The sequence below is a fragment of the Blautia sp. HCP28S3_G10 genome, assembly GCF_052065235.1.
GTDB lineage: Bacteria > Bacillota > Clostridia > Lachnospirales > Lachnospiraceae > Blautia_A.
On record NZ_JBQHUL010000010.1, the window covers coordinates 1 to 57671 of the forward strand.

Below are 57671 nucleotides of genomic sequence, written 5' to 3' on the forward strand. Positions count from 1 at the left end.
ATGGCTTGGACAAAACATTACGTGAGTAAACTCGCATAAGCGGTTCCCGCTAGCCCGGACAGACGGTTTCCCGTCTGCCGGACTTGCGGTGTTACCGCACAAGAATATTCAGCAGCGGAAATCAAGCTTTCATGGCCGCTGGATTTCGACATGACCGACAGCGCACTAGAGGAGCTGATGTTTCCTAAGGATAAGTCGGCAACGAATAAACGCATGCCAAACTTTGACTACATTCGCAAAGAACTTCTGCGAAATGGTGTAAACAAAAAGCTTCTCTGGGTAGAATACTGTGAGGAGTGCCGCATGAGCAGCGAAGAGCCTCTAATGTATTCTCAGTTCTGCTACTACATCCAGAAGGATGAAGAAAAACGTAGGGCTACCATGCATATCCCAAGAAAACCAGGTGAACAGATTGAAGTTGACTGGGCCGGTGACCCTGCCCACATCATTGATCCGGACACTGGAGAAATCACAGATGCATGGATATTTGTAGGTGTATTAACTTACAGTCAGTATGCTTTTGTAAAAGCATATATGAATGAGAAAACTGACAACTGGATCAAAGCTCATGTCCAGATGTTTGATTTCTTTGGAGGTGTCACACCTATGCTCGTTTCTGATAACTGTACAACCGCAGTGAATCATAAAAAGAGTGACTGGTACAACACTGCCTTAAACACAACTTATCATGAGATGGCAGAACATTACAATCTCGCCATCCTTCCGGCCAGAGTCCGGAAACCCAAGGATAAACCGAATGTAGAGGGATCAGTAGGAAAGATATCCACATGGATAACAGCAGCCCTTCGCAATGAGCAGTTTTTCTCTCTTGCAGAATTAAATGCTTCAATCCGTGAAAAACTGGATGCCTACAACGCCCGTAAATTTCAGAAAAAGGAATGTAGCAGACTCAGTTTATTTCTTGGGGAAGAAATGCCATTACTGGCTCCGTTGCCTGCTACACCTTTTGAACTGGCTGAGTGGAAACAAGCCACCGTCCAGTTTAACTATCACATCGCAGTAGACAGAATGTTCTACTCCGTGCCTTATCAGTATATCAAAAATAAGGTTGATGTGCGTATAACAGATACAACGGTTGAAATATTTTATAATCACAATCGTATTGCCTCTCACAGACGACTCTATGGACGAAGCGGTCAGTATTCTACAGTGACAGAACATATGCCGCAGGAACACCAGAAATATCTGGAATGGAACGGTGACCGGTTACGTAAGTGGGATGATTCGATTGGAATTAACACAAGTAAGGTTGTCGATGCAATACTTACCTCCGGCAGGATTGAACAGCAATCCTACAGAAGCTGCATGGGATTACTGAAACTGGCAGAAAAATATTCGCCAGAAAAACTGGAACAGGTCTGCGCTAAGGCGCTCTCTTATTCCGGTAAACCCAGCTATAAAAGTATCAAAAATCTATTGGTTGCAACAAAGGATGCACCTGATACCGAATCAGAATCATCTCAAGCAGTAAAACCACATGGCATAACCAGAGGAGCCAGATACTATGGAGGTAAAAAATCATGACAAATCAAAGTACAATCGATAAACTTATTGAAATGCGTCTGACTGCTATGGCAGATGCATTCCGCATCCAGATGGATGATCCTGCAATGAAGGAAGTTCCATTCGAAGATCGGTTCGGCCTGCTTGTTGATGTCGAATACAGCAACCGCAAAAACAATCGTCTGAAAAGGCTGATCCGCCAGGCTGAGTTTGAACAGCCAGATGCCAGCATCGCAGCGATTGATTACCATTCTGGACGAAAGCTGAACAAAGCACTGATCAACCGGCTGGCAATCTGTGAATACATTACAGAATACCGGAACATCTTTATTACTGGAGCAACCGGAAGTGGTAAAACTTATATGGCCTGTGCCTTTGGCATGGAAGCATGCAAGCACTATTACTCAGTACGGTATGTACGGCTTCCTGATCTATTATTGGACTTACAGGCTGCCAGGGACAATGGAACTTTCTCGACTGTCCTGAAGAAATACACCAAGCCAATAGTACTGATCATTGATGAGTGGCTGCTTCTTAAACTGACAGAAGCTGAAGCCAGGAATCTTTTTGAACTGATACATAAAAGACGAAAAAAATCTTCAACGATCTTTTGTTCTCAGTTCCGTGAAAGTGAATGGTACCAGCAAATCTGTGATGGTGAAAGTACTCTTGCCGATGCCATCATGGATCGTATATCGTATGATTCCTATAAGATCGATATTGAAAGTGTTGACCCATCTAAAGACCTCTCTATGAGAGAAGTATATGGACTGGATCCAGCAATGGCAAAGTAACTTAATAAACAAAATGGGGTGGCTCCGTTAGTCCGGACAGGTGGCTCTCGCCACACCGGACTGGCGGCTCTGCCGCACCGTAATATTCAGACACCAGAAGCCAGATTATCTGCCAAGCCCCTTGACCAACTCAGCTGACAAATTGCAAAACTGCTAAGTACAAAAGCAATATATTGATTTTCTTCCAGATTATTAAGAAATTTATTCAAAAAAAGCTTTGCTCCAAGCATTATCAGGAAATAATATCCCGCAAACCATGACATATCATTGTAATCCCATATTTTTACAAGATTAAATTTAATATCAGGCATTTTCAAATAGCAAACCATCGATATCAAGACCAATATTACTGTAGCCACACCTAACTGAAGTAACATTTTTTTAGAAATCTTTGTCATGTTTATTTTTTGTTTAGCTGCCATAAAATATCCAGAAATCAATATAAATATAGCATTTCCCACAATTCCCCACGGCATGATAAATGCAGGAATCAATAATCTTTTGAAAAAAACTGACTCATTAAAAAGTCCATTCCCCATTCTCTCTATAGAATTAGCATCTGTAAGCTACACACTTACACAATGACACACTATATGATACATAATTATCATCAACATTGCGCATATTCGTAATAGCTCTATATTGGAACATCTGCCCTTTTTTGTTTCCATCAATAGTTTTTCTCATCTAATCAATAGTCTCCAACAAACACCTATACTTGTTATTCCTTATCAAGCTCTTGTATTTCCATATTTTTTTCAGTTCTTTCACTGATAATGTATCTTGGTCTGGCCTTTGTTTCAAGATATATTTTTCCTATGTATTCTCCCAGCACACCCATGCTGATCAGCTGTACTCCTCCAATAAAACAGATAATACAGGTCGTACTTGCCCAGCCTGTAACACTGTGATGCATAAAATACATTATCACACTCCAAATTACACCTATAAAACTTAAAAATGAAATAAAAATGCCCAGTCCTGTGATAATTCTAATCGGTTTGATACTCAGACTGGTTATTCCATCAAAAGCAAGTCCCAACATTTTTGAAAGTGGATAATGACTTTCGCCTGCAATTCTCTCATGACGTTCATAATAAACGCTGGTACTCTTAAATCCAACCAGCGGAAACATTCCTCTCAGGAACAAATTAACCTCTTTAAAATTGGCAAATTCTTTCAGCACTCTGCTGGACACAAGTCTGTAATCTGCATGATTGAAAACAACTTCCGCTCCCATTGCATTCAACAGTTTATAAAATCCCTCTGCTGTAAATCTTTTGAAGAAAGTGTCTGTATCTCTCGCACTTCTTACGCCATAAACAATTTCACAACCATTTAAATATTCCTCCACCATTTTGTTCATGGCATTAATATCATCCTGACCATCACAATCTATTGAAATCGTGATATCGGCTTTGTCTTTTGCCTCCATTAAGCCAGCCAGAACAGCATTCTGATGTCCTCTGTTCCTGCTCTGAGAAATTCCTATAAAATGCTCATCTTCATCTGCCAGCTTCTTTATAATCTCCCAGGTGGAATCTTTACTTCCATCATTGACAAAAAGCACCCGACTTTCAGGTGCTATAAGTTTCTTTTCTGTCAATTCATTAATTTTTGCAAGAAATTCCTTACTGGTAATAGGAAGAACTTCTTCCTCATTGTAACATGGTATAACTATGTATAAAATTGGTGTTTTCATAGCTGCTCTCCTTCTACATATGTCTTTTTTTCAATATATTTTTTGCGCTCTGAAGAAAATATCCAAAAACTAATATATAAATTGGTACATAAATATATAAATATCTTGCTCTTGCTTCAAACAGTAATTCAAATATGGTAATTCCAACAAGTGCCAAACTCATTACTCTATATACTTTATTCTCAGAATTTTTCTTAAATAAAGCTATTACCATCTGGATCCAACAACCAACTACAGTTAAAATCCATATTCCCTGAACTATTGTAGAATATATTATGTGATATTTGCCATCATTATAATAGAAACTTCTCAATGCAGGTGCTACACTTTTATTCGGCAACTCTGACACTTTAGAATAAAAGCCCCCTTCTATTCCCCATGCAAAAGTACCATCGTCATAATTTGTAAGCATTTTTTTAGACAAAAATTTAAAATAACCCTTCGGTCCCATTTTCTTTATCCTGTCCAATGCTACTTCCATATTTACTTTCGTTCTTTCTTTTTTTGTTTTGCAGGATATCGATAAGACTACATCATCTCTTAAATAAACTCCATTTCTTTCCTTATTTAATCCCATCATAAAATAGTGTGTAGGACCTACACTCTGTTCAGATTTTACATCTAAGCCTTCCACTGAATAAATCTTATTCATCCCCGTGGAAATAATAGTAACTACGACTAACGAAATAATCAGGCTAGCACATAATTTTGTAATCAATTTTTTATTTATAGAATCCAAATTTTCTACAAACTCAATAATAAAAATCGCAACAATTATAATAAGCACCTGCGGTTTTATGCAATATCCCAAATACCCTATTACCAGAATTAATATACTTTTTAAAAGCACGCCCAGATTCTCTTTTAAATATAAATACACTATCAGTATAGGCATAAATATAGCCAGAGAATCCGAATAGCAAATTACCATCCATGGGGATACGCCAATTAAAACTAAAGAAATAAAATAAATAAATATCGCAATTTTCTGTGATAGTTCTTTTTTAGCAATCAAATATACCAGCCAACAGGATAATGATGATAAAATACAATTTACAACAACTATCGCCATCAATTGATATTCGCCTTTAAAAAGACCTAAAATATCATTAATTTTTAAAATCAGCCAATATATATTAACTAAAAAAACATTATTAGGATAAATCACAAAATAACTATCATTAAAATGCTGAACACTCTCGCCATTCAGTAAAGCCCTCACTGTGGGTATTATAACGCCGCCTGAATCCCAGCCTGTTTCAAAAAAGATATTATAACATATCCAAATTTGAACTATTAAAAAAAGTACAGCAACAACTGGAAGTATTTTTTCTACTTTTGTTGTAAAAATACTTCCAATAATAGTTTTCGTTCCCACAAATATTATTATGCTCAATAATATTATTCCCACCAGGCATAATTGGATATTGTCCATTAAAAATACTTTTTTACATGAAAAATTCACATAATAAGCAATAGCTAATAGACCTACAATCCATGAAAACAATCCTGCTGTCAAAATTTCGATTATTTTGTTTAAACATCTCTTTATTTTTGTCAATTTTTTCTACTTCTTTTCTGAATCTGATTTTTTTTACTGCTTTCTTTCCAGATTATCATCTTCCTGCAAAGCAATCATCTGAGCCAGTTTTCTTACCCTTGCAGTGACCCTTGACAATGCCACTGTCAACGTAAAAATAATAACCAGTGATAATATAAATCCCATAAAGAAAATCATATTTACCGGTGTATAAATTCCCAGAAAGTCTGCCACATGAGACATTGTTTTTGGAAACAGCGTAAATATAAATAGTCCTATATCACAGCCAATCCATACAAGAACATACTTCAGTTCCAGAGACCGTTTGCGCACCATGTTAATAATAGCAGCCAATGCAATAACAAGAACTATGCAAATAAAAATCTGCGCTTTAAGTGTCATATTTATCCTCCCACATTATCTCAGTCTTTCAATCACAATTGCAAGGCTGACCTTCATCATATAGTAGGCTGATTTTCTCCATGATATAGAAGAAACTCCTGCCTGTCTTTCTCTCATAATAACCGGTACTTCTTTCACTTTATATTTATGTCTCATAAGTCTGGCAACAGTTTCCGGTTCCGGATAATCCTTCGGGTAATCTTTAATAAATAATTCCATTACTCTACGATTACACATTCTCATTCCGGAAGTTGCATCTGTAATCTTACTTCCAAATAAAATCTTTAACAGCACTGTAAAAAAGCGAATACCAAACCTTCTTATTGCAGATGACTGAAATCCCTGATTGTCAATAAAACGTGAACCAATAACCATGTCCAGATTTTCTTTAACAAGCGTGTCCGCCATCATATCAAGAAATTTCGCATCATGCTGTCCATCTCCATCAAACTGAACCGCAATATCATATCCTTTACGATATGCATACAGATATCCAGTCTGAACAGCACCACCAATTCCAAGATTAATAGGAAGATTTAAAACTTTGATACCATTTTCTCTGCACAGTTTCAATGTATCATCTTTTGAACAGTCATTAATTACAACATAATCAAATTCCGGAGCATTTTTTCTGATATCATCTATTGTATTCAAAATAGAGCCCTGTTCATTATACGCCGGAATAATCACTATCTTTTTCATCTGTTTCCCCTTTTATAGCTGATTAGAATTTTGCCCGGTTCCATAGAATTTCTCAATTATTTTTGCTATTCCACTGGGCCAGAATTTACAGAACATTTCAAATTCCTCTCGTGAGCGTTTATTATCGCCAATCGCTGCCGTAGTTTCTGACTCTTCATGAATACGATGTCCCATCAATTTCTCTTTTGAATACAAAAACTGACCTTTTTTTCTTGAAATTTTTTCCCATGCTTCCCAGTCTTCGCAAGCACGGTAATGATTTTCAAACACCACTTTCGGCAAATTTCTTACAGCAAACGAAACAGATGGACAACATATTGGAGATCCCAGTGAAAGAATTCTCCTTCTGACCCAGACAGAACTCCGAAATATTTTTATTCGTAATGGTAATAACATAATTCTTTTAACCTTCAAAAGCTTGTTATTTGCCACTTTTTCTCCATCTCTGATTTCATAATAGTCACTGAAAAAAATCAGAGGATGTTTTGCATTTTTCATATACTTAAGTGCTGTTTCCAGATAAGTTCTGTCATAAATATCATCCTGATGAGCAATCGTTATATACTTACTGTCCGCACATGAATATGCAAAATTCCAGTCCTGAGTAATCCCACCCTCTCCCTCATTAATATAATAAGGAATCGCATATTTATCTGCAATTCCTTTAATATAGTCGTTCGGAGTCGATGTCGCAATCAGGATATTACTTTTTATACTTTGATTTCTTAAAGAGTTTATGCATTCCTCCAGATACTGGCTTTCTTTGTATGCACAAACCACAAATGTATGTTCAGTCATTATTATCTCTTTTCTTTTTTAGTTTAAATCGATTTCATTCTATCATAGTGCCTTTTCTCTGTAAAGCAACAATCAGTACTGATTTATTAACATGTTAATAGATTTTTAATCCATCCAATGTTTCTCTTCCTTTTCTTAATATTGTGATTACAACTAATGAAAATGCAATACTTCCAAACACATATATCCAATGGAGTCCAAAATCAGAATGAGGGAATCTTCCAATACTTACAACATCAGAAATCCCATGCAATTTCGAATAAACATAATCAATGATTTTAAATCCACAAAAATGCAAAGCCATAATATGAAAGCTATCGCGACCCATCTTTGAAAATATAGCATTTGTCACATTGAATTTATTCAATATCTTAGCACTTCCAATACAAAAATATACACCTGCAAATGTAACCGGATAAAACAGGAATGGATTGATAATTTTATTTGAAGACAATTCAATAATTCCTATATTTGACTTTAATACACTAACTATAAATATAAAACTTGCTAACGTTCCATACCAGCTTATTTTACTTTCAAGTACATTCCAATACAGTTTACTTATATATCCTGCATACATTACAGGAATCGCAAGTAACGAAATTTGTATCTGATAATCCCAAGTAAGATTTCTAACATTACAATACAATGCTACTATTGCAAATAAACCACATGAAAACAGATGCCAGCCCAAACGTCCTTTTAGAAAATATTTTTCAATCAGTCCACAGACAAAACTAAATAAAGATATCCCAATAAAAAACATAGGCAAAAACCAACATGCTCCCAGAAGTTCTTCTGAAGTTTTCATCAAAAGACCCTGTACACTTTTGCTGACAATATCAGATACTCTGTATCTGTCTATGTTAGATATCATTCCATTTGTAACAAAAAAATTATGCAATAATATGAATATTAAATTATACCACCAAAACATTGAAACATATTTTAATAGTCTGCTCCCAATGTATGTACTTGAATTGACCGCATTTTCTGTTTTAAAAAAGAAACCTGCAACAAAGAAAAAAATCATTAAATGATAACAATATACAAATTCACCAAATTTTATATGTATTAATGGTATCTCTAACCCATAACAACAATGTCCAATCACAATAGAAAGAATTCCAATTCCTCTAACACAATCCATTGTTGTATTTCTTCTCTCCATCATACACACTCTCTTCTTCCCACCTAAGTAATGTTATTCTCCCATAAAAAGAATATATTTATGTTTATCGTATATCTTTTTAACCTCCCCGTATATGCTATATGCAACAACACCACTTGCTAAAAACACCAGTGCCCAGCCTGCTATTTTTATAAGACATAATATTGGCTTATAATATAATAATGTTATCCAGTCTTGTGTATTCCAAATACTATATGAAAACGAATTATCATGCAAAAGATAAGTCATAAATGTTGTAGCTCCTAAATAATTTATAATTTTATTCTGAGGAATCTGTAGGCGTTTAAATAATTCAAACACACAAACACTAATAATCATTATTACAATACTATAATTTGAAAAGCTTTGTATATTTTGATAAAACATATCATTACTTTCTTTACTTAAATAATCTTGAATTGCATTTACAGTAGTATTATAACTTGATAAAAAAATCAATAAATACGTAATCAAAATAAGTACTATGAAGACTAACTTACGTACACGTGCAAATGGATCATACTTTCTTATGTATCCGCCCAAAGAATACAAAAAATAACCCGTTATCAATATGCTTAATCCAGAAGTCAAGTTTTCGGCCAACATCCTTGACCATCTCAACTGAATAAAAGCAAAACAACTTATCAAAAATGTCAAATACTGATTTCTATCAAGTTTAGCCAAAAACTTATTCAGAAATATTTTTGCGCCCAACATAACCATAAAGTAATATCCAACAAACCATGACATGTCGTTGTAATCCCATATTCTGATGAGATCAAAATCAATATTTTTCATTTTTTGATAACAAAACGTTGAAGCAAAAACTAATACTATTGATGCAAAACCTAATTGAAGCAATAACTTCTGACTTATCTTTTTCATGTTTATTTTTTCTTTTTCAGCCATAAAATAGCCAGAAATCATAATGAATAAAGCATTGCCAACAATCCCCAATGGTGTAATAAAAGATGGAATTAATAGCCTTTTATAAAATACGGGTTGATTGAACAGTCCATTTCCCATTTTTTCTATGGATGTAGCATCCGTAAGTTGTACCGTTACACAATGTATTACAATATGATACATAATTATTATAAACATTGCACATACTCTCATCAGTTCTATATTTGAATTTCTAATCTTTTTTATTTCCATAAAAAAGTTCTCCTTTGTAATACATTCGTACGGTATTTTTATGCTTTATTCAGCCTTTGATATTGTTAAATTTTTTCTATCTATTAATTTCCTAAAAATTCTTGTTTACCAATCAATAACAAATATAAAAATGTATATTTTTTTCCATAAAAGAGTTTCATTATCAGCCAGCCTGCTTTATTTTTCTCTTTTAATGCTCTAAATGAAGATTCTTCTGGTTTTTCTTTAAAAACATCTGCCGTTCCAAAAAATCCGATTAATTTTATCCGCTCTTTAAAAGGCATTTTTACTTTTTGAGGGCTTACATACCTCACAATTGTATACACTCTTTTGGATAATTCATCCAACCAAAAATAAGGAATTTTTTCTTCAATTCCAGTCTGTTCTATTAACTTTCGCTTATTTTTCAGACACTTCATTAAAGACATGATATTATTGATATCTGTCTTTCCACTTGTACTATGAGAATATCTCATCATCCATACATAATATGCATTAGGATTAAGAACAACTCTTGGTTTTTCGAGATATATTCTTGTCATAAAATCAAGATCTTCATATCCAAACTTCATGAACTCATCAAACTGAATATTATTTTTCTTTAAAAAAGAAGTACGATAAATTCCTGCCCAGATTCCCTCTCCGGCTTTATTTATCTCAGCAAAATTCTCTGCGAATTCACTGTCAGAATATACTCCTGAATTAAAATTTGTTCTTTCTTCCGAAATTATTTTTCCATCTTTAATTGTACGATAAATTCTGGAATACCTCACTACATCTGCATTATGCTTTTTAGCAAGCTTATAATTATCTGCAAGAAGCCCTGGAAGATATAAATCATCATTGTCGCAAAAAGCAATATATTCCCCCTCTGCCGCAGCAAGTCCACAATTTCTTGCCGAACATATTCCTCCATTGCTCTTATGAATCACTTTTACTCTGGGCTCGTTATCTGCGAACTCATCACAGATCTCCCCACTCTTATCTTTTGAACCATCATCAACCAATATCAGTTCAAACTCATCAAACTCCTGATTTAAAACACTTTTTATTGTTGTCTCAAGGTATTTTTCCGAATTATATACGGGCATTATTACACTGACTTTAATATCCGGCATTTCTGTTTCTCCTGCTTTACAATCCAAATATCTGTGAATTCTCACGGGCCTCAAGTATAGCACGTAAAATATAAAAATCAGAAGGATTCGTTATTTTGATATTTTCATTTGACCCCTCAAGAGTATGGAGTTCATATCCATATTCTTTCATCAGGCTTGCAGAATCAATGCGATCTGTCTTATTATCTTTAATTGCTTGTCTATGAACCTTCAGGATATCTTCCAGGTAAAAACTCTGTGGTGCTTTTGCAATATAACAGCTTTTTCGATCAATAATATTTGTTATTGTCTGCTTTTCATCAGCCTGAATAATCGTCTCCGTTGCCGGCGTAACTGTAATTGCGTTTCCCTTTTCTTTAACCATTTTAATGCTATTGCTAAGCAGGTCTTCTGATATTAACGGGCGGACTCCATCATGTATCAGGACTATATCATCACCTTCCGCCAGTTCTTCTGCAGCACATAAGCCGTGATATATTGATTCCTGTCCACATGTTCCACCCGGAACAATTTTTTTTACTTTGGATATGCGATTAATTTTCAGCAGATTGTCAAGATATCCTATATATTCTTTCAGACATACAACAATAATAGCATCTATATCCATACATTTTTCAAAATACTCCAATGTATGAATGATAATAGCTTTGCCATTCATTTGTAAAAACTGTTTTGGCATTCCCTTAGTATTCATTCTTACACCGGAACCTCCGGCAAATATTAATCCAATATTCATTAACAATTACTCCTTTATCCACACATCAAAGTCATGAGAAATTCTTTTTTCCACTGGTGGAAGCTGCATATAATCACCATACAACTGCTTTAAATAGAAATTCCAACATTTTGGTGCCGGAAATGAATGTCCCTCAAATTCAACATTCACCTGTTCCAGAAATTCTTTTGGCATTTTTTCCTGAGGACCATATCCCCATAAAAATCCTCCAACATATGGTGATTTTGAAATAGGAAACTCTTTTGAAATGTCATTTAACTTATTACATAACTTTTCTGTATTCAATCGTTTGCAAATTGGGATTAAAAATCTTTTTGCCAGAGCTGCATACCAGGACGCTCCCTTTCCACTTTCACTATACGCTGTCAGCAATACGGTTTTATAAAATTTAATCTTTTTAAATTTCTTTTCAATTGTTTTTTTATCATCCGGCATACCATCCAGGGGAAAAATATCAATCCATATTCCCGTGGTAAATTTTTCATCCAGATACTTTTCTTTCACAACTGTATCCGTATTTATCAGTTTAATAAAAGGATAAATAGAATTTCCTGATTTCCATGAAACAATCTTTTCTATGCACTCTTCTTTCTGAGTTTTTTCCAGCTGTAAAAGCTTTTCAAAATCTTCTCTTGGCATTAAAACATCAATATCATCATCCCACGGAATAAATCCTTTATGTCTGATTGCTCCCAGCAAAGTACCTCCACATAAATAATATTTTAAGCCATTATTCTTGCATATTTCATCAAGTTTCAATAATAAGTTAAGCTCTATTTGTTTTATTTCACTAGATGTTATTTTCTTCATATATTCCCTTTATAATTTCAAATCAAACTAATCAAATAAAATACTACCCTATCCAATTTAATTTTCCTTAATCGCAGAACAATCCATGTTGCCACTCTTTTTTTGCATGGTTCGGATTTTAAATATCGCATACTCACATATTTATTATTACAGATATTTTTGTCGATTTTTTCTACTAATTTATTATATCTTTTATATAAAGATTTCATTTTTTTAATTCCGCAGCCTTTTCCATTATACAACAAATTTGCATTTAATCCGGAAACCAAACAGTATTTCAATATCTCTTTTTTATTTTTAGCTTTCTTAAGATTTTCTATTTGTGCTTCAACTGTTCCAAAATACTCTTCAATAATTCCTGTCCTGTCTTTTTTTACACTCTGCGTAATTGACTCTGTATTCAAATAATAATAATAACCTGAGTATTGGATATTAGTTATAATTGGATCTGCAAGCAACGTTCTATATGTAAATCCTTCATCTTCATAACGCCTAACTCCACAAAATGTAATCTGATTCTTTTCAAGGAACTCTCTTTTATACAATTTTGCCCAAGCATTAACATATGTCCATCCTATGTTATTATCCTCGACATTAATAGACTTCTCAATATTCTTTTCTCCCTCAGCTCTGATATATCCACCAATGACTATATCTGCATGCGATTCCTGCGCAGCATTTATATACCTTTTTAGAAAATCATCTTTTAAATAATCATCACTGTCTACAAACGTTATATATTTTCCTTGCGCTGCTTTCAACCCTTTATCCCTTGCTGCGCCAAGCCCCATATTTATATCACTATATACAATTTTAATTTTATCTGAATACTGATTCTTAAACTTTTCTACAATCCGAATGCTACCATCTTGTCCACAATCATCAACACAAATTATTTCAAATTCCTGATAAGACTGCTCAAGTATGCTTTTAAGGCATCTTTCTATATACTTTTCAACATTATATATCGGAACAATCACTGAAATTTTTTCCATATACTTCCCCCTGATCATTCAAACCACATTATCACCTTAAATATTCTGACATTTCATGCTTCCAATTAAACGTCGATATGCATCTTTTAAATTAACTTCTGGGTACCACCCCAACTTCTGCATTTTTGATGAATCCATGTGCATTTTGGTATCATGGGCATATCCGTATAAATTTGTTTCAGGTATATCAAATACTACTTCTATAGCCCCTTCTGCCAAATCCTCTGCTACCATATGTGCCATTTCAGAAATAGTAATATGACACTCCTCGTTCGCTATATTATAAGCCTCTCCATCCTTGCCTTTATTCAATAAAATCAAAAGTGCTTTTATCACATCTCTTGTATAACAATAATTACCTTCTGATTTTCCTGCTGTATGCAAAATAATATCTTTGCCTTCTATTACGCTCCTTGCAAACTGTGCAAATACTCGATTTTCTCCTGACAGTACACCAGCGCCAAATGTCTGTGCAAGTCGTGCAATTTTTACCGGTACATTATATTGTGATGCATATGCCACACACATATTTTCACACATCCGCTTACTTTCTGGATAATTACTTCGGATAGACAACGGATTAATATATCCTAGCATCTCCTCCGTAACTTTCTGTTTTGGTTCGATTTCAAATGTGCCATAAACTTCCATTGAAGACACATATACCATACTTTTAATATTCTTTTCTTTAGCTAATTCAAGAATGTTTTCCGTTCCATTTAATGAAGTATAAATTACATTTACAGGACTGCTTATCATTACTTTTGACGTCGTTACGCTCGCACAATGTATAATGTAGTCAACGTTTCCTTTTATATTCAACGGCTCTGTAATATCTCCTACAACCAATTCCACTTCTTCACTTTGTAATATATCTCCAAAAATCTTCTTTGCTTTTTCAACATTTCTTACTAATGCCAAAATTTTTATATCAGCGTGCTTTCTTCTATTAAGGCACGCAAAAGTTTTTACAAGTAATGAACCAATTAGGCCTGTTGCACCAGTTATTAAAATAATACCTTTTTCCATGTCTTTTATTGGGATATTACTTTCTGAAATCAATTCCAAATCTTCTTGTAAAAAAGAATCCATATAGTTTCCCACTTTTTCTTCTTTAATCATTTCCATTACTCAAATCCCCCGTAGCTGATATATCCATTTCTTCCAGAAAACAAGATAAAATATCTCCCAGACAAAATCCTATTGGTTTTTTTCTATATCTTCTATAATCACCATTAACCCAATGAACAACTATTATTTTCAAAGAATTGATTTTTCTTTTTGCCGAAATCATGCTGAAAGACTTTTGAGCCTTTACACAAGCTTTAATTTTTTCCAGTGCAATTATATCTGCACTATTTTTTTGCCTTTCATAAAGCTCTTCAAATCTTCGATATGTTCTTATTCGCTGTTTAGCCTGTTCTCCCGCAATACTTTTCAAAGTATTAAATTTACAATTTATTTTTTCTTTTATAGTCTGCGGTATTTCTGCACCAATCTGATTATTCCCATGTTGCCTATATAATATTAATTTTTGTTCTTCTGCAAAAACATCACCGTAAAGTGCTGCCAAAATTCCCAACCAGCCATCATGTTGCCAAATCTCAGAAAAAGGATATGCTTTCTCAAATAGTGTGCGTTTAAATGCAACTGTAGCGCCTGTTACATAATATCCATTTAGAAACAGTTCAAGACAGTTGTTAAATTTGCATTTATTTTTCAGATAATAAACAGACTCCCATAACGAACCTTCCATTTTATTTAACTGTCCATCTACTAAATAGGCATCTGAGAAAACTAATAAATACTCTTCTTTTTCATCCAAATCTCTTAACAAAATTTTGACTTTTTCTTTAATCCATACATCATCTTGATCACTTAAAAATATAATGTCACCAGTTGTATTAGCAATAGCATTTTCAAAATTTTTTCTATATCCTAAATTTGTTTTATTTTGTATGATTTTATATTTTACTTTTGATGTCTTCAGAATCTGTTCTACAATTTCAACTGTTTTATCTGTTGAACCATCATCACCTATTACGATTTCGTCTATCGGATGACTTTGGCTTAAAATACTCTTTATTTGCTCTGCAACATACTTTTCACCATTATAAGTGCACATAGCAACTGAAATATAATGTTCTTTCACTTTTTATTTCCTCCTTGGAAAAATACGCAGTAAAAAAACACCTGCGCCATAAATTCCAATACCCAAAATCACCTGTAAAATCAATGTAACAAAATGGCTTAATCTTAAGAAATTCAAGGAATATACTACCACTCCCATAAGTGCTGAAAGCGCCACTATTTTCCACATCATTTTTGAATCTATTGTACTGCCCAAATATTTTCTCATGTACATATATTGAATTAATGCTGTTGTGCCTTCTGCCACTACGGTACCTATTGCCGCTCCACATGCATCATATTTAGGAATCAGTAAAAAGTTGATGATCAAATTGACAATCAGTGCTGCTACATATGAGATTGTTAATTCTTTCTTTTTATCTACAGCAACCAGGTACTGTATGCCTGTAACATTGCTGATTCCAATAAATATCATTGTTGGACATAATACCATTAAAATATGATAAGTATTGGCAAATTCTCTTCCTAAGAAAAAAGGAACAAAATTGCTGGCAACTGCCATCAAACCGAAGCAACATGGTATCAGGACAAAATTCACACAGAATAGTGCCTTTTGGATATATTCCCTGACCTGTCCATCTTTCCCCTTCGAAAATTCATATGCAATCCTGGGCATCAACACAGTTGACAATGCTGTTGCCAATATGATAGGAAGCTTTGCTATTTTTTCATTTTCTGTATAGTAAGATACATACGCAACATTACTTATCATGTTTTTAATCATGACCTTATCACATTGAACATATAACTGGCTTGCCGCCTGAGGAAGAAACAATGCCAATGATGGTATAATATGTCTGGTAAAATGAATCTCCCGCAATGGTAAAATCATGATATATTTTTTTATCCACGGTAAAATCAATACTGCATTTGCAAAAGTCATCAGACATAATAACCATACATATATACTAAGATCATTCTGTGTACGGACAAATACAAATAAAGATACCGTAAAAAGACCACGTACTATATAATTTCTGAGAACAATTGGCTTCATCTCTTCTATTCCGGCAAAAAACCAGCTTGTATCAAGAAATGTACCTATAATATAAACTGCATATATTTTAAAATATGTTCTATATTCCGCTCTGGATAAATAAATCCAATATACACCAAGTGTTCCCAGCAGTAAAACCATTCGCATAATAAAGATTTCCCAAAAACATTTTGACAAATCATGCTTATTATGACGATTATATGCCACTGCTCTGTTTGCATACCAAACCAGCCCCAGCATTCCAAATACTGTAAATAATGTAGCCACTGATTCAACATATCTGGCAATTCCCAGACTGTCAGCCCCAAGAACTCTGGTAAGATACGGAACTGTGATAATTGGAAGAACAGTAACTACAATCTGATATGATACATTATACAAATAATTTTGTATAATTTTATTTCCTTTAATTTTTATCACTCTGATATCCTTCTTTATATTATCGTGCTTCTCAAAACAACAATTAACTTAATACTGATAATAACGCAAATCCAATAACAAAAACATTTAAAAATGCTGCAATCTGAACCATATACGATTCATTTTTCTTAAGGATTACTAATTTATCATTTCTTAATGTCAACAGCAATAAGCCGACTACTGGAAGGAAATATCTTCCCTGTAATCCGGCTATATAATTACAGTTATTCTGCGTCCATGCCAGAAGCATCGACAACATAATTAATCCAATGCTAACTAATGAAATCAAAAGTACAAACGCTCTTTGTCCTTTTTTTATATATATTCTCTCTTCTTTCTTTTTCATGCAGCATGCAATTACCAGAAGAAGAAATGCTATCAATATATACCAGGGAATTAAAACATTCAGTCTTCCCAATTTTCCACCTATTATCTGCTGTACTTGAGTATCTCCCTGTGTTGCTATTGTATTTTGGTATAACCTGATCAATTTATTCGGTGCATGAATAAAATCAGAAAGACTGTACAATTCTAATCCATCTCTGTATGCACTTCCATTACTTCTCATGAACATTCTCCAGATTCTCTGGGAAAACTGTCCTATAAAAACAAGGCCCATTGGAATCGCTGCCCCCAATGTCCAGCCAATTTTCTCCTTTAAATTTCTTCCAATTTCCCAACACACCAGAAGAATTAACCCAAGAAGCGGAATATATACGCCGCCTTTGCAGGCTGCTGCTGAAAAACCTCCTGCCAGTAGCATAATCCCGAAATCCAGTATAGATTTATCTTTTGCATACAACATAGAAAATCCATACGCCAGATATACATACACTGCTCCAAGCAGAATGCCATCATAAGAACAGGAGACAACCTGCTGCAGCATAATCGGAAAAAGTCCCAGCACTGCCAGTGTTGCTTTACCAAACGGAATTTTTCTGATTCCAATCCACATCAGCAAAATAGCTGTCAGTGCATTCAACCATCTTCCAAACATGATCATCGTTGTCAAGTTAAAATGCAGAAGCCTTGCAATAGAAAATCCTACTGCTGCCGGTAAATAGTTTAAAAATGTTACATTTCCAACCGGGTTATCTGCATAAGTTGCGACAAGACTTGTGTCCTCTGCTTTCTCAAACACATTTTCGAAAGTTTCTCTGTACAACTCTTCTGTAACATCCATTGTATTTTCTTTTGACGTATCTATATCGCAGACACGTTTATAAATTCTATTTGGACCGGCATTATTATCAACTCCCAGTATTTCATTAGAAATTATATATGTTGCATCAATATGGGCTCTCTCATCCGGTACACAGTACGGTGGAATCAGGAAGCTGTATACAAATGAAAGTACTATTGCTGCTATAACAAAAGTCTTTCCTGTTGAAAGTTTTCCAAGTGATGTTGCTATAAATAAAATTGTCACCAGCACTGTAAGAATCGTCACCATATATTTGAACATTTTTGCAAACATCATCTGATTGCTATACAATGACACCATGCAGATATTACCGGTCACAGGAGTGGAATTTAGTTCATACGGGTAATCCTCACCCTGTCCACCAATCAGTGTTAAATTACCTTCCTGGACTTTATCTGCTTTAATTACAATTTTGTAATAGTTATTGGCAGAATCTTTTATTATGTCTGGTAATTCCAACACATAATATTTTTTTCTGATATCCCATACCAGTTTTCTGCTTTCACTTGTAACATGCTTTGTCAGTTTATCCAGTTTTTCAGTTTTTGCTTTTATGCTGCTTACTAACTGACCACTGGCATTGTCATATATACTGACTGTAAGATCAGCCTTTACTGATGATGCATTTTCAATATGCACTGCTACTGCCGAAAGATTATCTTGATTTGAATAAAAAATCTGTGAAACTTCATCACCCTCATTTAAATTGATTTTCTGAGCTGTTTCCCCTGTTTCTCCACATACTACTTCCGCATCTTTTCCTCGAACAGCCCCCTCCATTGTTTTCATATATACATAGTCAAAGAAAACAAACAGAACTCCCCATATTATCACTAAAAAAACTATTATTCTCTTTAAACTGCATTTAGATACTTTACCTTTATTCTCCATTTTTTTAAGAAACAATGGCATACTTGTTTTCTTCTGTATAAAAATCAGGAATAAACCAGCTAAAATTTCCGCTACAAAATAAATGCATGGTTTTAACCAGTTGCTGTTTTTTGCATTATAGCACAGAGAAGCACACAGATAGCTATTAGTCAGCTCTCCATCCATCCAAGAGTATTCTGCACTGTCATTTGTTTCTGACACACCTAAATAAGGTCCCTGATTTTTGAATCCAACCGATCGAAGCTGCATTCTTACTCTTGTACCCTTAGCAATCTTCGCTTTAAATGGAACATATATGTTTTTTTCATCTATCTGATCTTTAAACAACAATTCACTGCTCTGTATAAGTTCGCCACTGTTTACGTCAAAAAATTTTACAACCAGTTTTTCATTTTTTAATTCCAGTCCTCTTGCTTTGTATCCGTTAAATAAAATACCGCCTGCATTATCCTGCTTTATTACAAATTCTGTGTCTATATAATGATCATCCAGAATTTCATATTCCTGATCTGCCTGAACTCCAAAGGCATACGTTTCATAGCCATCTGACCTACAGGTAGCCAGCTGAACTATAAAAATAATCAATATTACAAAAAAATACACTGCAAATGCAGTCGAATTTTTATTTCCTTTAAGGGCTAGTATTTTCTTATTCATAATTCACATCTTTCCCAATTTAATATATTCGTAAAAAGTATATCAAAAACACATACAAATAGCAAGTTGCCTTTTCTTCATTTTATGTCTGTTCAGTCCTTCACCAATCTTATTCCAATTTATTCTGATCCATGATATACTAACTGTGTTGTCCAACCGATACCCAGCAACGGGAGGATGTGTAGGTTGTATGGAAAATATTGCTATTTCTTTCCTTATCTCCTGTCTGGCAAGCATAGCCGCCTATTATGTTTGCAAATGGTTAGATGGACGTAAGTGAGACAACACTAGCCTGGTGATTTCTTGTCCATCATGACAAAACAAGAAGAAGCCCCCAGTATTCGCGTTACTGAGGGCTTCACTCTTTTTGTCTGTATGGACTTGCTATCTCTTTTGCCTATGGCAATTGTAGCATATTCATTTCTGTAAATCAATATACCAACTTTCCGATTTTCAAATAATTTTTGCATCATCAACATACTCTTCCATCTCATTCAGATTCTTATACTTTGCTATTATAACCAGATATCCTTTATCCCATTCATTTACTTCTGTACATCTTTCCAATTTTGATGATGTCGCAAAACTGATAACTAGGTCTTTAAAAATGAATATCGTATACCGTCTGTCTGAATCTGCACCTCAGCCTCTTCTCTCATCTGGCAGCCCATTAAATCCCTCTCTGCACAAAGGGCAAACCTGAAAATTCTATATCATTCAAGTTTGCCCCTCTTACATTTTGATTTTCTTTATAACTAATCAAAAATCGGATAATTTTACAATATAAATATTATCCATTTTCTCTACATATCCATTTTCTGGATACTTTGGCATAGTTTTTGCTGTTTCTATAATCTGACTTTTTTGTGCATCATCTATGTTTCTATTATATTTTTTTCCAAATGCAGCATTTAAATACAGAACTGATCTTCTTGTACCACTGATTGGGTCTTCTACATTATAATCCCAGTCGAAACTGGAGTTACCCACCAGTGACTGTCTTCTACATGATGCATTTAATGGAGCATCCCATTTTCCGACAACTATTATTGTCGCCTGTGCATCACCTTCCAGTGTTTCTATATTTTTAACAATATCTGCGCCAACCTGATATTGCTGCATATTACAAATATCATCTGTATAAAATAAAGTCTGGCTTCTTCCCGACTGACTCAACAAAGATATAATAAGAACTATAGCAGCCGGTACTACTATAATCTGACGAATTTTAAATGTCTTAAACACTTCGCAGCATTTACTAAACGTATACATGCCCAGAAAAGCAGTTGTAAATGCTACCGGAAGTCTTGCTCTGTCAGCCGGAATTCCCCCGATAACTATGTTAAGTGCAATCATGCAAATAATATTTCCAACACATAATAACAGATAATCCAGTTTTAACCAGATATTCTTCTTTTCCAAAAAATTTTCGAACACCAAAATAACCAGAAGTATTATGCTGAGAAGCAATATCCAGCCAGCATACGCATCTCTGCCTAATAAAATATTTTTAAAATCTAGCCATAAACTTTGTATAATTTCTGTTGTCGGACGTGTTCCCCATTTAAATTGTAAATAATCTGATGTACCAAAATTGAATACTTTGCACACCAAGCTATACATAAGATAGCTAACGACAAAGTGAATAATTACAATTATAGTTTTTATCCAAAATGATTTATGAACCTTTAATGAATTATCTTTTTCAGTCATTTTATCAAACAAAATCAACAGGCAAGCCGCTGCTTCTGCCAGATGAAGTCCCGGAAATGTCTGATAAGTTCCAATCGCCATAAAAGCACAGATTACAGATCCCAATAATTCAACTGTATTACAGAATTTTGTATTTTTTCTGTTATTTATGAGCACATCCAATAATAATGCAAATGATATTGCCTGTATTAAAAATGCGAGTGCAATTGCACCTTGCTGCAATGTAAAATAGAAATGTGCAGCCCATAAAGGATTCGTAAGCAAAGCAACTCCGAAAATTATATATTTATACTTTTCTGATTTTCCATTAATCATGTAAAACACATAAATCCATGCCAGAATTGCCATAGAAAATATCGCCAGAAAAGCAACTCCATTCGCATATGGATTATAATGCCACAGATTCAAAAACATAATGAAATAATAATACCCCAGGCGTCCCAGACCTGTGATTATCCATTCTTTCCCATAATCTCCCATTATATATTGTTCTGTATCTATACCTATATTAGTTGTCATTGCATGTCCTACATAAAAAACCACAACTGAGAGCACAATTAAAACAACTAATACTATATGTTTTCTAAAAAAATCTTGTATAGAATTTATTTTTTCTTTCATGTTCATTCCCTTCCCATATCATTTTCATATTTTGCAATATCCATTTTATTATAATCTATAACATTATTTAAAGCAAGACAGCTTATCATTCAATCTCCGATCTTATTTATCCACAAAAGCGCCGTTCTGTCTCCACTTCCTGACAAAACGGCACTTTTCTTCTTGCTTAATCAATATCTTTTAATTTGATTTGTTTCCACTTCACCTGCAGTTAATGAACTTCTTTACTTTTTTCGAACTCTTCCACTTTCTTTTTCATCAATTCCATTTCTTTTGCCATTTGCTCAGCACGCTGTTCCGCTATATCACGTTGTTGCTCCGCTATATCGCGTTGTTGTTCCGCTGCATCACGTTGTTGCTCCGCTATATCGCGTTGTTGTTCCGCTGCATCTGCTCGCTCTTTTTCTCTTTTTGTATTTCTTCTTTCAGCCTGTATGTCCATTTTATCCATATTCTCAAATAAATATCCCATACCCTGACCTCCAATTCCGCCCATGATCTCCTGAGCTTCATCTCCTGGTACCTGTAGTTTCATCAGCAATGACCACAGGATCTTTTTGTAAATTTCTTTTATTTCTTCTGGTGCATTTCCATAGATGTTATCTACTATTTCCTCAGATATTTTTCTGAACTCTGCAAGATCTTCTGCCGACTGTATTTTGTTAATCAGCATTACTAGTGACATTTCATCATGTTTCCTGCTGAGTTCTTCGTTTGTATATTGATTAACACTCACTACCTGGTATGTAAAATCCGGAATATATTTTTCCATTTCATCTGCAAATTCGATACGGTCTCTCAAGTTCAGCCCGGCTGTCCACTTTCTTTTTCCTTCATAATACACAATTGGAATAATCAGTGGATATCTGAAGTCCTTATTATGACTGCTGCTCTTCTTTATTTTATTCTGAGTTACTTTATATTCCTGCCAGATCACACACATATACCGAAGAAGCTGCATGGCAACATCATAATCAATGTCACTCTTATGTTCAATCAATGAAAGAACAAAAACTTCTCTTTCTATTGTTCCATCCGGTTTACGGATATATACTTTTTTAATCGTATCGGATTCATATTCCACGCCCAGAAATGCACGATATTTCTTCGAAACATCTTCAATATCCTCCGGCATTACATTTGACAATAATGGGATATTGGTATAATTTCTCAGAAACTGACTTGTCAGCCGTTCATTTTTAAATATTTCACGGCTGTTCACATCTCTGACATGCATTTCAGGATGGTAGCTGGTGTTTTTTCTTCTTTTGTTCTGTGACGTTTTTTTCATTTTGCCTCCTGTCCTGGAAACAAATCACAGATCAAAAGATATTTACTTCTTTATTGTAACACCCGAGCAATATGTTCTGCAAGTTACTTTTCACTTTTAAGTTATATCCTTGTTTTCCCACACGTTGACTTTTCGTAGCATTCTATAGTAAAATGAATGAAATATATGATAGGAGTTTTACAAAAAATGTTTTCGAAAAAAATAAATATTATATGTGCAGGAACCCTGTTATGTACAGTTCTTGCCACATCTCAGATAAGTCTGGTAAAAGCAGACGATTCTGAACTGATTTTAAATATCGCAACTGAAACCTATACTGGTACTTATTCTGGTGACACAAAAGACGGCGAACCTTCCGGAGAAGGAACATTTTCTGTTTCGAATGACAATAACGATTTTACCTTATCCGGCACATGGAAAGATGGTCTTCTTGAAGGAAATGTTGAAATTGATTACGCTGATGGAGCAAAAACAAATGCTCAGTTTAAAAATGGATTGATGACAGGTACAACAACTGAATATAATGCAGATGGTTCTTATTCTGTATATTCCTGCACCAAAGGCCGTCCATATGGACGCATTTATAAATATGATTCAGATGGTCATCTTAACGGAGATGATTTCTATTATCAGATGCGAACAATAAGTTCTCTGAAGGCAGCCAGCATTGAAGCTGATTATAATCAGCTGCTTGGAACCAGTTTTCCTGATTCACCGCAGAAAATAACTGGAACTGTTGCCGCTGTTTTTTCCAGTTCCAACAACTGTTTTATAATTTTATACGACAATCAGTCGCATCCATACGTATTAACATATGCAAATAATTCAACCAACAAATACAATCAGGCTATTGTCCCAAATTTAAAGGAAGGGGATCATATAACTGCCTATGGATACCTTCAAAAACAGGATGCTTTAAATTCTTTTGAAGATGCGCTTGGGCGATCTCTGCTGGTCACAGATGCTCCAGAAAATATGTATTCTTTATCTGACAATGATCTGTCTGATATTTTAGATGCTGTCACTTCTTCTGCTTCTGCCGCATATAACGAAAATGCCACTTCAACTCTGCCATTTATTCTGGTATTTGCAGCAGATGTAAGTGGTTCCTCTTCTTTCGATACAACTGCTCCAAGTATGGATTATTCTGACATTATAAATAATCCGTATTTATACAGTAATATTAAATACACACTTACAGGAACCGTAAAAAAATGCGTTTCAAAATATGAGAAAGGTTATGTTCAGTTAATTATTTCTGAAAACGAAACGAATAATCTGTTTTATGTAAAATATCGTTATTCCGATGGCTCCGAACTTCCTGCCACTGGTGATTTGGTTACTGTAAATGGATTATTTAATGGAAACTACAAAAAAATAATTCCAGATGAAGATGCAAATATTTTGAAAAATAATTCCTCTAATGTTCCTGACGCCGATGATGCTTCAGACGACACTACTGTAGACTCTGCCAATGCAGATTCCAATATTGATTCTGCCGACAGTTCATCTGAATCAATTGAAGATGTTGTTGATGACGATATTCTGGAGGATGATGTACTTTATGACAAAATCACGTATGTCATTCTTTATCCAAGATTGTCTGCTACAGATATTACAATTCAAAAATAAACTGACAACAAATGCCGTTTTGTCATCGTAATCCAATGACAAAACGGCATTTTTCTTCTTGCTTAATCAATATCTTTTAATTTAATTTGTTTCCACTTTACCTGTTGTTAATGTACTTCTTTACTTTTTTCGAGCTCTTCCACTTTCTTTTTCCAAAACTGTGCTTCTTTTATTGCCTCATCACGTTGCTGTTCCGCTATACCACGTTGTTGTTCTGCCTCTTCCGAACGCAGTGCCGCTATATCTGCTCGTTCTTTTTCTCTTTTTGTGTTTCTTCTTTCAGCCTGTATGTCCATTTTATCCATATTCTCAAATAAATATCCCATACCCTGACCTCCAATTCCGCCCATGATCTCCTGGGCTTCATCTCCTGGTACCTGCAGTTTTATCAGCAATGACCACAGGATCTTTTTGTAAATTTCTTTTATTTCTTCTGGTGCATTTCCATAGATGTTATCTACTATTTCCTCAGATATTTTTCTGAACTCTGCAAGATCTTCTGCCGACTGTATTTTGTTAATCAGCATTACCAGTGATATTTCATCATGTAATATCTGAACAATATGTTCTGCAAGAGATTATCTGCAAAATCATTTTATTTTTATTGCATTATCATCATTTGTTTCTTCTATTATGAAATGTGGCCTTTTCTTTGTTTCCAGATACATTTTGGAAATATACTGCCCTATAACTCCAAGGCAAAACAACTGTAAACCACCAATAAAAATAATAACGCAAATCGTTGATGCCCAGCCAGCAACGGGATCATCGTAAATCAATTTTCGAATAATAATCCCTAAAAGTGTCAGAAAAGAAATCATTGTCATGAATACTCCAAACCACGATACTGCACTTAACGGTGCATGTGAAAAGTTTATAATTCCGTCAATTGCGTACTTTGTAAGCTTCCAGAAATTCCACTTTGTCTCTCCTGCAACCCGCTCCACATTGTCATAAGAAAGCCAATATGTCTTAAATCCAATCCAGCCAAATATGCCTTTTGAGAAACGATTGTATTCTGTCATATTAACAATTGCTTCAACCATGTCCCGTTTCATCAGCCTGAAATCTCTTGCGCCATCTACAATATCTGCGTCTGAGATTTTATTAATGATTCTATAAAAAGCCCGGGCAAAAAAACTCCTTATCGGTGGTTCCCCTTCACGGTCTTTTCTTCTGGTTGCTACGGAATCATATCCTTCTTTATGTATAATTTCCAGCATTTTTGGAAGCAGGCTCGGCGGATCCTGCATGTCTGCATCCATTACACACACATAATCTGCATTTGCATTACAAAATCCTGCATACATTGCTGCTTCTTTTCCGAAGTTTCTTGAAAATGACAGATATTTTACATGATTGTCCTTCTCAGCAATTGACTTCATAATTGCAAGTGTATTGTCTTTTGAGCCATCATTTATCAATAATATTTTGTAATCATAGTTCAGTTTACTCATTACCTTTGTCGTTTCTTCATAAAATATTGGTAATGCTTCCTGCTCATTATAACAGGGCACAATAATCGCTATACTCTCCATTATTCTACCTCATACAGTCTTTTGTGTTTTTATGAATCATCGTATTTTATCATGCAATCATCTTATCGTCTACATTTTATCACTGCATTTTTAATTTATCCACATAAAGTGCCGTTCTGTCATCACAATCTCATGACAAAACGGCATTTTCTTTTTAACCTCTATATTTCTCCACCATCTCAATCAGTTCCTCTGCTCTCTTCTCGAAGGAGTAATCCTTTTTGATCATCTCAAACTGCTCCAGTGCTTTTGCCTTTACGGCATCGTAATCTTTTTCCATCTTCTCGATGCAGGCCTGGAATTCTTCTTTGTTGCTGTAATAGAGGACTGCTTCCGGGAAGATTTCTTTCATTTCATCACAGCCATCGGAGATGACAGGCAGTCCGCATGCAAGGGCATCAAAGATCCTGTTGTTAATAAATTGGTTATCCAGCATATCTTTCCAGTGGTCGTTCAGTGTAGCTTTGGCGGAACGGTACAGTGCCGGCAGATCCTCATTTCGTACAAAAGTTCCGTCTATGATATCCTGATGGTCAGGGAGCATCTGCTTCCAGCCGCCTCCCCAGACATGAAGTGGGAGATTATCTTCTGCTGCCCAGAGGACACATTCTCTCATCACACCACGTGTACTTCCAATAAAGATATAATCATCTTTCAGATTTGTTGTTTTTCTCTCCTCGGGGTAAAACAGCTCTGTATCCGTACACTGAAGCAATGGTTCTACAGGCACGCTAATCTGCTTTTTCAGTTTGTTGGCATAATATCTGGATCCAACACAGACAATATCATACAGCTCATATTCAGATTTTGAGATCATGTCCGGGTGGCTGATATTCCACATAATATAAATGGTCTTTCCATTGCGGCGGTCCGGTCTGTAAAAATGATTCCCTCTGAGCACAAGTACAACGTCTGCTTCTTCATCGCAGCCCCAGTCCTGTCTTGTATCGATCACTACATAGATGTTCTTTCTTTCCAGATATTTCTGCAGTGCAATCGCATAATAATAGTCACCCCAGTGATACTTGGCTTTTCCCTCTGTTGCGGGACATTTGATCACCCATACCTGGCGGCCATTGGCTGTCCTTCTCAGCTCGGCAGGAATCTTGGCCCATTCATCACGGCGGTTAAGTTCATTTTCAATGTAAGCTTTCAGATCATCAATCTGGGCTTTCATTTCTTTTTTCATCTGTCTGTCAAAATTTTTCTGCTGGTCTTTCATTTTATTATCTATATAGACTCTTCCCACCGGAACTATTTTTCTCAGAAATCTTTTGATTTTTCTCAAAATCCCCGACATTTTATCCTCCTGTGACTGTCCTGTGATCTTCAGATATTTCTGGTAATCTTTCGGAAGTTCAAAATAATTTTCACGTTTTCCTTTGATTCCCATTTCTTCAAACCACTCTGCATTCAATTTCTCTTTCAATTTGGACTTTGTAGGTTCTGCAAGTGTCTCATAGTTCCAGAGAGTAAAATGCAGTGCATAGTTGATATACTCTTTTTCCAGGTCCCTGTACAAATCATATTTTACAAGTTCTGCTTTGAGTGCTTTCAGGCCTTCATAAAAACAGGTCCATGATTTTTCTCTTGTCTTGGAAAGGGAATCTTCTGCATCTCTTCTCTGATGAACCAGTACTTCCGGAACAATCGAGATTCTCTGTGCAAGCACCATGGCGCTATACACAAAAAACAGGTCGTTTGTTGTTCTCTGTTCCTGAAACTCAAGCTGATATTTGTCAACAAATTCTCTGAGGAACAGTTTGTCCCATGCCCATCCCATGAATGTCATGAAAACATTTCCTGAAACCTGCCTGAATGAAAACGGCTGATAGTCCGGAAGATTTGCTTCTTTCAGAACCCAGTTTGCAGGCGCATATTCTCTGCGGTCCGTATAATACATATCGCATTTATATACAGAAATCTCTGCATGGTCCTCTTCCGCTTTTTTATATGCTTTTTCAAGCATTTGAACATCAAAAAAATCATCTGCATCAAGAAAAGACAGATATTTACCTGATGCATGGCGCATTCCATTATTACGGGCAGCTCCGGCTCCGGCATTCTTCTGTTCCAGAATCTTTACACGACTGTCCAATGCTGCATATTCCTGCAGTATCTCTACGGAATGATCTGTAGAACCATCATCTACACAGATAATTTCTATTTCTTTCAGTGTCTGTGTTACTACACTGTCCATACATTGTCTCAGATACTTTTCTACATTGTAAACCGGAATGATTACCGATACTTTTATCATTTTTATTCTCCTTGCAGAATCATTTTTCTCACATACTCTGTAACTGTTTATAGTTACCATGATTCTTCTATTATACCTGTTTCATTAAAACCCGTCCAGCACTTTCAGTCCAGGACGCAAACAATCCCCCGGGGAAACCCGGAGGATTGTTTAATCATGGCATTTATGATTTTTTATTTGTAAAGTGGTCCGTAGTTCTTGCATGCACGGAAGTCTGCGCCTTCTTTGTCCATGCCGAATGCATTCCATGCTGCCGGACGATAGATATCTTCTTCAGGAACATTGTGCATAGCTACCGGGATACGAAGCATAGAGCACATTGTGATCAGGTCAGCTCCGATATGTCCGTAGGAGATAGCACCGTGGTTAGCTCCCCAGTTGTTCATTACATCATAAGCTGTTTTGAACGGTCCTTCTTTGCCATCGCATCTTGGAGCGAACCATGTACATGGCCATGTGTAGTCTGTACGTTTCCAGAGTTTGTCAGATACTTCTTCAGGAAGAGCTACTGTCCATCCTTCAGCGATCTGCAGAACCGGTCCAAGTCCTTTTACAAGGTTCAGACGGATCATTGTTGCAGGCATCTGAGCTTTTGTTTCATAACGGCTGGAGTATCCGCCTCCACGGAAGTATCCGTTGTCGGCCATACACCATTCTGTGTTTTCCATGATTGCTTTCTGGTCTTCTTCTGTAACATCCCACCACTGTTTCATAACAGCATTGCCGTTTTCATCTTTGGCTTCGCCGTTAGCGTCCAGGCATGCAGCACCGGAGTTGATCAGGTGAAGGAATCCGCCAGCTTCTTTAGCTACACCTTCAAGGTCATATCCTGTAGCTTTCTTAACAGCCTCCGGGCTCCAGTATGTACGAACATCAGCGAAGATCTGAGCTCTGTTTGTAAGAAGTTTCATGAACATCATTCCAAGACCGTTGAGAACGTCATTCTCTGTAGCGAGGATGTATGGCTCACGAGCTCCGTTCCAGTCAAAGGATGTATTCAGCATAGCTTCTGCAAAGTCACCGTTTGGATAGAAGTCTGTCCACTGTCTCTGTCCCTGGAAACCAGCTGCCAGAGCGTTGTGTCCGATTGCTTCTTCGGAGAATGCAGGATCAAGGTTATCGCAGCCGTTCATCAGTTCTTTGATGATAACTGCCATCTTAACTACGAATTCAAACTGCTCTTCTTTCTTTTCTGGAGAGAACTGCAGTTCTTCCGGGTTCTTATCCCAACCGATCTTACATGTTTCTTTAGCCCATTTCAGAGCTTTTTCGAATTCTGCGTGATCGTAGATGCCTTCTGTCATACGACGGATGATCTCTACCTCGTCAACAGATTCTACACGCATTCCAAGATAGGATTCGATGAAATCGGAATCAATGATAGATCCGCCGATACCCATTGTTACGGAACCGATCTGCAGGTAGGATTTGCCTCTCATGGAAGCTGCTGCAACAGCTGCACGACCGAATCTCAGTAATTTTGCTTCAACGTCTGCCGGGATAGATGTGTCATCAGCTTCCTGAACATCATGTCCATAGATACCGAATGCCGGAAGACCTTTCTGTGCATGTGTAGCAAGTACGGATGCAAGGTAAACTGCTCCTGGTCTTTCTGTTCCATTGAATCCCCATACAGCTTTGATTGTCTGTGGATCCATATCCATTGTTTCTGCTCCATAGCACCAGCATGGTGTTACTGTAAGTGTAATATCAACGCCTTCTTTGCGGAATTTATCAGCACATGCTGCACTTTCGCCTACACGTCCGATTGTTGTGTCAGCGATAACAACTTTAACAGGCTCACCGTTGGAATATCTCAGGTTATCCTCGAAAAGTTTTGCAGCAGATTTAGCCATGTTCATTGTCTGTTCTTCCAGAGATCCTCTTACATCCAGTGCTCCTCTACGACCATCGATTGTTGGTCTGATACCGATTACTGGGTAGCTTCCGATTAATCTGCTCTTTGCCATAATATTTATTACCTCCATTATAATATTTTCATAATTTACAGTCCCGGTCATCTGCCATGATATAGTGAACAGTTACAACAGGACTCCTTTTTTGCTTCTGTTCATAGTATACATTTGCCAAAAGCAAATTACTTGTGTTATAATAGCAAAAAACAGTACAATATTCACTTTTTTATTTAAATATGTAAAAAAAATATAAACTTTGACAAAGGAGGAATATTTCTTGCACGATCTAGACCGAAACGAGGACCGTTTGAGAGGAACCTACGAATTTCCATTTGAATTTCACCATATTAATTCTCTTCATCCCCGTTATGTCATGTCCTATCACTGGCATGTGGAATATGAGATCATACGTATCCTAAAGGGGACTCTTACTGTCACTTTAGACGAAAAAAGTTTTACTGCGCAGGTCGGAGATATCATCTTTGTACACAGCGGTATTCTACACAGCGGTATTCCTGACGATTGTATCTACCAGTGTATTGTTTTTGACGGAAACGTTTTTCTGAAAAACGGTTCCATCTGTTCTACATATATGCAAAAAATCATTCACCAGGAAATCCTTGTATATCACCATTTTTCAGCCAAACACCCTGATATCTGCAGTACTGTAAACAGTATTTTTGATGCAATCTGGAAAAAACCTGAAGGTTACGAGCTCACAGTCATTGGACAATTTTACCACTTTTTCGGCCTGATTTTTAGTAATCATTACTATCTCGAAAGTGTCACACGCACAAGACGTGATTACAAACGTATCCTGCAGCTGAAACAGATTCTTGATTTTATTGAACACAATTATGCCAGCCCGCTGACACTGAACCAGCTTTCTGCTTCAGTAAATATGTCTCCGAAATATTTCTGCAGATTTTTCTCGGAAATGACTCATCAGACTCCCATGGATTACCTGAATCATCAGAGGATCGAACAGGCATGCTATCAGCTTTCCACCACCGATGACTCCATCACGGAAATTGCCTATCGGAACGGATTTAATGATCTGAGTTATTTTATAAGAACATTTAAGAAATACAAAGGAATCACACCAGGCAAATACAAAAAAGCATAAACAGCATAAAACAGGCTCCGGAAGTTCTATACCTCCGAAGCCTGTTAATTTTTTATTATTAAAGCACTCTATTATATTAAAGCACTTCTTTCAGCACAGACAAGCCATATTCAGCCAGACTGTGATCCTCTTCACCTGTTCCACCGCTGATTCCAAGTCCTCCGATAATCGTGTCTCCTGCTTTCAGCGGAATGCCTCCTCCGAATATCACGATCTTGCCGTTATCCATCTTGTCAACTCCGTAAAATGTTCCTCCGGGCTGGGCAAGAACACTCAGTTCTTTTGTAGACATTTTCACAGCTACAGATGTATAAGCCTTCTTCATGGCAACATCAAAGCTTACCAGAAAAGCCCCATCCATCACATGTACTGCAATTGGATTTCCGTCAGGTCCACAGACTGCAATGACAGCTTTCTTGCCGCGGCGCTCTGCTTCCTGTTCAATTTTCTCAATCAGACATTTTGCACTGGCAAGAGTAATCCGTCCCTGAATACCCATTTTCTTCAAAACTTCCTGAATCACAGCCTCACTGACTGTTTCGGAAGCATTTATCTGCTTCTGATCATCTGTCATTGTTCTGACCTCTTCTTTTCCACCTTCGGATATTTTCTCTGTTAGATTATCCACTTTTTTATCCTCCGATGCATCTGTATATCTGGCCAGAACATAAAGATAATCAGCCAATCGATTCAGATATTTTTTTGCACCATTATCTGCACCAAATTTTACGCTTACAGATGCAAGTGAACGTTCAGCTCTTCTCGCAACTGCCCACGCTATATCAATCTCGGCTGAAAGACGGCTTCTTCCAGGAAGTATCATCGACTGCGGTTCATGAAATAATCCCTGCAGTCGTTCGATTTCCTGTTCAAGAAGTTCTACCTGTCCATCTTCCAGTTTATATTCTCTGTTATAAGGATCTGCCACTCCTGAAATAACCGATGTCAGTGTTCCCTGGATTTTTTCCAGAAAATGCTCTGTTTCCTGATTCTCTGTCATGGTTCTGACAAGTCCCAGATGGCTGGTCAGTTCTTCAATTGCTCCTACCAGCTGAATACGGTCATCAGACTTGGAGACATTTTTGGTGTGGACAAGATCTGTAGTTCCCCTGTCCCCGTTTTTGGTATAAATGTTCATCCCGGCATCTCCTGTTTCAAATTACAAACTCCGTGATCAGAATGACCAGAGTTTTGTATAGATTTTAACAATATCTTCCTTTTTCGGTACTCTTGGATTAGTTGGTGTGCAGGCATCTGCAAGTGCCATATCTGCCATCTTGTCCACAGCTGCAAAATAAGCATCCGGTGTAATAGTTCCAATTTCCTGAATTGTCATAGGAATGTTCATTTCTTTCTGCATAAACTGGATCCAGTTTACGAGAGAACGTACACTCATAACCTGGTTATAATTACTTAATCCAAGAATATGAGCAATAGATGCATATCTTTCTACAGAAGGAAGATATTCTTTCTGGCTCCTGCTCTGTTTGTTGATATTTGAGTTAAATTCAACAATATGAGGCAGCAACATTGCATTTGCTCTTCCATGAGGAATATGGAACATTGCGCCCAGCTGATGAGCCATACTGTGGGTAATTCCCAGACCTGCGGTATTAAAGGAAAGTCCCGCAAGACAGGAAGCTACATGCATTTTCTTTCTTGCATGCATATCACTGCCGTCAAGATAAGCTCTCAGAAGAAATACTCCGCATATTTCGATTGCTTTCTCTGCCAGTGCTGCTGAAAATTCATTATGATCTGTACTTACATAGGATTCCAGTGCATGGGTGAATACGTCCATACCTGTATCTGCTGTAATTGCCGGAGGCACACTTTTTACAAGTTCTGCATCCAGGATTGCTTCATCTGCTGTAAGGCTGGATGATACAAGTGGATATTTTACTTTTGCTTCAGTGTCATTTACTACTGCAAAAGAGGTAACCTCTGATCCGGTTCCACTTGTTGTTGGAATAGCAATCAGACCAACATCACTGTAATGGTTGATCTTAAGTGCAAACTCACGAATAGCCTTGGAGGAGTCAATTGCTGATCCACCGCCGACTGCAATGATTGCTTCCGGCTGATAGGTAAGAAATTTCTTTACTCCATCTGCGATTTTGTCAACAGGCGCATCCGGTACTACATTATGGAAAATATCGTACTCGATTCTGCCTTTCTCCAGGGGTGCTGTAATCAGGTCAATCATTTTGCTCTGAACAACAAACGGGTCTGTAATGATCAGAACTCTTTTGTATGGTATCTGCTCCAGACGCTCCAGTGCATTGTCTCCAAAATGAATGACTGTTTTCATTCCAAAGGTCTTCATCTCTGTTGCTCCTTTTCTATGGCTGCATATCAGGATATCTGCATTCCACTCCTGCTTCTGCAAAATATCCCATCCATTTATCAGATGGTTTTCTGTCTGTTACAACCACATCTACATCCCGCAGAGTTCCTGCAACGGAAAATGCGGTCTGATCAAATTTAGTGCTGTCTACAACCAGAATCTTTTTTCTTCCTGATGCGATCATTGCTTTTTTTGTGGTACCGAAGGATTCCTTGGATTCCATAATACCCCATTCATGATCGAGGGCTTTGCACGAAAAAATGGTCTTGTCCACATAATAGGAACGGATCACTTCTTCTGTCCTTGCACCCAGGAAAGCCAGATAGCCTTCTTTCATCACGCCTCCTGTGGAAATAATGTTCCATCCGGATACGTCAGATAATTCGAGAAGGATTTCCATGGAATTGGTGATCACGGTAAGACGTTCTTTTTCTTTCAATGCTTTGGCAATAAACACTGCCGTAGTACTCGCATCCAGAAAGATATGGTCTCCTTCTTTCACCAGAGAAGCCACTATCTCAGCCATTTTCTGTTTTCCGCTTACATTCTGGTTCTTGCGGATATTAAAGGGCAGATCAATACTTACATCTTCTTTTATGACGGCACCACCGTAACTCTTTGTGGCAAGCCCCTCTTTTTCGAGTTTGTCAAGATCTCGACGAATGGTTTCCTCGGAAACTCCATAGAGCTGACTCAGTTCGCTGACTACAACTCTTTTTTCTGCCTGAAGCTTCTCAAGGATCAAATTACGCCTTTCCAGTGCCAGCATTGAATTTGCCCCCTTTTTTATAGTTAGTTTTTATAATATTTTGTCGATCATACGCTGATCAGGATGTGCGATTACGGAAGAATCCAGATACATTCCTTTGGATGCAACCAGTTCTTTTGCTTTTTCAATAGATGCTTCTACTGCGGAAACTTCTCCTGTAAGAAGCATATATGATTTACCACACATACCTTTTGCGATACGCAGCTCAATAACATCTACGATAGCTGTTTTTGCTGCCTGGTCTGCTGCTTCGATAATAGATGCAGCATCATATGTCTCCAGAATACCCAGAGCACTGATTCCTTCTATTACAGTTGTTCCATACATAGCCGGGAAAAGGGATTCATGAGGATTACCCAGTACAAAACTGTCGATACATTTATCTTCATATGTAGTAACTGCTGCATCAACAGCTGCCTTTACCGCACTTAAATCGCCTGTGATAATTGCAATATATTTACCCGGACATACGGTCTGCGCCTCGACGATCTCAACTTCAGAGGTCTTTACCATGGCATCTGCTGCTGTGATACCAGTGGCAGTCGTTTTAAATTCAATCATTCCGATTGCTTTACTCATGTTCTGCACGTCCTTTCTACTTTGCTGCAATTATGATATGACGATCTGTTACTTCGGTTACTTTTCCGGAAAGACTTGCGTGAATGTTAACGCTTAATCCGTCTGCATGTTTTGCAATGATCTGTCCCTTTGTTACCATGTCGCCTGTTTTCACAATTGCCTGTGCCGGTGCGCCGATATGCTGGCTCAGAAGCACTTTTACCTTGGATACAGGAACAATGTCCTCTATCAGCGGTGCATCTTTGTCATACTTGGTCAGTCCAAGTCTTGCCATCAGACGTTCTTCCGGAACTTTACGGTACTCTCTTGATTCTTTGACCGGTACCGGCTGTACTCCCTGAGGAGGTCTGATTCCTGCTTTACGAAGTCCGCCTTTCATGTCTGCAAGAAGTGTTCTTGGTGCCAGACTCTGAGGGCAGGCATACATTTCGCAGACACCACAGGAGCAGCAGAATGCAGAATCAATATATGGATTCACATCTCTGAAGTCTCCGGCTGATGCAGCTCTCATAAAGCGTGCCGGATCAATAGGATGTCCAAGATTATGTCTCGGGCAAAGGTCCGTACAGGTATTACACTGGCAGCAGATAGATGCTGCGCGTTTCAGGTCAATTGCAGATGTTCTCTGCTTCTTCATTACAATTACGTGGTCCTTTGGAAAAACCAGTACTGCATTTGTTGTTTTGGTCACCGGATCAGATCCGCTGCCGATACGTCCCATCATAGGACCGCCAACAAAATAAACAGGGTCTTTGGTTGTGACATTTCCAGCCTGTGCAACTACTTCATCCAGCGTACATCCAAGAGGAACATGGACAGTTACCGGATTATCTACTTCTGCAACAACGGACACATATTTCTCTGTTACCGGTTTCTGTTCTTCCAGTGCTCGATACAGATTGTACATAGTCTCTACGTTGTATACGATCACACCCTGTTCAATAGGAAGACCACCAGGTCTTACAACTCTCTTGGTTGCCTCGTAGATCAGTACAACTTCATCTCCCATTGGATAAACTTCATCAAGAAGATGAATTCTCATTCCCGGGAATTCTTCTATATGCTGCTGCAGTGCCCGTATAGTCTGCACATAAGATTTTTTGATACCGATGATTGCTTCATTGGCACCTACAGTCTCTCTGACCAGGTTAAATGCCTTCATGATCTCATATGCATGTTTTTCAAGCAGTTGTCTGTGAAGTTTCAGCAATGGTTCACATTCTGCACAGTTCATAAGAATTGTGTCCGCCTTATCGGTAAGCTTGGCATAAGACGGAAATCCTGCGCCACCTGCACCAACTACACCGTTGTCCTGCATTATTTTCTGTAAATCTTTGATTTCCATGGCGTTACTCCAATCCTGCACCGTCATCAATGATACCTACAATAGCAGCATCAATGGGTGCTGTTTCTTCGCCGCAGCCAATTCTTGCTGCGCTTCCTTGTGCCACCAGTACGTATTCTCCGATTCCCGCTCCAATGATATCAATAGCAACAATCTGAGAAACGTCAGCTTTCATATGATGCACCGGCTCCACAATCATGAATTTCTGGCCGATTAATTTTTCGTCTTTACGTGTGGAAACTACACTTCCCACTACTTTTCCTACAATCATGTGTGCCTCCGCATAAACTCTTTTTAACCTCCTGTGCCGGTGACCCTAAGATCACCGGCTCATTCAGGAGAAATTTTATTTATTTTATGATAGTTACTGTAGTGCCTGTGGCAATCTGTGCGGCATTTGCCTCATCTGTATCAATGTGCATTTCCAGTGTAAAGCTATCGTCTACACGGATCGCAACATGATTGAAGATTGTGCCACGTTCATTATCAGCCTTAACAGAAACAATATCACCATTTTTGACGCCGGCTGCCTGAGCATCTTTTGGAGACATGTGAATGTGACGCATAGCCACAATACATCCTTCTTTAAGATAAATAGCACCCTTTGGTCCAACGATGGCAATCGGAGCACTTCCTGCAATATCACCGGACATACGAACCGGAACTTTCATTCCAAGTTTGATAGCATCTGTTGCAGATACTTCAACCTGAGAAGCTTTACGTACAGGTCCAAGGATACGAACGTTTTCAATAGCTCTGAGTTTAAGACCAACGATAGTGACAATTTCATTTGATGCAAACTGTCCGCCCATCAGATCTTTTTTCTTTGTAAGCTGATATCCTGGTCCGAATAATGCTTCTACGTGTTCCTGTGTCAGGTGAATGTGTCTTGCGGAAACACCGATCGGTACCATAAAACCTTCGCCTTTGTCTTCGCTTTTGTTAATGGCATCAATTACCATTTTTGTGATCAGTTCAATATTTTTTGTTTCCAAGAACGCACCTGCTTTCTTCCAGAAATAATTTTCCTATAAGGCTGGATTATTTGATAGCCGGAAGAATTTTTTCTACGTCTGTGTGTGGTCTCGGGATTACATGTGTAGCTACCAGTTCACCAAGTCTGGATGCTGCTGCGCTTCCGCTTTCTACTGCAGATTTAACAGCTCCTACATCTCCACGTACCATAACTGTTACCAGTCCGGATCCGATTTTTTCTGTTCCTACGAGTGCAACGTTAGCTGCTTTGCACATCTGGTCTGCTGCTTCAATTGCTGCTGTAAGTCCTCTGGTTTCAACCATTCCTAAAGCTTCCTGTGTCATGATTATATCCTCCTTATGGATCATTTAAAAATTTAATTGTTTGTTATTTTGTTTCTGTTTCAGATGCCTCTTCGGCTTTTTTCTTCCATCGGCTTGCACTCAGTTCCACAAGTTTCACAATCTCTTCATGTGGTCGTGCAATCACTGCATAACTTGCCGGTTTCTTAATTGCGTTGGCCACAGCCGCGTCAACAGCTTCGGTTACCGCCGATACATCGCCCTGTACAATAAGAGTTACCAGTCGTCCGCCCAGCTTACGTTCCCATGACGCCAGCTCAACGTCTGCAGTTTTACACATGATGTCCAGTGCATTTATAGCAGCTACAACACCTGTGATCTCAATAAAACCATATGCTTTATTCATGAGCGAACTCCTTAATATCAGTCTGTCTTATTTGATAGTAGGAAGAATTTTTTCTACATCACTATGTGGTCTCGGGATTACATGTGTAGCTACCAACTCACCAAGTCTGGATGCTGCTGCGCTTCCGCTTTCTACTGCTGCCTTAACAGCTCCTACATCTCCACGTACCATAACTGTTACCAGTCCGGATCCGATTTTTTCTGTTCCTACAAGTGCAACCTCTGCTGCTTTTGTCATTGCATCTGCTGCTTCGATTGCAGCTGTAAGTCCTCTGGTTTCAACCATTCCTAAAGCTTCCTGTGCCATGATTATTCCTCCTGAAATTCTTTGTTAATTGGATAACTGCACAGCATATAGCAGGCAGTTTAACTGGATGTCAGTGTCTGTTAATCTTTATCCAGAGCACTGATCTTCAGCATCTTCACCGTATCCTCTGTAGGATTCGGTATTACGTAATGCTGCACCACACCAGTCCGACGTTCTGCTTCTGCCATTCCGGCTTCCACAGCAGCGGTTACATCTTCCACACTTCCCCGGAACTTGATGCATACCAGAAGCGGTACTGGCAGGCTGTCTGCATTTGCAGGTTTATTCTTGTCGAATACCTCCAGGCGGACATTTGCAGCCTTACATCCGGCATCTGCCGCTACAAAGGCTGTTGCCAGCCCGAACACTTCCAAAATTCCTACAGCTTCTGCCATTTTGCTTCTCCTTTATTTACGGATTTATGTAACTTTACAGTCACTTATTATTTGTTAACGATTGCAATCTTCAGACCTGTCATTGCCAGGTTTGTTTCCAGTGCTTCGTTGATCTCTTCAAGTGGGAACTTGTGAGTGATCAGGTCAGACATCGGAAGTCCGATTGCTTTTGCTCTCTTAAGGAAATCAAATGTTGTTGCATAATCTCTCAGGTTGTATACCCAGGAACCAACAAGGTTGATTTCTTTGGAGCAGAGGTCAAAGTGCGGGTTGATTGTTGCATCTCCACCATTGATGAAGAAACCAAGTTCGCAGAGACCACCACCGTTGCGGATAAATTTGTAGATGTTTGCATGTGCATGCGGATTTCCTGTGCACTGGAATGCAAAATCTGCAAGATGACCTTCCTGAGCTTCCTTTACAGCTTCTGTCAGAGCTTCAAGTCCCTGATGCTGTGTGAAGTCTACAGTTGCGTTTGCGCCCATTTTCTTGGCAAATTCAAGACGTTTTGCGTTTCCGTCTACAGCGCAGATATTCTGAACACCCATTGTGTGAAGAACAGCGATGCAGATAAGACCAATCGGTCCGCAGCCCTGAACAACAACTCTGCTGTTGAATTTCAGGATGCCTGTTGTTTTTGCTCTTTCAACTGCATGTACAAGTACTGCACATGGCTCGATGAGGATACGGGAATCCAGATCCAGATCACTTACATTGAAGAATGTGGAGCCAAAATTTCCACCTCTGATGAAGATGTAATCAGCAAACCATCCGTTGAATTTTACATCATCATCCGGAAGAAGTCCATAGACATCAGCTCCGCCGACATTTTTTTTGTTCAGGTCGAACATTGTGATTTCCGGATCATCTTTGAAGATCATACAAGTAACAACTTTATCGCCTACTTTAACCGGTTTTCCGGCTGTATCAACTTTAACGTTTTTACCCATTGCAACAATCTCACCTGTTCCCTCATGTCCGAGAACTACAGGGATAAGTCCGAACGGGTCATTTTTATATTCATGAGCATCTGTTCCGCAGACACCGCAGCCTTCTACTTTAACAAGGATATCGTCATCTCCCAGTTCCGGAAGCGGATATTCCTGAAGTTCGAAATGTTTTTTCTCGGTCATCATTGCAACACGTGCTGTTTTCGGGATTGCTTTTCCTGCAACAGGAGCTGCCGGTGCTGCTGATGCAGCCGGTGCGTTTCCGGTCATTCCGGAAAGAACCTGTTTAACAATCTCTTCGATATTTACATTATTCATATCCATTGTTTTATTTCCTCCTGATTAGCGAATGCAAAGGCTGTCTGACATTACGCAGCGTCTTCTCTTTGTGAATGTGCTTGCGCTTGTAAGTCCTTCTCCTGTACGGCTTGCGATAGTAAATGTACAGTATCCTTCTCCACCGAATCCAAGTGCTGAATAGGAAGGTCCGTTCTTAACGAGGATTGCTGTGTCGATTGCTTTCGCATATTTGGTGATGTTGTCAATGTTCTTGGAATGAATATGTGCGGAATGACGGTTTCCGTGTTCCAGCCATACTGCCTGCTCTACAGCATCGTCGAAGTCTTTTGCTCTGACGATTCCAAGGATTGGCATCATAAGCTCTGTTGTGATAAGCGGATGTTCCTTCGGTCCCTCAAAGATGATGCAGCGGATATTTGCCGGTGCATTTACCCCGATCATGGAAAGAAGTGTTCTCGCGTCACGTCCTACACATTTACGGTTCAGTTTACCTCCTGCAAGAACAACAGAGGTAAGTTTGTCCTGTTCTTCTTTTGATGCAAGATAGCAGTCATTTTCTGTAAGCATGTAGTGCATCAGTTCATCAACAACAGAAGATACTGCAACAACTTCTTTCTCAGCAATACAAGGAAGGTTGTTGTCAAATGTACATCCGTTTACGATGTCCTGAGCTGCTTTGCGGATATCTGCTGTTTCATCAACAACTGCCGGCGGGTTTCCTGCTCCTGCTCCGATTCCTCTCTTACCTGAAGAAAGAACTGCGGTTACAACGCCAGGACCGCCTGTTGCTGCGATCAGCGGAATATCTTTATGTTTCATCATGATATTGCTTGTTTCAAGGGTTGGCTTCTCAACTGTTACTGCGATGTTGTCCGGTCCGCCTGCTTCCAGGGAAGCTTCGTTTACCAGGTTGATCGCAAAGATGGAAGTCTTGATTGCTGCCGGGTGTGGATTGAATACTACTGTATTTCCGCCTGCGAGCATTCCTATTGTATTACAGAGAATTGTTTCACTCGGGTTTGTACAAGGTGTGATCGCACCGATAACACCAAAAGGTCCCATTTCGATCAGTGTCAGTCCTCTGTCACCAGACCATGCAGTAGTTGTAATGTCTTCTGTACCAGGTGTTTTGTCTGCTACCAGATGATGTTTGAGGATTTTGTCCCCTACATTTCCCATTCCGGTTTCATCAACGCCCATACGAGCCATAACTTCTGCATTTTCTTTAATTTTTTTACGAATGCAGGTAATGATTTTTTCTCTCTGATCCATGGACATTTTCTTTACGATCAGTTCGGACTTCTTTGCAGCCTCGATTGCATCGTTCATATCTTTGAAAATACCATGTTTACCGGTCGGAGCATCTGCAATCTGCATTTTTGCCATAACTTCCTGTACAATATCCTGTACCATGCTCTCACTTATTGGCATGAGATTGTCCTCCTTAATATGAAGAGTTAAACAAAATTTGTTTTACTCTGATTATTTCATTCCAAGCTGTTCCATAACTTTTTTGGTGATTGCTGCAACCAGTTCAGCATCGTTTCCAGCTGGTGCTGCTGCTGTATCTTTACCAACAAAGTCATACTGATATCCTGGGAACTGTTTGTAATCTTCGTTGTGGCAGGCTCCACCACAGTTATGGCAGTTCTTTCCGTCTTTGTTCAGACAGATGTTTGCAGGATGTTTTCCTGGCATACCGAATTTACGACGGATTGCATAAAGTTTTTCGATGTTTTCTTTGTCGAATTCCTTTGGTCCGCCAAGAACTTTGCTCTGATACAGAAGCTGTGCATAGAATTCAACGGATTCCATCTTCATGTATGCTGCGTTCAGGTCTGTGCTCCATGTAAGAGCTCCGTGGTTCTCAAGAAGAACTGCATCGAAGTATGGAAGGTATTTTTCCAGATTATCCGGAATTTCCATTGTGGAAGGTGTACCGTACTCAGCGATCGGAACACATCCAAGAGCGATAACAGCTTCAGGCATGATCGGCTGTGTCAGCGGAATACCAGCGATTGCAAAAGAAGTTGCATAGATTGGATGAGCATGTACAACAGATCCAACGTCCGGTCTCTGCTGATATACTCTCATATGCATTTTGATTTCTGAAGATGGTTTGAATCCCGGGTTAGCCTGGATTACGTTACCTTCTTTATCTACTTTACAGATAAACTCTGGTGTCATAAATCCTTTGGATACACCTGTTGGTGTGCAGAGGAATTCGTTGTCATTCAGTTTTACGGAAATATTTCCGTCGTTTGCTGCTACCATGTTACGGTCGTAGATACGTTTTCCGATGTCACAGATCTGTTTTTTGATTTCAAATTCGTTTACCATGCTTGTTTTCCTCCTTAAGCAATTTGGTTGGTTTCTTTTTTATTTCTAAGGAGATTTTACTCCTTATGCCCTATATTGTCAAGAAAATATCGTTGTTTTCTGTTGTTTTATTGGGTTTTTTGTGTTGTTTTTATTGTTTTGTTAATTTTGTGTTATCTGTGTCTCCGATCAGCCGCCAATCTGAACCTTCAGAGAGCTTGCCGCCTCGGCAGCTTTCTTCAGAGTGTCCATTTTTTCCTGTGTCGGCGGAAGGATTCCTTCCATTAAATATGGTCTTCCAAGTCCTTCATATTTATCCTGGCCAAGACGGTGATACGGAAGCAGGTGGATCTGTTTTACTCCCGGAAGTGTGTCCGCAAAAGAGGCGATCCCCTGTATTTCCTCTACTGTATCATTAAATGTCGGAATAACCGGTACACGGATTATAAGCTTTGTCTGTCCGGAAAGTGCAACCTTTCTGGCATTTTCCATCATCAGGTCATTTGCACGGCCTGTAAAGGCTTTGTGCTTTTCCGGATTTGTATGCTTGATATCCATAAGATAAAGATCGAGATAAGGAAGTATCGATTCGATCACCTCATACGGTGCACATGCCATACTCTCCAAAGCTGTGTTGATTCCATGCTCTTTCGCAGCTCTCAGCATATCTCTGGCGAATTCAGGCTGGCAGAGGCTTTCACCTCCGGAAAGAGTCAGACCTCCGCCCGAGCGGCGGTAGTAAGCTCTGTCTTTTTCTACCTCAGCAATCATTTCTGCCACTGTAACGTCTCTGCCGATGACCTTATCCTTTCCGAGAACTTTCATTGTCTGAATCTTATATTCCTGTGACTCCGGGTTACAGCACCATCTGCAACGCAGCACACAGCCTTTCAGGAATACGATTGTTCTGATCCCCGGTCCATCATGTACTGAATACCTCTGGATATCAAATATACGGCCCTTAGTGTTTAAATAGTCCATGTTCTACCTCTTTTCAGATGTGCAGGCTCGATTCTTTCATCACCTGCCGCACATCTGAATTTGTAATCAAAATCCCTGTTCAGTTCTTCTGATAATGTCATCCTGAAGTGATCGGGAAAGTGTGGTAAACAGTGCGCTGTATCCTGCAACACGAACAACCAGATGCGCATAATTCTCCGGATGTTTCTGTGCATCAAGAAGTGTTTCTCTGTCTACAACGTTGAACTGCATATGCATACCTTTCTGATCAAAGAATCCCTGGATCAGTGCTACAAATTTCTCCAGTCCTTCTCTTCCCGCCAGCGCTGACGGATGGAACTTCTGGTTGAACAGTGTACCGTTGGATACAATAAAGTGATCAAGTCTGGAAACTGATGTAGCTGCAGCTGTCGGTCCGTTTACGTCCTTGCCTGATGACGGTGAAACACCATCTGCAACAGGTGTATGAGCATAACGTCCATCTGGTGTGGCTCCTGTCTGTCCGCCCAGCGGTACGTTTGCAGATACCGGATAAAGTCCTGCCTGGAACTGTCCTCCACGCGGGTTTTTGTAGTTCTGGAGCGGACGTGTATATGTGTAGGCAACATCCCTTGCAAAATAATCCACATCATCAATGGCATTTCCAAATTTCGGAACTTCATCAATCATCTGATGGATCTCACCAAATCTGCGAAGCTGCTCTTCTGTAGGTTTCAGTCTCATCACCGTCTGAAGTACAGCTTTTGCAACATCTTCGCTGATTGCCATGCCGCCTTCCTGCATACCTTTCAGGATCATTTCTGTCATATCTGCCGCTGACTTTTCATCAAGGCCTTTGTCATAGTTCCATGCCAGAGCTTCTTTATATTCTTTCATGGAAACTTTTTTCTCTTCATATACAAGCTTACGAATCGCATAGAGTGAATCTGCCATGTTCGCAATACCAAATCCCTGAGGTCCTGTAAAGTTATAAACAGCACCGCCCTGTTCTACTGTAAGACCTCTTTCCATACAGTCATCTACCATGGAAGCCAGGAACGGAAGCGGGCATCTCTCTGCGTGTGCAACATCAATAGCATTATCTGCATTTACCATAAGTGAGATGCAGTATTCCATCTGTTTCTTATATGCATCATAGAATTCTTCAAATGTAGTCATCTTTGTGACATCGCCTGTCGGGATTCCTACCATCTCACCTTTATCTTTTCCGTTTGCAAAAACAAGTTCCAGAGGACGGCACATATTGAAGAATGCGGCATCATGCCACCCGTTTGTCTTGCCGGATTTCTGTGGCTCCACACAGCCGATGATATTGTATTCTCTCGCGTCTTCCAGAGAAAGTCCTCTGTTTTGAAGTGCCGGGATAATAACTTCATCATTATAGTAAGCCGGAAGTCCGATACCGGTTCTCGTAAGTTCAGCTGCCTTGATCAACAGTTCATGAGGTGAACCGTTCCATACACGGATAGAAAGTGACGGCATCGGCAGGAAAACATGTTTGGAAGCCTGAATGCACATAAAAGAAAGGTCATTTGTCACATCTTCTCCATCTTTATTCTGACCGCCTACGATCAGATTCTGGAAAAGGCTGTAACCTGCAAATCCTTCTGCTGAAACAGCATCACGACATTTATTCAGGTCATTGAGTTTCACCCAGATACAATCTATAAGTTCCTGTGCAAATTCTCTGGTGATAATGCCTCTGTCCATATCCGCTTTATAATACGGGTACATATACTGATCAAAACGTCCGGGTGAAATTGAATGTCCACTGGATTCCATTTGGATCAGCTGCTGTACAAACCAGAATGACTGACATGCCTCATAAAAGCTTGTCGCACCATTGGCAGGCACACGACTGCAGTTCTGAGAAATCTTCAGTAATTCCTGTTTACGTACAGGATCTGTACATTCTGCTGCCATTTGAGCAGCCAGTCTGGAATAACGCTCTGCATATTCGATCACGGCCTGGCAGGACAGGATCACTGCTTTAAGAAAATGGCTCTTTCTTGCGTAATTGCCGTCTCCGACCTGGCATTTTGCCAGTTCTTTCTGAGCTTTTTCTATGATTCCCTTATAGCCGATTGCCAGAACTTCTTCGTATTTAACAGTTATGTGTCCTACACCATTATAAAAATAGTTTCCAGGTGTAAAGATATTATGTTCGATCGCTTTTATTGCTTCCGGTGCCATATAAGAGGTAGCCAGTTCACTGGAGGTTTTACCTTTCCAGTATTTATGTATTTCTCTTAATTCCTGTTTGGTTTCCTCGGCAATATAAAAAGGATCTGCACTTCTGGTTTCAACTGTATCCAGCTCATCTTCCAGCCACTGATAGGAAAATTCCGGGAAAGTCTGGCAGCCTCGTGGTGCGATGGTACTGCTTCCTACGATCAGTTCATCATCTCGAATGATGATTGGAATATTCCGAAGTATATGGGCAAAAGCTTCCGCACGTCTGGAGACCATTGGCTCGCCTTCGGTAGCCTTATATGACTCTGTAAGAAGTTTCGCCCTGGAAGATTCGATAACCGGCATTTTTGCGTAAAGCGCTTTTACCAGTTTCGGTATCCTGGATGATTTTGGAACATCTGTGGTATTAAACATCTCCACAATCTCCTTTCTTAATTCATATACTGCAATTATACCTGACACCGTCTTCTATGTCAACAAAAATCAACATGTACATTTTTGTTTTTGTGAGGGTTTTGTTGTGGTTTTTGTTGTGATTTTGTTTGTTTTTTGTTGAATTGTGCAAAAAATATATTTTTTTAATTGACATTCCATATTTGTACTGTCATACTGATAATTAATACGAATTTTATTTTTATCTGCATCTTTCTTCTATATATAAGGAGGCTTTTTATGTACCTTTCAGATATACATACTCACACAATCGCAAGCGGTCATGGCACAACCTGCACTATTTCCGATATGGCAAAGGCCGCTTCACGCAAAGGACTGAAACTGCTCGGAATCACAGATCACGGTCCCGGCACTCTCGCATCCGGAACTTCTTCTTATTTCAGAAGTCTCACCTATGCTCCCAGGAAACGGTTCGGTCTTGAACTTCTCTACGGAGTAGAACTGAATATTCTGGATCTTGACGGAAAGGTGGATATGTCTGATGAACTTCTCTCAGAGCTGGATTATGCAATTGCAAGTATGCATGCACAGAATTTCAGAAGCGGATCTGTCAAAGAAAATACCACAGCTTATCTGAATGTCATGAGACATCCTGCGGTAAAGATTCTCGGTCACTGTGATAATCCGGCTTTTCTGGCAGATTACGAGACTCTGGCTTATTCAGCCAGACAAAACGGTGTGATATTTGAAATCAATGAAGCCTCTCTTGCGCCATACGGATACAGAGGTGATACGCGGAATAATAACAGGGAAATTCTGCGTTACTGCAGGAAATATGAAATTCCGGTTGTGTTGTCGAGTGACAGCCACGGGACAGAGCATGTAGGGGATTTTACATATGCAGAGGAATTTGTGCATGAAGAAATGTTTCCTGAAAACCTTATCCTTAACAATAATATTCCCCGGTTGAAGATGATACTGAGTGAGCGGTGATTTATAATTTAAATACGGAAATATGTCCAGAAACACAGCACTTATCCACGATAATGACACGCTGCGTTTTCGGATTCCTCCAGCGCGCTGATTTGGAACTGTCTCCGCAGAACTCGCACTTCGTGCTCAGACAAGCTGCGACAGTCCCAGCTAGCGCAGTCGGAATCTGCGAAAGCCTTGCTAAGTTACCTAACCAGTCTGCTATGTGTTTTTAAATTTTTCCTGTATGTAGATAAGAAAAAACTTCCCTTCCTCTCTTCCGTATCATCTTTGTGGTGCCACCACACCCCGGGTCACTTCACGGTCCTTCGGGCCGCGGTCCGCTGGCGCCGCCCCTGTACCGGAAAGAGGAGGCAGAGCTGTGCGGAGTACATAATGTACGTAATGCAGAGAGCCAGTTAAAACGATAGGTAAAAATCGACCCATGTTTCCGTTTTATGAACCTAGCAAGGCTTTCGAGGATACGCAACGTGCCAGCTGCTGCTGTGAAGCATTGTCTGAGCACCTCCGGTGCGAGTTATGCGGAGCAGCTGCAAACAGGCGCACGTAAGTATCCCGAAAACGAAGCGTGTTCATGGAAACGGAAACATGGGTCGATTTTGTGCGTAATATACGTAACATTTTATTCTTCTCTCTGCTTTTTGATCAACTCCGCCAGTTCCTGATACTTTCCGGTTATATATCCATAATTTTGTCTTTTATGCGGTACCTGACATTCTGTACAGTCTTTTATTCCGTTCTCTGTAAACCGGAAATTCCCGCCGCAGTTTTCTCCCAGCGCATACAGCGGACAATAACAGAAGAGACAATTGAAGTTCTCCGGATCCGCGCCTTTATGGCACGGAAAGTATTCACACTCTTTGTTGCTGAAATAAGAAAAATGTTTCCCTTCCCAATATGGTTTTTCCATGATATCATCACCTCCGTTAACTTTTACACTGCTCTGATTATCGCATATTTTCTGCTTTTTATAAAGTGGAAAAAGAAACAGGCATACAGTTTTCTGCATGCCCGTTTCTTTTTATCATATTCAGGAAAGAATTTTACATTCAGGCAACAATTCCTGATCAGGAAATAGCTACTCCAAAACGTTCTTTATTATATCTGTTGATTTCATCAATCACAATATCTTCTACATGTGGATAGATTGTTCCAGGGCCACCATAAGTAATTCCCGGCCAGTATCCTTTCAGATGTCCGTACTCTTCGCAGGCACGTCTGGTTTCTTTACGGATTTCCTCTTCTGTTGCATCTTCTCTGTCAATAACAGAATCCACGCCACCCATAAGAAGCATTCTGTCTCCGACCTTCTCGGAAATAGCAGCAATATTGTTGGTATTCAAAACTCCCTGCCAGATATCCACACCGATTTCTGCCATATCTTCCACTATCGGTTCCATATAGGAATCACCATGGTGCATGACGATGACGCCCTGCGAATGAAGATAATCATAGAGTTTGCGGTATGGTTCTTTGAAGAATTCTCTCCAGACTTCCGGTGACATAAAGAGGCTTGTTTTAGAGCCCCAGTCATCATGAGAAACAATACAGTCCGGATGAAGATGTTCTACAACCAGTTTCATATAGGTAAGACGATATTCGCAGATCACATCAATAAGCTCATGCATAGCTTCCGGCTCAAGAAGGAAATTCATAAGTGTATCTTCAAAAGTCATCAGCATATGAAGCTGCTCAAAAATACCAGTCCCCATAATTACCATAGTCAGATATTTATCCTGGTCGATTTTTTCTTTTGCAGCAATGGCATCTTCCCAGCCGTCAGAGCACTTGCCGATCAGATCCGGAACTTTCACATATTTGCGCCATTCTGTCACATCTTTGATTACCTGATTTTCTTCAGTAACATAAGGAACTGCTGCCGGAGCATCTTCCGGAAACAGAATCAGTGTACCCCACTGGTCATAGGAATTAGTGCCGCGAATACGGTTTCCTCTTATCAGTTTAAAGCATGGATCTCCTGGAATACCCCTGAACATTGTAAATGAATTACATAAGCACTCAGGCTTTCCGTCTTTTTTCAATGTTTCCAGCAAATTTTGTTTTGGTGTAAGCATAAAAACCTCTCCCTTCGAATTTATTTCTGTTCATTAACCTGATTTAAATTTTCCATTATGTAAATCGACAGCCTCAGATATAGATTCTGTTTTGGCTGTGCCATATGTTCTGTATCCAGACCTGTGATCTGCTGGATTTTCCTCAAGCGATAGAACAAGGTGCTCCTTCCAACATAAAGGCTCGAAGAAGTCGCTACCGTATTCCTTTCATTTAATATATAAGTAACTAAAGTTTTGTATAATTCTGTTTTATTTTTTTTGTCATATTCCATCAACTGAATCAGTTCATGAGCGCAGAGATCTTCCGGGCTGAATTCTTTACAGCAGGTATCCGAAATGTAATCAACAGCAATATCATCGAAAGTATAATACCACATCATGTCATTTTTCTTCCGACAATATTCAAACGCTATTGAAGCCTGTCTGTAATACCGTTCCAGCGCAAGGAAATCATGAAATGGATTACTGATGCCAGCTTTAAAAAGACCGTCTCGCAAAATACAGGCCATGTCCGATGTGTAGTGATTGTTAACAGAAAGATTAATAATGATGCAGATATGATCTTCCATAAAAACAGCCTTGGTTCCTGCCACTCTGGCTTCAACGTAGTTACATACGCTGGCTGCCGATCCAGGATTTCCTTCCTGTTCTTCTGCATCCATACGAATGCAGATATAGGTATCCTGCTGTTTCCACCCACACTGTCCGATTCTGCTGACAATTTCTGAATCCGGCAATTCTTTTCCCCTAAGTATGGATATGATCATCCGTTCCAACGCCCTGCTGTAGGTATTGTCCATCTTGCCTCGCCTGGCAAGAGTCAGCCGTACAAGTTCCGCCAGATATTCTGCAGCCGCAAATTGTCCTTCTTTCAGGTCGTTATCGATTTCGCAGATAACCAGTCTGCCTTCGTAGCCTCCATAACTGTTCCAGATATTTACATAAATATCCCGATATCCCCTCAGTTCTGCTGAAAATATCTGTGCATTCCGCGTAGTCATTGTCTCCAGATATTCCCTGTCTGTTTTCAGCTCATTCAGTTCTTCCAGAGGCATGATCATACAGCCGGTTCTCTCATCCTGTTCCCACGGGATCATCTTGTCTCTCCAGATCGGACAGGAGATCACTGTCATCTGGGGATCATGGACAAACAATGGGTTCTGAAAATAATCCACACTTGCTTTACAGAGATCATCCACACTTCCTTCTCTCACAAAAATATCCTGAAGATCTTCTGCCCAGGAAAGATGTTTCCTGAAAATCTCCTGGCAGAGGTTCATAAGATCCAGAATGTCTGTCTCTGCCGGCACACTCAGTAACGTGTGTTTGCTGTTCAGCCATTCTGGGGGGATTTTTCCCAGCACAATCAGGGTACAGTGCACTTTTGGCACTGTTTCCCCTGTTATATCCTGTTCTTTTATAATGTAGGCATATTGCTTTTCCAGATGGATTCCTTTTCGATAAAAGCATATTCCCCGAAGACATTTCTCATCTTCTCCCGGAACAAAGACACAATCCGGGATTTTGGACTGCATTTCATCTGCAACCATCCGAAGGTTCAGATAAAATCTGATATTTGTGCTCATAAAGATCCGTCCTTTTTTATTTTATGAACGGGATGCGATCTCAGCTGCATACTGATTAACTTTTTCTCTGGTAAGTTTAAATCCAAAGAGTAATGCAACAACAGCGATGATCAGGGCAATTGCAGGAATGATCATAAATCCGATGCTGATAGCTCTTTTCAGTTCTTCCGGAGCCTGTGCAGGATCTATATCTGTGCTGAAATTTCCCATAGCCAGACAGGCAGAAATGATGATTCCTCGTGTCATGATAGAAACTTTCAGAGGCACATTCTGAAGTCCGCTGATCCAGCCGGCTGCATTTTTGCCTGTTTTCCATTCACTATATACAATAGTATCACCATAAAGAGCCGGTGTACATGCATAAGTGATTCCATATCCAAACATCGCAACGCTCATAAGAACGATAACAAGTGTCACATTATTATAGAACAAGAAAGATACGATCAGAAGCACCGCCTGAATTGCCATAACGCCGATAGTGGTAGTTCTTGTGCTGAATTTGTTGCTCAGTGTTTTGCTGAGGTAAGCTCCTACTACACAGAAAATATTGGTTACAAGGATGTATGTAGGAAGCATACCACTGTTTCCTGCAATATAAGAGAAATAGTACGCTGCAACACCCATAAGTACAAAGTTGAACATAAATTTTGCAAGGTCCGCAATAAGAAGTGCAATCAGTGGAGGATTCTGGAGAAGTGCACGGATCAGATCCATCCCGCCTGTTTTGTCTTTTGCTGTTGTTTTTGCATTCTTTTCCGGCTGAACAGTTTCATAACCATCAAACATACGGAAATGCGCATAATAAAGAACTGCCATAACACAGCCAAGTACAAATGCCGCTGCACCGTACTGGTTTACTTCACCGATAATACCCGCCATAAATGCTGCAAGTCCAGGTCCTACATAGGAAAAGATAACCTTGGAAAGATTTGCCCATGCTGCTCTGGTAGAAGAAAGCTGAGAACGTTCTTCCGGTGTGCTTCCTGCAACAGAGATCATGGATACATTGGCAACATAAGCAAAGTTCCATGCCACATGGCTGGCGATCGCTGCTATTATGATAATTACTGCTGACAATATTCCATCACCGATTTTTACAAACTGGAAAGCATACAGGAATGGAACCAGCCATGGAATGGCAATAAGCCAGGATCGATAACGTCCCCATTTCATAGGTTTGATGCTGTTAAGAATTGCTCCGTAGATCCAGGAAAGAAGCGCATCTACTGTACTGGATACGGTTGTGATAAATGTAACCATAGGAAGACTGAACTGTGCCAGGTTTGTCAGGAAAAAGCTGAAATAATAGCTTTCAATGTTTGACATCAGTGTAAAGCCGCAGTCACCTACTCCATAAAACTTTTTCAAAGCACCACTAAGGCCTTTTTTATTCTGTTTTTCCTCTCCCATTTTAACTCTCCTCTCACTGCTGTTCTGCTAATTTTTCACGACTGTAACGATAAAGTTCTTCTGCCAGGTTTACTGCTCTGTCGGGCTTATTATCTCTCAGACGACAGGCAAATCTGCCGGTTACTCCCAATTCATCTACACGTTTGTGGATATCTGCAACAGCATCTTCATCACTCATATCCTCAGGAATAATATAAAGGGTACACTGCGCAAGATCTTTGCCATATTCATCAATAATGGCTTTCTTGTCATTGGCAGAATCCTGTCCCTCCCATGCATCAAAGCCCGCTTCAATAATCAGAGGCATCAATTTGGAAATACATCCGCAGGAATGAAGGCATACATACATTCCCAGATCATGCGCCGCCTTGGTGATCTTCTGATACTGCGGCAAAAATAATTCTCTGAAGGTATTCGGCGAAAAGAAGGTGTTGATCTGTGTTCCCATATCGTCATGGAAAAGAATCATATCAACATGATAATATTTCTTTGCAATTTTAATCAGTTCAATATGCCAGTCTACCAGTTTGTCATAGAATTCTGTCAGTGTTTCCGGTTCTTCCAGAAGATAACAGAACGTATCTTCAAAACTGGTCAGATCTGCAGTACGTTCAAAAAGGCCATTTACGATAATGAAATAAGAAAGACGATCCTCTGAAATTTTTCCTTCATAGCGTTCTTTATAATCTTTTTCCCAGTCAATCTTGGAAAGATCCGGAAATTCCAGTGTTTTCCAATTCTCAATATCATCCAGCCTTCTTGTTCCAGGTTTTACCATAGCCGCCTTTGTAAGAGGTTCATATTCCCATTCAATCCCAAACCAGTCTTTTCCACCAAAATTTCTTGCTCTGGCATCATCCATAACCAACGGCTGTATGGCATTGTTTTCCAGGGTCTGATTAGGCACCCAGAGAGGTTTTTCTCCCCGAAGCATGCGAAGCATGTTTTCTTTTGGAGTAATTGGATAATTATAGCTCGGAACCTCAATATCCGGTGCTCCATAGATACCAAATTGTGTATGGCTGCCGATCACTTTCAGTTCATCTTCATTAAATCTACTCATTTTACCTCCCGTCCAGCAAAAAATCCGCTACACATGTACATGTTGTACAATAACTTTTCTGTAATGATCCATTGTGTCAGTATTGTTTATTCTGTCCCGGGTTTCATTCGCATCTGAAGTAACATAAGGCAATTATATCCTATTCTGCCGTTGCGAATCAGCATTCTATTGTGCACAAATGCTATATTTATTTTGTAAATCAAATGTATCATACTCATATACTGAAAATCAATAGGGGAAAACAAAATCGACAGAAGCGTCAAAACAAAAAGAAGAATAGTATATTTTGTAGACAATGTGTTCAATCATTTTATGAAGTATAAAAAAACAGCTATGACTGAAGTCATGCTGCTGATCAGAAATCGTTTTGAGGATTTGCGATACTGCTCCGGGGTAGACAATGAATCCGTTCAATTATGCGGAGGGAACGAATACATCCGGAGTAGTACCGCCTGCCATTTAATCATACCCTTTAAGGGTTATGTGTCTTGTGGCGGCTACCACAATGCACACAGGTATAATTCACACGAACAGGCGAATTCCATAAAAAATGTCTGCTTTTCATGCAGACAACACTCAGGATTGCGGATATCCCTAGTTGGTTGTTACACTTTACACGGAAGTTTAACCTCGCCATACAAAGCAGGTTTCCTGACTTCAGCATCATTACTTCCTTTCCCCTTCTCATACATCTGTACAATGGGCTTGTGAAAGGAAATTCCTCTGTTACAGTGACCGGATCGCTCAGGACTTTCACCTGATTCCCTCTTCTGGCTGCTACGCGGACAACAGTCAGCACTTCATATGTTCTATATGGAATTATACTGACATTATAGTAACATGATATGAGTTAGCTGTCAATAATTCCGGCGGTATTTTCCAGTAAATTTGTTATTTTTTTTGCAAAAATGTGATTAATCAAACAATATCTATTTAATATGTAAAAACTATCTGTTGCTCTCGCCAGCCAAAAGGGTTAAAATGGTAACTGTTTACAGCAACTTAGAATGTTGCCGGTGAATCAATTACGAAAGGAATGTTTTTTATGATACAGGATATTGCACCTCATATTTACCACAACGAATACAAACCTGTTCCACCGGATAGAAACAGTTATATTCTCACCTACGACAAAGGCACTGTTTTTATGAAACTGGAAAATAATGGATCTGATATCGTTTTCCCGCGTTTTCAGGAACTGGAAGGAAAAATTTCCGGGCTGTACGAAAATTATATATATCTTTTTTCTATTGACAAAGAGCGTTTTTACCTGATTCCTGGACTGGACACTTCTCTTCTTCCGGATTACAGTTTCCAGAATACCAGCCTTCTCCGCACAGTCGGTCCACGCTACCATGCCTTTGCAGGGATCACCGGCCATCAGCTTTATCAGTGGTACAGCACACGCCGTTTCTGTGGATGCTGCGGACAGCCTATGAAACATGATACAAAAGAACGTATGATGTACTGTCCTTCCTGCGGCCGTCACGAATATCCGGTTCTGATGCCTGCTGTTATTGTAGCGATCACAAACGGGGACAAAATCATTCTTTCAAAATATGAAGGACGAAATTTCAAAAAATACGCTCTCATTGCCGGTTTTGCAGAAATCGGTGAGACAATTGAGGAAACTGTACACCGTGAAGTTATGGAAGAAGTAGGTCTGAAGGTAAAAAATCTCCGTTATTACAAAAGCCAGCCGTGGTCTTTCACCGGTACCCTTCTTTTTGGATTTTTCTGTGATCTGGACGGAGAAGATACTCTTACAGTAGATCACGAAGAACTGTCCATGGCACAGTGGTTTGACCGCAGTGAAGTCGTTGGTCAGGGAAATGATATAAGTCTCACCAATGAAATGATGATGGTTTTTGCAGCAGGTAAAGAACCTCGGTGATCTGTGATCTGCAGCTTCAGAAATCATAACCAGATTACTTGTTTTTATTGTTACAGATAACATATCTTTTTTCAATTACAGGGCGGATTTTATTTCTCATAACATATCCCGCCCTGTTTTTCCATGCTAAAATGTATTTATAACATAAGTAACTGTGAGTGTACTGAACAGTTACAATTCTGACTGGAGCGTAATCTACAGAGTCAGCAATAAAAAAGGAACAAATCAATGGGAGGTTTCATTATGAAAGTTGTTGTAGCAGTTGATTCATTTAAGGGAAGCATGTCTTCCATGGAAGCGGGAATGGCTGTAAAAGCAGGTGTTCTTGCTGCACATAAAGATGCTGAAGTTATTGTAAAACCGCTGGCAGACGGCGGTGAGGGAACAACTGATGCCCTGATCGAAGGTCTTAACGGCGAACGCGTAGATCTTACCGTTACAGGACCTTATCACAAACCTGTAAATGCATATTACGGATATCTGAAAGAAAGCAACACCGCTGTTATGGAAATGGCTTCCGCAGCAGGAATCACAATTTCCAGCACAAAAGACCCGATGGCAGCAACCACATACGGTGTTGGCGAAATGATCCTCCATGCGATCAACAAAGGAATCCGCAATTTCATCATCGGGATCGGCGGAAGTGCCACAAATGATGGTGGCATCGGAATGCTGAAAGCACTTGGCTTCACTTTCCTTGACAAAAACGGCGAAGATGTCGGCGAAGGCGGACAGGCGCTTGCAAAAGTTGCTTCCGTAAAAACTACTGACAAAGCTGATCTTCTTTCCCAGTGCAATTTCAGAATTGCATGTGATGTTACTAATCCTCTCTGTGGTTTCCAGGGTGCAACTTATATCTACGGACCTCAGAAAGGTGTTACTTCTGAAATGCTTCCCGTTCTTGATGCAGGCATGGAAAATTTCGCAAAAGTTACTTCCGAATTTGTCGGACATGACAATATGAACGCTGCAGGCGCAGGTGCTGCAGGCGGTCTTGGATTTGCATTTCTCAGTTACTTAAAAGGAGAGCTGACACCTGGAATCGCTCTGATTCTGAACGCAGTTCATCTGGAAGACGAAATGAAAGATGCAGATGTTGTAGTTACAGGCGAAGGCCGTCTGGACCATCAGACAGCAATGGGAAAAGCACCTGTCGGCGTTGCGAAACTCGGCAAGAAATACGGTGCAAAGACTGTTGCATTCGCAGGAAGCGTTACAAAAGAGGCTGTTGCCTGCAATGAAGCGGGAATCGATGCGTTCTTCCCGATCGTACGTGGCATTTCCACTCTGGAAGAGGCCATGGACCCGGCTACCGCAAAAGCCAATATGGCAGCAGCAGCTGAACAGGTTTTCCACCTGTTATAATTACCGCTATCTATACTTGATAGATTTCTCCATATACATATTCAACAAAAAGGACCGTCGGTACAGACCAGCGGTTCTTTTTGTGTTACAGAATCTGCAAAAATATGTTATACTGTTTCCATCCTCTTTTGCCGGATTTGTCTGTACCAATATCATTTTCAGGAGGCAGTTATGACACCTTATATTACCAGATCTCTTGCCCAGCAGATTGTCGAAACAGTCAGAGATCTCTGCGGACAGAATGTGAATTTTATAGAACGTTCCGGGCGGATTTTTGCCAGCACAGATGAAAGCCGGATCGGTACTTTTCATGAAGTTGGAAAAAAAGCCGCCGAAAAAGGCAGCATCATCGAAGTCAGCGAAAACGATCACTTTACTGGCACACAAAAAGGGGTAAATCTACCTGTATACCATAATCATAATCTGATCGCTGTGATCGGTATCACAGGAGATCCTGAAAAAGTCCGTAAATACGCCCGCCTGGCAGAACGGATCACCCGTCTTCTGATACGCGAAAAGGAACTGGATGCTTTTAACCGCACCGAAGCAGAAAAGAAAAGCTATATTCTTCGCGGACTTATTGATCAGGAAGAAATCCATCCGGATTATCTCAGAGAAAATCTTCAGAAATGGAAAATAGATGAAAAAAATTCTTTTTATCTTCTTCGACTGAAAATAACAGATGACAGTTTTCACAATACCTCCGGTCCGCTGGAAGCCTCTATCCACCGGCTTTTTATGAAAATGGAAATCACTCTTTCCACTTTCGTTTATCCTGACGAATATCTGGCGGTGATTGAAAACGGAATTTTCCACCGCAGGAGAAATCTTCTGACAGATTTTGCACAGAAACATAAAAACGACCTGTGTATTGCAGT

General features: G+C 39.0%; 51 protein-coding genes, 1 pseudogene and 1 riboswitch (1 of these 53 running past the window's edge). Of the genes and pseudogenes, 8 read left to right on the forward strand and 44 right to left on the reverse strand.

Translation table 11 applies throughout. The features are described 5' to 3' along the window. The first annotated feature begins 177 nt into the window (after window positions 1–177). Both istA and istB read left to right on the forward strand, forming a co-directional pair. Window positions 178–1545 carry an IS21 family transposase gene (gene istA / locus ACTNB8_RS06010; protein WP_441053130.1) on the forward strand — a complete coding sequence of 456 codons (1368 nt, stop codon included), beginning with the start codon at window positions 178–180 and terminating at the stop codon, window positions 1543–1545. Next, window positions 1542–2318: an IS21-like element helper ATPase IstB gene (gene istB, locus ACTNB8_RS06015; protein WP_441053132.1), complete on the forward strand. Its 777-nt coding sequence runs from the start codon at window positions 1542–1544 to the stop codon at window positions 2316–2318. Before istA ends, istB begins: the two co-directional genes overlap by 4 nt. An 86-nt stretch (window positions 2319–2404) precedes the next feature. Here the strand turns inward: istB and ACTNB8_RS06020 are convergent, their stop codons facing one another. The 19 genes and pseudogenes from ACTNB8_RS06020 to ACTNB8_RS06110 all read right to left on the reverse strand — a co-directional run bounded on the left by ACTNB8_RS06020 (window position 2405) and on the right by ACTNB8_RS06110 (window position 23395). Beyond that, a complete protein-coding gene (locus ACTNB8_RS06020) occupies window positions 2405–2857 on the reverse strand; it encodes a hypothetical protein (RefSeq protein WP_441053133.1) in 453 nt (150 codons plus the stop codon). Window positions 2858–3039: 182 nt separating this feature from the next. Continuing rightward, window positions 3040–4020: a glycosyltransferase family 2 protein gene (locus tag ACTNB8_RS06025; RefSeq protein WP_441053135.1), complete on the reverse strand. Its 981-nt coding sequence runs from the start codon at window positions 4018–4020 to the stop codon at window positions 3040–3042. A 13-nt stretch (window positions 4021–4033) separates the two neighbouring features. Beyond that, window positions 4034–5581: a hypothetical protein gene (locus ACTNB8_RS06030; RefSeq protein ID WP_441053136.1), complete on the reverse strand. Its 1548-nt coding sequence runs from the start codon at window positions 5579–5581 to the stop codon at window positions 4034–4036. Window positions 5582–5614: 33 nt separating this feature from the next. Further along, complete coding sequence (locus ACTNB8_RS06035; RefSeq protein ID WP_441053137.1) at window positions 5615–5962, reverse strand: DUF2304 domain-containing protein; 348 nt, start codon at window positions 5960–5962, stop codon at window positions 5615–5617. 15 nt (window positions 5963–5977) lie between these two features. Continuing rightward, window positions 5978–6664: a glycosyltransferase family 2 protein gene (locus tag ACTNB8_RS06040; protein ID WP_441053139.1), complete on the reverse strand. Its 687-nt coding sequence runs from the start codon at window positions 6662–6664 to the stop codon at window positions 5978–5980. Window positions 6665–6676: 12 nt separating this feature from the next. Further along, window positions 6677–7462, reverse strand: a complete 786-nt coding sequence (locus ACTNB8_RS06045; RefSeq protein WP_441053140.1) for a glycosyltransferase — start codon at window positions 7460–7462, stop codon at window positions 6677–6679. A 94-nt stretch (window positions 7463–7556) separates the two neighbouring features. After that, a complete protein-coding gene (locus ACTNB8_RS06050; RefSeq protein ID WP_441053141.1) occupies window positions 7557–8636 on the reverse strand; it encodes an acyltransferase family protein in 1080 nt (359 codons plus the stop codon). A 30-nt stretch (window positions 8637–8666) separates the two neighbouring features. After that, entirely contained in the window at window positions 8667–9791 is a 1125-nt protein-coding gene (locus tag ACTNB8_RS06055; protein WP_441053143.1) for an acyltransferase family protein, read from the reverse strand. Window positions 9792–9874: 83 nt separating this feature from the next. Next, window positions 9875–10909: a glycosyltransferase family 2 protein gene (locus ACTNB8_RS06060; RefSeq protein WP_441053144.1), complete on the reverse strand. Its 1035-nt coding sequence runs from the start codon at window positions 10907–10909 to the stop codon at window positions 9875–9877. Between the two features lie 16 nt (window positions 10910–10925). After that, on the reverse strand, window positions 10926–11645 hold the full coding sequence (locus ACTNB8_RS06065) for an IspD/TarI family cytidylyltransferase (protein ID WP_441053146.1): 720 nt from the start codon (window positions 11643–11645) through the stop codon (window positions 10926–10928). A gap of 6 nt (window positions 11646–11651) precedes the next feature. Then, on the reverse strand, window positions 11652–12455 hold the full coding sequence (locus tag ACTNB8_RS06070) for a LicD family protein (RefSeq protein ID WP_441053148.1): 804 nt from the start codon (window positions 12453–12455) through the stop codon (window positions 11652–11654). Window positions 12456–12472: 17 nt separating this feature from the next. Further along, window positions 12473–13450 (reverse strand): glycosyltransferase family 2 protein, encoded by a 978-nt coding sequence (locus ACTNB8_RS06075; RefSeq protein WP_441053149.1) that lies wholly within the window; start codon window positions 13448–13450, stop codon window positions 12473–12475. Between the two features lie 36 nt (window positions 13451–13486). Further along, on the reverse strand, window positions 13487–14578 hold the full coding sequence (locus ACTNB8_RS06080; protein WP_441053151.1) for an NAD-dependent epimerase/dehydratase family protein: 1092 nt from the start codon (window positions 14576–14578) through the stop codon (window positions 13487–13489). Further along, window positions 14565–15602 carry a glycosyltransferase family 2 protein gene (locus ACTNB8_RS06085; protein ID WP_441053153.1) on the reverse strand — a complete coding sequence of 346 codons (1038 nt, stop codon included), beginning with the start codon at window positions 15600–15602 and terminating at the stop codon, window positions 14565–14567. The genes ACTNB8_RS06080 and ACTNB8_RS06085 overlap by 14 nt, the downstream gene beginning before the upstream one ends. A 3-nt stretch (window positions 15603–15605) precedes the next feature. Beyond that, complete coding sequence (locus ACTNB8_RS06090; protein WP_441053155.1) at window positions 15606–17018, reverse strand: flippase; 1413 nt, start codon at window positions 17016–17018, stop codon at window positions 15606–15608. Between the two features lie 43 nt (window positions 17019–17061). Further along, window positions 17062–19770, reverse strand: coding sequence for a DUF2142 domain-containing protein (locus ACTNB8_RS06095; RefSeq protein ID WP_441053157.1), 2709 nt, complete (start codon window positions 19768–19770; stop codon window positions 17062–17064). A 453-nt stretch (window positions 19771–20223) separates the two neighbouring features. Further along, window positions 20224–20391, reverse strand: a pseudogene (locus ACTNB8_RS06100) (DUF7724 family protein); the annotation flags it as partial. Window positions 20392–20529: 138 nt separating this feature from the next. Continuing rightward, window positions 20530–22104 carry a glucosyltransferase domain-containing protein gene (locus tag ACTNB8_RS06105; protein ID WP_441053159.1) on the reverse strand — a complete coding sequence of 525 codons (1575 nt, stop codon included), beginning with the start codon at window positions 22102–22104 and terminating at the stop codon, window positions 20530–20532. Between the two features lie 211 nt (window positions 22105–22315). Continuing rightward, window positions 22316–23395 carry an Rpn family recombination-promoting nuclease/putative transposase gene (locus ACTNB8_RS06110; protein ID WP_441053160.1) on the reverse strand — a complete coding sequence of 360 codons (1080 nt, stop codon included), beginning with the start codon at window positions 23393–23395 and terminating at the stop codon, window positions 22316–22318. Between the two features lie 186 nt (window positions 23396–23581). On the opposite strand from ACTNB8_RS06110, the gene ACTNB8_RS06115 reads away from it, so the two are divergent. Next, on the forward strand, window positions 23582–25027 hold the full coding sequence (locus ACTNB8_RS06115; RefSeq protein ID WP_441053162.1) for a hypothetical protein: 1446 nt from the start codon (window positions 23582–23584) through the stop codon (window positions 25025–25027). A gap of 107 nt (window positions 25028–25134) precedes the next feature. Here the strand turns inward: ACTNB8_RS06115 and ACTNB8_RS06120 are convergent, their stop codons facing one another. The 4 genes from ACTNB8_RS06120 to ACTNB8_RS06135 form a co-directional block, all read right to left on the reverse strand. Next, complete coding sequence (locus tag ACTNB8_RS06120; RefSeq protein ID WP_441053164.1) at window positions 25135–25554, reverse strand: hypothetical protein; 420 nt, start codon at window positions 25552–25554, stop codon at window positions 25135–25137. A 63-nt stretch (window positions 25555–25617) separates the two neighbouring features. Beyond that, entirely contained in the window at window positions 25618–26565 is a 948-nt protein-coding gene (locus ACTNB8_RS06125) for a glycosyltransferase family 2 protein (RefSeq protein ID WP_441053165.1), read from the reverse strand. Between the two features lie 154 nt (window positions 26566–26719). Next, window positions 26720–28825, reverse strand: a complete 2106-nt coding sequence (locus ACTNB8_RS06130; protein ID WP_441053167.1) for a glycosyltransferase — start codon at window positions 28823–28825, stop codon at window positions 26720–26722. A gap of 173 nt (window positions 28826–28998) precedes the next feature. Beyond that, complete coding sequence (locus tag ACTNB8_RS06135; protein WP_441053169.1) at window positions 28999–30795, reverse strand: L-fucose isomerase; 1797 nt, start codon at window positions 30793–30795, stop codon at window positions 28999–29001. Window positions 30796–31018: 223 nt separating this feature from the next. Here ACTNB8_RS06135 and ACTNB8_RS06140 point away from each other — a divergent pair, with 223 nt between their 5' ends. Beyond that, window positions 31019–31867, forward strand: a complete 849-nt coding sequence (locus tag ACTNB8_RS06140; protein ID WP_441053171.1) for an AraC family transcriptional regulator — start codon at window positions 31019–31021, stop codon at window positions 31865–31867. A gap of 76 nt (window positions 31868–31943) precedes the next feature. On the opposite strand, the gene ACTNB8_RS06145 is transcribed toward ACTNB8_RS06140, so the two are convergent. The 16 genes from ACTNB8_RS06145 to ACTNB8_RS06220 all read right to left on the reverse strand — a co-directional run bounded on the left by ACTNB8_RS06145 (window position 31944) and on the right by ACTNB8_RS06220 (window position 46428). After that, window positions 31944–33005, reverse strand: a complete 1062-nt coding sequence (locus tag ACTNB8_RS06145; protein WP_441053173.1) for a cob(I)yrinic acid a,c-diamide adenosyltransferase — start codon at window positions 33003–33005, stop codon at window positions 31944–31946. 36 nt (window positions 33006–33041) lie between these two features. Beyond that, on the reverse strand, window positions 33042–34193 hold the full coding sequence (locus ACTNB8_RS06150; protein WP_296155031.1) for a 1-propanol dehydrogenase PduQ: 1152 nt from the start codon (window positions 34191–34193) through the stop codon (window positions 33042–33044). A 16-nt stretch (window positions 34194–34209) separates the two neighbouring features. Next, entirely contained in the window at window positions 34210–34983 is a 774-nt protein-coding gene (locus ACTNB8_RS06155; protein ID WP_441053175.1) for a DeoR/GlpR family DNA-binding transcription regulator, read from the reverse strand. 30 nt (window positions 34984–35013) lie between these two features. Continuing rightward, window positions 35014–35562, reverse strand: a complete 549-nt coding sequence (locus ACTNB8_RS06160) for a BMC domain-containing protein (RefSeq protein WP_296155028.1) — start codon at window positions 35560–35562, stop codon at window positions 35014–35016. 16 nt (window positions 35563–35578) lie between these two features. Beyond that, window positions 35579–36907 (reverse strand): 4Fe-4S dicluster domain-containing protein, encoded by a 1329-nt coding sequence (locus ACTNB8_RS06165; protein ID WP_441053176.1) that lies wholly within the window; start codon window positions 36905–36907, stop codon window positions 35579–35581. Window positions 36908–36911: 4 nt separating this feature from the next. Beyond that, window positions 36912–37178 (reverse strand): EutN/CcmL family microcompartment protein, encoded by a 267-nt coding sequence (locus ACTNB8_RS06170; RefSeq protein WP_296044480.1) that lies wholly within the window; start codon window positions 37176–37178, stop codon window positions 36912–36914. Between the two features lie 79 nt (window positions 37179–37257). Continuing rightward, window positions 37258–37869 carry a phosphate propanoyltransferase gene (locus ACTNB8_RS06175; protein WP_441053239.1) on the reverse strand — a complete coding sequence of 204 codons (612 nt, stop codon included), beginning with the start codon at window positions 37867–37869 and terminating at the stop codon, window positions 37258–37260. 79 nt (window positions 37870–37948) lie between these two features. Continuing rightward, the gene (locus ACTNB8_RS06180; RefSeq protein ID WP_296044484.1) at window positions 37949–38227 is read right to left on the reverse strand and encodes a BMC domain-containing protein; all 279 of its coding nucleotides are present in this window, start codon (window positions 38225–38227) and stop codon (window positions 37949–37951) included. Between the two features lie 43 nt (window positions 38228–38270). After that, window positions 38271–38591 (reverse strand): BMC domain-containing protein, encoded by a 321-nt coding sequence (locus ACTNB8_RS06185; protein WP_296155022.1) that lies wholly within the window; start codon window positions 38589–38591, stop codon window positions 38271–38273. Window positions 38592–38618: 27 nt separating this feature from the next. Beyond that, window positions 38619–38897 (reverse strand): BMC domain-containing protein, encoded by a 279-nt coding sequence (locus tag ACTNB8_RS06190; protein ID WP_441053179.1) that lies wholly within the window; start codon window positions 38895–38897, stop codon window positions 38619–38621. Window positions 38898–38977: 80 nt separating this feature from the next. After that, window positions 38978–39292 carry a BMC domain-containing protein gene (locus tag ACTNB8_RS06195; RefSeq protein WP_296155020.1) on the reverse strand — a complete coding sequence of 105 codons (315 nt, stop codon included), beginning with the start codon at window positions 39290–39292 and terminating at the stop codon, window positions 38978–38980. Window positions 39293–39339: 47 nt separating this feature from the next. Then, the gene (locus tag ACTNB8_RS06200; RefSeq protein WP_441053181.1) at window positions 39340–40566 is read right to left on the reverse strand and encodes a zinc-dependent alcohol dehydrogenase; all 1227 of its coding nucleotides are present in this window, start codon (window positions 40564–40566) and stop codon (window positions 39340–39342) included. Window positions 40567–40584: 18 nt separating this feature from the next. After that, the gene (locus ACTNB8_RS06205) at window positions 40585–41973 is read right to left on the reverse strand and encodes an aldehyde dehydrogenase family protein (RefSeq protein WP_441053183.1); all 1389 of its coding nucleotides are present in this window, start codon (window positions 41971–41973) and stop codon (window positions 40585–40587) included. Between the two features lie 51 nt (window positions 41974–42024). Then, entirely contained in the window at window positions 42025–42882 is an 858-nt protein-coding gene (locus tag ACTNB8_RS06210; protein WP_441053185.1) for a class II aldolase/adducin family protein, read from the reverse strand. Between the two features lie 168 nt (window positions 42883–43050). Then, window positions 43051–43842: a glycyl-radical enzyme activating protein gene (locus tag ACTNB8_RS06215; protein ID WP_441053187.1), complete on the reverse strand. Its 792-nt coding sequence runs from the start codon at window positions 43840–43842 to the stop codon at window positions 43051–43053. Window positions 43843–43908: 66 nt separating this feature from the next. Continuing rightward, the gene (locus ACTNB8_RS06220) at window positions 43909–46428 is read right to left on the reverse strand and encodes a glycyl radical protein (RefSeq protein WP_441053189.1); all 2520 of its coding nucleotides are present in this window, start codon (window positions 46426–46428) and stop codon (window positions 43909–43911) included. Window positions 46429–46686: 258 nt separating this feature from the next. Between ACTNB8_RS06220 and ACTNB8_RS06225 the strand changes: the two genes are divergently transcribed. Beyond that, window positions 46687–47400, forward strand: a complete 714-nt coding sequence (locus ACTNB8_RS06225) for a phosphatase (protein ID WP_441053191.1) — start codon at window positions 46687–46689, stop codon at window positions 47398–47400. Window positions 47401–48022: 622 nt separating this feature from the next. On the opposite strand, the gene ACTNB8_RS06230 is transcribed toward ACTNB8_RS06225, so the two are convergent. From ACTNB8_RS06230 to ACTNB8_RS06250, 5 genes are all read right to left on the reverse strand, one after another. Continuing rightward, entirely contained in the window at window positions 48023–48310 is a 288-nt protein-coding gene (locus tag ACTNB8_RS06230; protein WP_441053193.1) for a cysteine-rich small domain-containing protein, read from the reverse strand. A gap of 157 nt (window positions 48311–48467) precedes the next feature. Beyond that, complete coding sequence (locus ACTNB8_RS06235; protein WP_441053194.1) at window positions 48468–49475, reverse strand: uroporphyrinogen decarboxylase family protein; 1008 nt, start codon at window positions 49473–49475, stop codon at window positions 48468–48470. A gap of 20 nt (window positions 49476–49495) precedes the next feature. Beyond that, window positions 49496–51061: a PucR family transcriptional regulator gene (locus ACTNB8_RS06240; protein WP_441053195.1), complete on the reverse strand. Its 1566-nt coding sequence runs from the start codon at window positions 51059–51061 to the stop codon at window positions 49496–49498. 21 nt (window positions 51062–51082) lie between these two features. Continuing rightward, window positions 51083–52471 (reverse strand): MFS transporter, encoded by a 1389-nt coding sequence (locus tag ACTNB8_RS06245; protein WP_441053197.1) that lies wholly within the window; start codon window positions 52469–52471, stop codon window positions 51083–51085. A gap of 13 nt (window positions 52472–52484) precedes the next feature. Next, window positions 52485–53534 carry a uroporphyrinogen decarboxylase family protein gene (locus tag ACTNB8_RS06250; protein ID WP_441053198.1) on the reverse strand — a complete coding sequence of 350 codons (1050 nt, stop codon included), beginning with the start codon at window positions 53532–53534 and terminating at the stop codon, window positions 52485–52487. Between the two features lie 624 nt (window positions 53535–54158). Continuing rightward, a riboswitch (cobalamin riboswitch) is annotated at window positions 54159–54352 on the reverse strand. A 227-nt stretch (window positions 54353–54579) separates the two neighbouring features. Between ACTNB8_RS06250 and nudC the strand changes: the two genes are divergently transcribed. The 3 genes from nudC to ACTNB8_RS06265 form a co-directional block, all read left to right on the forward strand. Next, window positions 54580–55428, forward strand: a complete 849-nt coding sequence (nudC, locus tag ACTNB8_RS06255; protein ID WP_441053200.1) for an NAD(+) diphosphatase — start codon at window positions 54580–54582, stop codon at window positions 55426–55428. A gap of 243 nt (window positions 55429–55671) precedes the next feature. Further along, the gene (locus tag ACTNB8_RS06260; protein WP_441053202.1) at window positions 55672–56793 is read left to right on the forward strand and encodes a glycerate kinase family protein; all 1122 of its coding nucleotides are present in this window, start codon (window positions 55672–55674) and stop codon (window positions 56791–56793) included. Between the two features lie 171 nt (window positions 56794–56964). Continuing rightward, a protein-coding gene (locus tag ACTNB8_RS06265; protein ID WP_441053204.1) for a CdaR family transcriptional regulator crosses the window boundary here: on the forward strand, window positions 56965–57671 show its 5' portion. Its footprint extends 370 nt past the window's final position; only the first 707 of its 1077 coding nucleotides appear in the window; its start codon is at window positions 56965–56967; its stop codon lies off the right edge, out of view.

Coding starts and splice junctions, on each gene's coding strand:
- ACTNB8_RS06245 (WP_441053197.1), bottom strand. CDS start 52,471: ATGGGAGAGGAAAAACAGAATAAAAAAGGCCTTAGTGGTGCTTTGAAA.
- ACTNB8_RS06210 (WP_441053185.1), bottom strand. CDS start 42,882: ATGGTAAACGAATTTGAAATCAAAAAACAGATCTGTGACATCGGAAAA.
- ACTNB8_RS06215 (WP_441053187.1), bottom strand. CDS start 43,842: ATGGACTATTTAAACACTAAGGGCCGTATATTTGATATCCAGAGGTAT.
- ACTNB8_RS06125 (WP_441053165.1), bottom strand. CDS start 26,565: ATGGAGAGTATAGCGATTATTGTGCCCTGTTATAATGAGCAGGAAGCA.
- ACTNB8_RS06075 (WP_441053149.1), bottom strand. CDS start 13,450: ATGGAAAAAATTTCAGTGATTGTTCCGATATATAATGTTGAAAAGTAT.
- ACTNB8_RS06205 (WP_441053183.1), bottom strand. CDS start 41,973: ATGCCAATAAGTGAGAGCATGGTACAGGATATTGTACAGGAAGTTATG.
- ACTNB8_RS06225 (WP_441053191.1), top strand. CDS start 46,687: ATGTACCTTTCAGATATACATACTCACACAATCGCAAGCGGTCATGGC.
- ACTNB8_RS06240 (WP_441053195.1), bottom strand. CDS start 51,061: ATGAGCACAAATATCAGATTTTATCTGAACCTTCGGATGGTTGCAGAT.
- ACTNB8_RS06025 (WP_441053135.1), bottom strand. CDS start 4,020: ATGAAAACACCAATTTTATACATAGTTATACCATGTTACAATGAGGAA.
- ACTNB8_RS06130 (WP_441053167.1), bottom strand. CDS start 28,825: ATGATAAAAGTATCGGTAATCATTCCGGTTTACAATGTAGAAAAGTAT.
- ACTNB8_RS06045 (WP_441053140.1), bottom strand. CDS start 7,462: ATGACTGAACATACATTTGTGGTTTGTGCATACAAAGAAAGCCAGTAT.
- istB (WP_441053132.1), top strand. CDS start 1,542: ATGACAAATCAAAGTACAATCGATAAACTTATTGAAATGCGTCTGACT.
- ACTNB8_RS06180 (WP_296044484.1), bottom strand. CDS start 38,227: ATGACACAGGAAGCTTTAGGAATGGTTGAAACCAGAGGACTTACAGCA.
- ACTNB8_RS06220 (WP_441053189.1), bottom strand. CDS start 46,428: ATGTTTAATACCACAGATGTTCCAAAATCATCCAGGATACCGAAACTG.
- ACTNB8_RS06080 (WP_441053151.1), bottom strand. CDS start 14,578: ATGGAAATGATTAAAGAAGAAAAAGTGGGAAACTATATGGATTCTTTT.
- istA (WP_441053130.1), top strand. CDS start 178: ATGTTTCCTAAGGATAAGTCGGCAACGAATAAACGCATGCCAAACTTT.
- ACTNB8_RS06040 (WP_441053139.1), bottom strand. CDS start 6,664: ATGAAAAAGATAGTGATTATTCCGGCGTATAATGAACAGGGCTCTATT.
- ACTNB8_RS06050 (WP_441053141.1), bottom strand. CDS start 8,636: ATGATGGAGAGAAGAAATACAACAATGGATTGTGTTAGAGGAATTGGA.
- ACTNB8_RS06120 (WP_441053164.1), bottom strand. CDS start 25,554: ATGCTGATTAACAAAATACAGTCGGCAGAAGATCTTGCAGAGTTCAGA.
- ACTNB8_RS06060 (WP_441053144.1), bottom strand. CDS start 10,909: ATGCCGGATATTAAAGTCAGTGTAATAATGCCCGTATATAATTCGGAA.
- ACTNB8_RS06185 (WP_296155022.1), bottom strand. CDS start 38,591: ATGAATAAAGCATATGGTTTTATTGAGATCACAGGTGTTGTAGCTGCT.
- ACTNB8_RS06165 (WP_441053176.1), bottom strand. CDS start 36,907: ATGGAAATCAAAGATTTACAGAAAATAATGCAGGACAACGGTGTAGTT.
- ACTNB8_RS06065 (WP_441053146.1), bottom strand. CDS start 11,645: ATGAATATTGGATTAATATTTGCCGGAGGTTCCGGTGTAAGAATGAAT.
- ACTNB8_RS06230 (WP_441053193.1), bottom strand. CDS start 48,310: ATGGAAAAACCATATTGGGAAGGGAAACATTTTTCTTATTTCAGCAAC.
- ACTNB8_RS06145 (WP_441053173.1), bottom strand. CDS start 33,005: ATGAACATTTATACCAAAAACGGGGACAGGGGAACTACAGATCTTGTC.
- ACTNB8_RS06155 (WP_441053175.1), bottom strand. CDS start 34,983: ATGCTGGCACTGGAAAGGCGTAATTTGATCCTTGAGAAGCTTCAGGCA.
- ACTNB8_RS06250 (WP_441053198.1), bottom strand. CDS start 53,534: ATGAGTAGATTTAATGAAGATGAACTGAAAGTGATCGGCAGCCATACA.
- ACTNB8_RS06110 (WP_441053160.1), bottom strand. CDS start 23,395: ATGAAAAAAACGTCACAGAACAAAAGAAGAAAAAACACCAGCTACCAT.
- ACTNB8_RS06115 (WP_441053162.1), top strand. CDS start 23,582: ATGTTTTCGAAAAAAATAAATATTATATGTGCAGGAACCCTGTTATGT.
- ACTNB8_RS06160 (WP_296155028.1), bottom strand. CDS start 35,562: ATGAGTAAAGCAATCGGAATGATTGAATTTAAAACGACTGCCACTGGT.
- ACTNB8_RS06195 (WP_296155020.1), bottom strand. CDS start 39,292: ATGGCAGAAGCTGTAGGAATTTTGGAAGTGTTCGGGCTGGCAACAGCC.
- ACTNB8_RS06135 (WP_441053169.1), bottom strand. CDS start 30,795: ATGGCAAAGAGCAGATTAATCGGAAGCTACCCAGTAATCGGTATCAGA.
- ACTNB8_RS06175 (WP_441053239.1), bottom strand. CDS start 37,869: ATGGTAATTGATGCCATTAACAAAAGCGAAGACAAAGGCGAAGGTTTT.
- ACTNB8_RS06095 (WP_441053157.1), bottom strand. CDS start 19,770: ATGAATAAGAAAATACTAGCCCTTAAAGGAAATAAAAATTCGACTGCA.
- ACTNB8_RS06105 (WP_441053159.1), bottom strand. CDS start 22,104: ATGAAAGAAAAAATAAATTCTATACAAGATTTTTTTAGAAAACATATA.
- ACTNB8_RS06070 (WP_441053148.1), bottom strand. CDS start 12,455: ATGAAGAAAATAACATCTAGTGAAATAAAACAAATAGAGCTTAACTTA.
- ACTNB8_RS06235 (WP_441053194.1), bottom strand. CDS start 49,475: ATGCTTACACCAAAACAAAATTTGCTGGAAACATTGAAAAAAGACGGA.
- ACTNB8_RS06190 (WP_441053179.1), bottom strand. CDS start 38,897: ATGGCACAGGAAGCTTTAGGAATGGTTGAAACCAGAGGACTTACAGCT.
- ACTNB8_RS06035 (WP_441053137.1), bottom strand. CDS start 5,962: ATGACACTTAAAGCGCAGATTTTTATTTGCATAGTTCTTGTTATTGCA.
- ACTNB8_RS06200 (WP_441053181.1), bottom strand. CDS start 40,566: ATGGATATGAATAATGTAAATATCGAAGAGATTGTTAAACAGGTTCTT.
- ACTNB8_RS06020 (WP_441053133.1), bottom strand. CDS start 2,857: ATGGGGAATGGACTTTTTAATGAGTCAGTTTTTTTCAAAAGATTATTG.
- nudC (WP_441053200.1), top strand. CDS start 54,580: ATGATACAGGATATTGCACCTCATATTTACCACAACGAATACAAACCT.
- ACTNB8_RS06150 (WP_296155031.1), bottom strand. CDS start 34,193: ATGAAGACCTTTGGAATGAAAACAGTCATTCATTTTGGAGACAATGCA.
- ACTNB8_RS06260 (WP_441053202.1), top strand. CDS start 55,672: ATGAAAGTTGTTGTAGCAGTTGATTCATTTAAGGGAAGCATGTCTTCC.
- ACTNB8_RS06055 (WP_441053143.1), bottom strand. CDS start 9,791: ATGGAAATAAAAAAGATTAGAAATTCAAATATAGAACTGATGAGAGTA.
- ACTNB8_RS06170 (WP_296044480.1), bottom strand. CDS start 37,178: ATGATTGTAGGAAAAGTAGTGGGAAGTGTAGTTTCCACACGTAAAGAC.